This window comes from Microbacterium sp. Bi98, assembly GCF_918698045.1.
In the GTDB taxonomy this organism is placed as follows: Bacteria; Actinomycetota; Actinomycetes; order Actinomycetales; family Microbacteriaceae; genus Microbacterium.
Genome location: NZ_CAKKLK010000007.1, coordinates 109,127 through 164,455, shown reverse-complemented (window position 1 = coordinate 164,455; position 55,329 = coordinate 109,127). Strand labels below are relative to the sequence as shown.

Here is a 55,329-nt window from a genome sequence, read left to right as displayed (position 1 = left end):
ATCGCCGGCCTGATCAATCCGTCGATCACCGCGATGACCCGCGACACGTTCGAGCTCGGCGAGCAGGCCGCGACACTGCTGCTGCAGCAGATCGTCGCCGGGACCAACCTCCCGAGCGCGCAGGGCCCGACGCCGACGCTCACCGCCCGCGAGAGCACCGCCCCGCCGACGGCCGCGTCCTGACGGAGCCCTTCGGCCGCTACGGCGTCGCGCTCAGCCGCTGACGACGGTGTTGACGGAGCCGTAGGGGTCGACACCGCTCGTCGACAGATCAGGACGGATGAGGTGACGGATGCCGCGCGCGGCGAGCGCCGCGTCGTCGCGCACCGTCTGAGACGTCACGAAGGCGGGGTCGAGCCCGCGCTCGCAGGCATCCACCCACGCCTGGAACACGGCACCGCCGGGGCTCAGCGCCGCCCGACTCACCGGCACCTCGCGCTCGTCGACCTCGACGACGATGGCCGTCTCCCGCTCCGGCGTGGCCGCCCGTTCGCGCAGTTCGGGGATCAGCTCGCCGAACCGGCGGCCGATCGGCTTGGCCGCACCGCTCTGATCGACCAGGCCCAGCGAGTACTCCAGTTCGGGGAAGTCGCCGAGCTCCCGGCTCACATCGTGCGAGCACCACCAGGTCACGCCCCAGAGGTTCTCGGTGCGCACCGCGGATCGCAGGGTCGCTTCGAGGAATCCGGGCATCTCGCTCTCGTCGAGGCAGTTCGACGGAGCGCCGACCTCCTGCAGCCAGACCGGTCGATCCCGATCCGTCGCGAAGGCGCGCGAGAGCTCGATGAGGTACTCGGCGTGGCGGTCGGAGGCGACCGAACGGCCGCCGTAGCGCTGAGCCGTGCCGTTGAAGATCCAGGAGTGGATGGTGGTCATCTCGCCCAGCCGAGACGCGTGCGCGGGGGTGAAGCCGTGCCCGTCCATGTACCAGACCGCGTCATACTCGCTGTGCACGTGCGAGAGACCGGGGGCCGCGCCCTCGGCCGCGGAGAGCAGCGACTCGATCCAGTGCCCTGCCTCGTCGATCGTCACGGGCCACGGGGACGGGTGCGTGTGCGCCGAGAACTGGTTCGTCTCGTTGCCCAGCGTCAGGCCGAGGAAGTTCGGCGCATCGCGCAGCGCACCGGCCAGCGTCTGAACGAGGTCGACCTGCCCGCTGAGCGCCTTCGGATCGGTGAACATGTTGCGGTCGTGCCAGGTGTACAACCATGACGGGACGAAGTCGAAGCTCGACAGGTGCCCCTGGATCACGTCGACGCTGACGTCGAGTCCGAACTCGGCGCCGATGTCGACCATCGAGCGGACGTCGTCGATCGCCTTCGGGCGGATCAGAGTACGGTTCGGCTGCAGCACCGTCCACAACGGGAAGACCCGGACGTGATCGAGACCGAGCTCGGCGAGCGCCGCGAAGTCCCTGCGCACATCGTCGGGGGTGAAGTCGAGCCAGGAGTGCATCCAGTCTTTCGACGGCGTGTAGTTCGCCCCGAATCTCAGGCGAGCATCGAGAGCGCGGCGCTGCGTCATGTGTCCGGACCTTTCCGACAGAGCCCTCCGACGAGGACGTGGTCGCACCACTATAACGCTTGAGCAACAGACCGCTACCCGGAATACCGCGGCCCGCCGATGCACGAAGCCTCGAGACCTTGACAGCGACGGGATCGGATGGTTTCATCTGCTAAAGCGTTGTAGTCCGCTGGACGGACACCGCCAATCGCCCGCCTCGAGGAAGAAGCACGATGAAAGTTCCCGCACGCATTGTCGCTCTGGCAACATTCACGATCGGCGCCATGGCGCTCGCCGGCTGCACCGGAGGCGGTGCCACATCCGGTGCCGACGGACCGATCGACACCTCCGGCGAGCTGAGCGGGACGATCCAGTTCCAGACCTGGTCGCTGAAGAACGAGAAGTTCACGCCCTACTTCGAAGACCTGATCGACGCGTTCGAGAAGGAGCACCCGGAGGTCACGGTCGAGTGGCTCGACCAGCCGGGCGACGGCTACCAGGAGAAGATCCTGAGCCAGGCGAACGCCGACACGCTGCCCGACGTGCTGAACCTGCCGCCCGACATCGCCTACCCGCTCGTCGCCGCCGGCAAGCTCGTCGACCTCGAGACAGCCGACCCCGACCTGAAGTCGGCATACAACACCGGCGCATGGGACGCCTACAGCCAGTACCCGGGTGTCGACGGCACGTACGGTCTGCCCTGGTACCTGTCCAGCGACGCATCATGGTGGAACCTTGCTCAGCTCGCCCCCTACGGCGTCACCGAGGACAACCTCCCGACGACGGTCGACGAGCTGCTCACCCTCGCGAAGGACGTCGCGACCGAGTCCGGCGGCAAGGTCCAGCTGCTGTCATCGATCCCGGCACTCGACACGTTCACGTCGGCGGGCATGGAGGTCATCAACGACGACGGCGAGTTCGACTTCAACACCGACGAGGCCGCGGCCATCATCGAGAAGTACGCCGACGCGTACGCGGCCGGAGCCATGCCGGCCGAGGCGCTGACCGGCGACTACGGCGGAAACGCCGAGGCGTACATCCAGGAGAAGGTGGCCTTCACGACCGGTGGCACGGGTTTCACGACCGACCTCGCGAAGGACGCGCCCGCGCTGCTCGAGAACACGGTCGCCACGCAGCGACTGGGCATCCCGCCGCTCTACGTGCAGGGACTGAACGTCTCGGCCGACTCCGACAACAAGGAGGCCGCCCTCGCGTTCGCCGAGTTCGCGACGAACGAGGAGAACCAGGTCGCGTTCTCATCGCTCGCGGTCGGCACCGCTCCCGGCACCTCCGCGGGCGGCGACGCCGTCGTCGAGAACATCTCCTCGTCGATCACCGACGAGAAGCAGCTCTCCGCGATCGACACCGTGTTCATGGCCATGGAAGACGCCAAGGCGATCCCGTTCCAGTGGACCTCCGACATGGCGACGTACATGACCCAGCAGATCGCGCTCGCCGTCAACGGCGAGGCCGACGCGCAGGAGCAGCTCGACAAGATCGTCGAGTACGCCAACGCGAACCGCGTGGACCAGTAAGCCATGAGCGCGCACACCAGCATCCGGAGCCGGAGGACGACCATGCGATCGCACCGGTGGTTCACCCCCTGGCTGCTCCTCGGCCCCGCCGTCGTCTGGGTGCTGGTGTTCGCGCTCTGGCCGTTCCTCAACACCGTCTTCCTGAGCTTCACGGACGCACGTCCCCTGCGGACCCCCGAGTTCGTGGGCGCCGCGAACTACGAGCGGATGTTCGGCGACGAGATGTTCTGGAACGCCCTCACCACGTGCATCATCTACGTGGTCGTCTGCGTGCCGTTGCTCACGATCCTTCCCCTGCTGCTCGCCCTGCTCGTGCAGAAGAAGCTGCCGGGCATCGCGTTCTTCCGCACCACCTTCTACTTCCCCGTCATCGCCTCGGTCGTCGTCGTCGCCCTGATCTGGACCTGGCTGTTCGACAGCCGCGGCATCATCAACCAGACGCTCGAGTTCCTCGGCCTCGTCGACAAGCCCATGGCGTTCCTCGTCGACCGGTGGCTGCTGCTCGGCTGCGCGATCCTGCTCACGGTGTGGAAGGGTCTGGGCTACTACATGGTCGTGTACCTCGCCGCGCTCGGCAATGTCGGCAAGGAGCTGCACGAGGCGGCCATGCTCGACGGCGCCGGCTCGTTCCGTCGCTTCCTGTCGGTGACGATCCCGTCGGTGCGCGGAGCGATGCTCCTCATCGCGGTGCTCATCGCCGTCTCGGCGATGAGAGTGTTCGCCGAGCTCGACGTGCTCTCCAAGAGCACGGGAGGTCCCGGCGGATACGACATGTCGCTGGTCATGCTGATCCGCCAGGTCGGCTCCGGCCTGAACGGCAACATCGGCTACGCCTCGGCGATCAGCGTCGCGCTGTTCCTCCTCACCCTCATCCCGCTGGCCGCGATCGCCTTCATGAATCGCGAGAAGAAGGCGAAGGTCTCCGCATGAGCACCCTCACTCCGCCCCGCATCGACGACGACCGTCGCCCTGACGATCAGTCGGCTGCGACCACGCGCGAACCCATCTTCCGCCGCCGCGGTTCCGGCGACTTCAGCAAGCCGACGCTCGGCGGGCTCATCGGCCGCTATGCGCTGCTGCTGCTCGTGCTGGTGCTCGTCATCGGCCCGTTCCTCTGGCAGCTCTCGACGTCGTTCAAGGGTCCGCAGGAGAACATCTACTCGTTCCCGCCCAACCTGATCCCCCGCGAGCCGACTCTGCAGAACTACGCCACGGTCGCCGAGATCGTGCCGGTGTACCTCTACGCCTGGCACTCGCTGCTCGTCTCGGTGGGCACCGTCGTCAGCAACGTGGTGCTCGCGACCTTCGCGGGCTACGCTCTCGGATGCATGCGGTTCCGCGGCAAGTGGATCGTCATGGCCATCCTGCTCTCGACCCTGCTCTTCCCCGGCGAGGTCACGGTGACGAGCAACTTCCTCACCATCCGCTCGCTCGGCCTCGCCGACACCCTGTGGGGCGTGTTCCTGCCCGGCGCCATCAGCGCGATGAACGTGCTGCTCGTGGCCACCGCCTGCCGCATGATCCCGAAGGACGTGCTGGACGCCGCGACGGTCGACGGAGCGACGACCTGGCAGCGCATCCGTCACATCGTGTGGCCCAACATCCGCGGCATGGTCTCGGTGGTCGCGATCTTCGCCTTCATCGGCGCCTGGGACGACTACCTCTGGCCCCTCATCGTGCTCTCCGATCCGTCGAAGTACACGCTCACCGTCGGCATGGCCTACCTCAACAGCAGCTTCTCGGTCGACCCGCGCCTGATCGCGGCGGGCACCATGATCGCCCTCGTGCCGATCGTCATCATGTTCTCGTTCACGCAGCGGTTCTTCTTCAAGGGCGTGCAGGAGGGCGCGGTCAAGGGGTGAGCGACGCCCAGCTCACGCCCGCCGACGGACCCGCCGATCCTCCGTCGTCCCGCCCTCACTCCGGCGTGCTCCGCGGTGAGGTGTTCGCCTACTCGTTCGATCCGTCAGCGGGCGAACAGCGGATCGATGTTCCCGGACTCGCGGACGTCGCGATCAGCCCCGACACTCTGCTGCACTGGGCGTTCTACGCAGACGGCGATGCGGCGACCCTGGCTCCGCATGCCGCCCTCGCGGTGACCGTCGATGTCCGCGGGGACGGCGGCGCGCGGCTCGGTGAGACAGCCGCCGTGCGTGACCGGTACGACTTCGCCATGACCGCCGATGCCCAGTTCGCGGCGCGCTGGAGCATGCCCGAGCAGTGGAACGCCGACACCGTGTCGCTGGCGCCGATGCTCCCCGGCTCGGCCCCGCACACCTCCGCCACCGTCGAGCTGGTGCTCGGCAGCGGATCCCTGGCGGGGATGGGCGGACTGCCGCCGCTCGTCACGGGATTCGTGCAGGTCCTGGTCGAGGAGCAGGTCGAGCAGCAGGATGCCGTCGCCGACCCGCCACCGGTCGAGCGAGTGGACACTCGTCGCGGCAGCCACTCGGGCCCGCGCTTCTCGCGGGGCAACACCATCCCCGCCGTCGCTGTGCCGCACGGCTTCACCTTCGTCACCGCGGCGACCGATGCCTCGGACACGCGCTGGCCGTATCGGCCGAGCATCCACGATGATCCACCCGGGCGACGCCTCGAGGCCCTGCAGTTCTCGCACCAGCCGAGTCCGTGGATCGGCGACCGCTCGGTGCTCCAGCTCATGCCGTTCGACGGGCATCGGGCCTCCGAGCGCGCCGCGCGCCGCCGCTGGATCGCCCCGGGCACCGAGCGAGCCCGCCCCCACGAGTACGCCGCCGATCTCGGTGATGGTCTGCGCGTGGAGATGACCGCGACGTCGCACACTGCCGCCTTCCGCGTGCATGGCGCAGACACTGACGCGATCGTCGGCTTCGTGATCGATCAGCCCACCGATGACGGCGAACTGCACTGGACCGACGGCGGTGGCTTCGAGGGGTGGACGCCCGAGGGCTCCGAGGACTGGGGCAACTCTCCCCGCTGCTACTTCGCGGGCGCCGTGCTTCATGGCGAGGGCGACCCTGCGACGAGTCTGCGCGGCGCCCTCGACGACGACGGACGGGCGCGGGTCGCGGGCTACGTCGCCGGCGACGGGTCGCTCGAGGTGCGCGTGGCCGTGTCATTCCTGTCGGTGGAGCAGGCCAGACGCAGTCTCGAGATCGAGTGTCCTCCGGGCATCGCATATGACGAGTTGCGAGCGGAAGCCGCAGCCTCCTGGAACCGGGTGCTGGGCCGCGTGACGATCCCGCCGCTCGACGCATCCGAGACCCCGTATCGCCGATTGGCCGACGAGGAGAATCGGAATCGGATCGCCGCCGCATTGCATCGGATGCATCTGTATCCGAACTCCGCCGCCGAGAATGCCGGCACTGCAGAGGCGCCGCGGCATCGCTTCGCCGACGTGTTCGCCCCACGCACGCCGTTCGGGGAGAGTGAGACGAGCGCGCCGATCGTCGACGGCGAGCTCATCGTGAACAACGGCTATTGGGACACCTATCGCACCGAGTGGCCGGCGCTCGCGCTGCTCGATCCCTCGCTGACCGGCAGGCTACTCGACGGCCAGCTCGAGCAGTACCGTCGCGGAGGGTGGATGGCGCGGTGGAGCGCACCCGGATATGTCGACAGCATGGTCGGCACCTCCAGCGACCAGATCTTCGCCGATGCCGCCCGGTGGGGCGTGGCGTTCGACCGGGCGGAGGCGTTCGAGAGCGGATGGCGCAACGCCTGCGAACCCGGGCCCGATGCGCGACGCGGCCGCAAGGGCATCGCACGCGGACGCTTCACCGGCTACATCTCGTCCGAGGTGCCGGAGGGCATGAGCTGGACCGTCGAGAACGCGGTGAGCGACGCGGCGCTGGGCCGGTTCGCCGAGCGTCTGGCCCTCGAAGCCGAACGCGCAGCCGCTCCCGGCTCCGACCGCGATGCCGCTCGCTACCGTTCGTTCGCCCGCTATTTCGCCAACCGAGCACGGTCGTATCGCACACTCTTCGACTCGGAATCCGGGTTCCTCCGCGGCAGGGATGCCGACGGCGACCACGCCCCCGAGTTCGACCCGCGCTCCTGGGGAGGCGACAACGTCGAGACGAACGCCTGGGGCATGTCGGTGGGCGCCGTGCACGACGGCGCCGGCCTCGCCGCGCTGCACGGCGGACGTGGGGCCTTCGGACAGCACCTCGACGCGCTCCTCGCCGAGCCGGAGACCGCCGACGAGCGATTCGGCGGGGCGTACGGCACCGTCATCCACGAGCAGCGCGAGGCGCGGGCCCTGCGCTCGGGCATGTGCGCGATCTCGAATCAGCCCGCCCATCACATCCCCTTCATGTACGCGTTCAGCGACCGGCCGTGGCGAGCCGGCGCGATCGTGCACGAGCTGGCCGGGCGTCTCTTCGCAGGCGCCCACATCGGACAGGGCTTTCCCGGCGACGAGGACAACGGCGAGATGAGCGCCTGGTGGCTGTGGGCCGCGCTCGGTCTCTACCCGCTCGAGCTCGCGTCCGGCGTGCTGCGGATCGGCTCGCCCCTCTTCGACGACATCCGCGTCGATCGCGCGGACGGCCGCTCGCTGCGCATCCGCTCTCATCGCCGAGAGCCGGGAGCGCACGTGCTGCAGCGTGCCCGGCTCGACGGGGTCGACCTGCCCAGGGCTGAACTTCCCGTCGACGCCCTCGTCGGGGATGCGCTCGCCGGGGATGCTCTCGTCGGGGACGTCGAGCTCGAACTCTTCTTCGGAACCGAGCCCGCGGATGCTCTCGACACGGGTGAGCGGATGACGGATGAGATCGCGCCCTGGTGCCGCGATCTCACGGCAGACACAGGAGGCGTCATCGCGTCCGCATCCGTCATCGATGCGGACCGCCTGTTCGACGACGGCGACCCGAGCGACCGGAGCGACCCGAGCGGTTCGAGCGGCGTCGTCCTGGCGGCGGGCGAATGGGCAGGATGGCGTTTCGCCGAGCCGCGCGCGGTCTCCGATCTCACAGTGACGATGGCCACCGGCGCCCCGTCGTCTCGGCTGCGATGGGAGATCCTCGACGCGGACGGATGCTGGGCGGCGGCTCCGACCACCTACGACGCGGAGCTCCCGGCCGATCGCACGACCCCGTTCGAGCTGGTGTCGCGCGTCGTGACCCCGGCGATCCGCCTGCGAGCGGATGCCGAGGTCACGATCCGTCAGATCGAGGTCTTCGACCTCGGGTGATGGCCTCGAGCGCGCGTCGTCACTTCGACAGGACGAACGAGAGCTCGGTGACGTTGCCGGCGACGTCGACCACCTGCAGCGTGTTCTCCCCCACGACAGCACCGAAGACACCGGGCTTCACGAAGTTCAGGTCGCTCCACGCGTTGTCCGCGAGGTCCTTGACGACCCCGTTCACGGAGAGCCGGTCGATCTTGCCTTCGTCGAAGAGCTTGTAGCTCACGCGTTGGTAGCTGCCATCGGCCTCGACCTTGGTGAATCGCGCGCCGTCCTTGATCGTGACGGTCGGCGAGGTGGTGTCGCGAGGTGCCGCCCGGTACTCCGTCGCCTCGCCCTTCAGCGCCTCGGTGATGCCCGAGAGATAGGCCGACTGATCGGTCGCGGTGAGGTTGTAGGCGACATAGACGCCGTAGCCGTCGGCGACCGTGCGGGTCGCGAAGTCCTCCGCCGTCGCGGCGCTCGTGTTCGAGAGGTCGATCGCCGCTGCCCCGAGTCGGGTGCGGTCCTCCAGCCCCGGAACGGTGGGCGCGTCATAGGTCGGGTAGTACGGGTTCCAGGCGTAGTCGAGCACGCCGGCCGCGTCGAACAGCGTGAAGTCGGTCGTCGTGTAGCTCGGACCGATCGCATACAGGCTGATGATCTTGTCGGGTCCGAGACGGTCGCGCAGCGCCGTGGCCAGCCATCCGAACGACTGCGGGTTGGGCTGCGGGGTGCCGTTCGCCCCGTATTCGGTCCACTCGTCGTCGAAGTCGATGCCGTCGAGACCATAGGTCGTCACGGCGTCGGCGAGCTGCGCGGCGAACGCATCCGCCTGCGCATAGGAGGTGAAGTTCGCGAATCCCGCACCCTGATGGTTGCCGAGCACCGAGAGCAGCACCTTGGTGCCGTTCTCCTGCACCGGACGGATCTGCGTCTCGGCGTCGTCGAGCGTCTCGGTGACCCGCTCGTTGAAGTGCAGGTACGCCTTCTCGCCGTCGTAGTTGATGTTGGCGGCGAAGATCATGGCCATGTCGATGGCGGCGTCTCCGGACTCGGCAAGGGTGTAGTCGGCGACGTTGGCTAAATCGTTCGAGTTCACCTCGACGTACACGGCGAGCTGCGGGTCGACCGGCTCGGTCGTGTCGGCGGCGGCACCCGTGGTTCCGGCGAGCATGCCGGCAGCAGCGGTGGCGAGCACTCCGAGACCGGCGATGCCCTTTCGGAACCGGTGATTCCTGACGTTCTGGTTCATGACTGATCGTCTCCTTCGGCGTCGTTGTCGAATCCGGTCGCGCCGTCGCGACCTGTCGCCGACTATAGCGCTTAAGTGATGTGACGGGAAGGCAGAGAAGAAGGGGCGGATGCCGCAGCATCCGCCCCTTCTCGACCGCCTGGACCCCTCGCTCAGATGGTCACATCTCCGACGAGATTGACCTGGATGCCCATGCCCGCGAACATCGCGGCCTTCGCGATCAGCGCCTTGTCGGCCGTCTCGGCGTCGGGCGCGTAGACGAGCTGCGCGTGGTTGGCCTTGTGGCGGGCCATGAACTGGTCGCGCGAGATGCCGTGCAGCACGACGTGCGCGATCGGCCACTCCGGGTTCGTGGCATCCTTGCGTCGCTGCGTCTCCTCCGCAGGCAGCTCCACCACGGAGGCGCGGAAGATGTCGGCCTGCAGGATGCCGTCGGCGATGAACACGCGCGACAGCACGATCTCGCCCGGCTTCGAGACGCCGTTGATCGTGGCGCCGCCCGCAGGGAAGAAGACGTGACCCTGTCGCCAGCCCTCGGCGTTCTGCCATCCGCCGAGATGCGAGGCGGGCACCGAGCCCGAGATCTCGTAGACCCAGACGAACTCTCCGTCGAAGTCCTCGCCCCAGCGCACGTCGTGCAGGGTGTTGTCGGGCACCAGACCCATAGCGCGCCAGACGCGGTCGGTGACGAGGGCGTCGACCGCCACCCCTTCGTCAGCCTCGTTGAAGTGCGGGAAGGCCCGGCCGTCGTGCAGCACCCGCGAACCGTCGCGAGAGGTGACGGGAGGACGCTCGGTCGAATTCAGGATGCCCTCGGCGAGGTCAGATGCAGGGACGAGGTCCTTCAGGCCCTGCTGGTACTGGATGCCGACAGCGTCGAGCCCGAAATCGTCGGCGATGCGGAGTGCGGCGATATACATCTTCAGCTGCCACTGCACCTGCTCACGGGTCAGCTCGGTGGCGGCATCCTCGCCGTAGCGGAAGGTCATGCCGGCGTCGATCAGCCAGTCGTAGGCGGCATCCGCCTCATCCTCGCCGACCTCGAGCATCTCGGCGTACAGCGCGGACTGCGAGAGGCGCTCCTTGTAGATGCCCGTCTGGTTGAGCAGCTCGTCGTCGAAGATCGCGTTGTACATGCCCATGCAGCCCTCGTCGAAGACGCCGATGATGGCCTTCTCGGCGCGCAGCTCGGCGGCGAGCGCCTCACCCAGCTGCTTCTCGGGGCTGTCCGGCAGCTCGGGCAGAGGACGCACATGCGAGGCGTCATGGGTGATCGACCCGGTCTCCGTCCACTCCCTGATGCCGCTCGTGAACCAGTCGTCGGTGAAGTCGACCGACCAGATCGTGGAATAGGGCTTGCCCATCTTGGTGAGGCCGGCGTTGAGGCCGAGGAGTCCGACCAGGCCGGGCCAGTCCCCGGCGAAGTTCGCGACCGTGAGGATCGGCCCCTCGTGGGTGCGCAGTCCTGCGAGCACGTGGTGCGAGTACTGCCACACGGCCTCGGCGACGATCAGCGGAGCATCCGTCGGGATGTTCTTGAAGACCTCGAGGCCCATGCGCTGGCTCGAGATGAAGCCGTGGCCGGTCTCGGGATCGACGTCGTTGGCTCGGACGACGCTCCAGCCGAGCTGTTCGAAGACGCCGGTGACGCCCGCTTCGAGTTCGACCTGCACGGGCCAGCCGCCCGTGTTCGCGGCTTCGCGCAGGTCGCCGGAGGCGATCAGGTACGCGGTCTTCGGCGCGGACACCGGTCGGGATGCCGTCGTCGGCAGGGTATAGGTCATGACTCGCGTCCTCCTTGATCGCACGTGTCCTGCAACTGTACGTGAAATCGGTTTCAGCACGCAAGCAGTAGGACAGAGCGTCGTCTGCGTCAGTGCGTGGCGGTCGCGCCCGCGCGGGCGGGCTGGACCTCGGCCGGCAGCACCACGGTGCGCGACGGACCACCGGCCCCACCGATGCGCTCGAGCAGCATCCGCGCCGCCCGGACTCCCATCTCGCGTGCCGGGAGGCGCACGACGGTCACCGCTGTGGGCGAGAGGGTGGTGAACGGCAGCGAGCCGATCACCGCCACGCCGACCCGCGGCGGGGTCAGGCCGTGCTCCGTCAGCACCTGGATCGCACCGACGCCGATCAGGTTGTTCCCCGCCACCACCGCGTCCGGCGGCTCCGGGAGCGCGAGCAGCTCTTCCATGGCGCCCCTGCCTCCGTCGACGCGGAAGGTCGCGAAGCGCAGCAGCTCATCGGCATCGACCTCGGGGGCGCGCGCCGCGAGCGCAGACCGCCAGCCGGCAGCGCGCTCTGCGGCCGTGTCGATCCCCTCCGGACCGCCGATGTACGCGACCCTCCGGAATCCGGCGGCGAGCAGCGCTTCGGTGGCCGATGCCCCGGCCTCGCGATTGGCCATGACCACACCGTCGACGTCGTAGACCGTATGCCGATCGACGGCGACGACGGGGCGCCCCGTGTCGAGGATGCCGTCGAGCCTCGTGCGTTCGGACGCGGGGGCGATGATCACGCCCGACATGTGCTCGGAGACCGCGATCTGGAGGTAGGTCGTCTCCTTCTCGGGCTGCGAGTCGGAGTTGCAGAGCACGACCGAGTATCCGGCCTCGGACGCGACGTCCTCGACGCCTCTGGCCATCTCGGTGAAGTAGGGGTTCTCGATGTCGGGGATCACCAACCCGATGACCTCGGACCTCTGCCGCCGCAGATTGCGAGCCGTGCGGTTGGGCGTGAAACGCAGCTGCTCGGCGGCCCGGCGCACCGCCTCGACCTTCGCGGCGGAGACGCTGGTGCCGTTGAACACCCGCGAGACGGTGGCGGGCGAGACCTGCGCGAGTCGAGCGACATCGTAGATCGTGGCCATCGGCACACTGTAACCGGTTTCAGGTCGCCACGGAGAGTTCGTCTGCGCCGGCGCGTCAGTCGGCCAGCATCCGATCCCGCACCTGCCTGCGCAGGACCTTTCCGATGAGCGAGCGGGGCAGCTCGTCGACGACCGTGATGCGCTTGGGCACCTTGTAGGGCGTCAGCCGCGTGCGGCAGAAGTCGCGCAGCGCACCGGTGTCGAGCACAGCTCCCTCGCGGAGCACGACCGCAGCGGCGATCTCCTCTCCCCCGCTCGACCGCGGAAGGCCGACGACCGCGGCCGCGACCACGTCCGGGTGCGCCTCGAGCGCGTCCTCGACCTCACTGGGCGACACGTTGAAGCCGCCCGTGATGATGAGCTCCTTGAGGCGGTCGACGATCGTGACGAAGCCGTCGACCGAGACCTCGGCGATGTCGCCTGTGCGCAGCCATCCGTCAGACAGCAGGACATCGGCGGTGTCGCCGGGACGGCGCCAGTACCCCTGGAAGACCTGCGGGCCGCGGATGAGCAGCTCGCCTCGTTCGCCGACGGGCAGGTCGACGTCGGTGTCGGCGGGGTCGACGACGCGGATCTCGGTGCTCGGGAAGGGCACTCCGACCGTGCCAGGGCGCCTGCTCCTGCCCATCGGGTTGCCGAGCGCGACGGGCGAGCTCTCGGTCATGCCATAGCCCTCGACGAGCAGACCGCCGGTGGCCTCCTCCCACCGCTGCACTGTCGCGACGGGAAGGCTCATCGCCCCGGAGATGGCGAATCGGACGGTCGAGAGGTCGATGGTCCCCCGCGATGCGGCTCGGGCGAGCTGGTCATAGATCGGCGGGACCGCGGGCAGGAACGTGGGCGGACTGGTGCGGGCCGCCTTCGTGACCAGGCCGAGGTCGAACGTCGGGAAGAGCACCAGCTTCGCGCCGATGCTCATCGCGAAGGTCAGGCACAGCGTCATGCCGTAGGCGTGGAACAGCGGCAGCACGCCGTAGAACGTCTCCTCGCCGTCGACCAGACCGGGCACCCATGCCTGGCCCTGCATCGCGTTGGCGCGCAGGTTCGCGTGAGTGAGGATCGCGCCTTTGGGCGTGCCCGTGGTTCCGCTCGTGTACTGCAGCAGGGCGGTGTCGTCGAGCGTCGGGCCGGCGACCTTGCGCGAGAGCGGCCGATGGTCGACCAGCTTCCTCCAGGCCACTGCTCGCCGTGTCCGCGGGGTGGCCGTCAGCTTCGCACGCGCCGCGCGCGCCTTCGGGATGGGCAGGCGCAGCAGCATCCGCTGAGCGGCGGGCATCGCCTCGGTGAGGTCGACGCTCACGATGTGCTCGACTCGCAGATCGGAGGGGAACTCGGCGATCGTGTCGACCGTCTTGTCCCAGACGATCGCGACCTTCGCTCCGTGATCCTCGAACTGGTGCCGCAGCTCCCTCGCCGTGTAGAGCGGGTTGTGCTCGACGACGATCGCTCCCAGACGCAGCGCCGCGTAGAACGCCACGACGTGCTGCGGGCAGTTCGGCAGGACGAGGGCGACCCGGTCGCCCTTGTGCACGCCCAGGCGCCTCAGCCCCTCGGCAGCGCGTGCGATCTGGTCGCCGAGCTCGCGGTAGGTTGTGACCGCACCGAAGAACTCGAGCGCCGGTCGACGAGCGAAAGCGGCGATGCTCGCCGACATCATCTCCGGCAGCGTCTGCGTCGGAGCGTCGATCTCGGCGGGCACACCGTCCGCGTAGGAGTCGAGCCATGGCCGGGATTCATACGGGGAGTCGGACATGGGTCCATCCTGCCCCGACCGGCTGTGAGCCGGCCCGCCCCACGCGGCGCGAGATGCGAGCGGCTAGCTGTGCGCCGCCACCACCTGCGCGACGGCGCGACGCTCGTCGTCCGTCGGTTCGGCGATCGCCATGCGGCAGTGGGTGTCGACCACATCGAGCACGCGGTAGGCCTCTTTCATCCGCGCCATGTCGCCGCCGATGAGCGACACGACATCGTCGACCGCGGCCTGAGCGACCGCGATGGCGTCGGCATCGCCGGAACGGCCGGCGTCGGCCAGGGCACGGAAGGGCTTCGGGGTGACCGAGGAGACGCCCGAGACGACACCCTGGGCACCCACCTGCACGGCCGCGATCAGGTCGCGGTCGGCGCCGGTGTAGAGGTCGAAGTCGGCGGGCACCGCGGCCCTGTAGGCGGCGATGTCGTCGAGCGACAGCTCGCTGATCTTCGCGCCCACGATGTTCGGCAGCGCGGCAAGCCGCGTCAGCAGCTCGACCGACACCGGATTCCCGCTGCGCGCGGGATAGATGTAGACGTAGAGACGACCGTCGCCGATCGCGCTCGACAGCGCCTCGTAGTACTCGAAGATCGACTCGTCCGTGGCCTTGAGGTAGTAAGGGGTGAGGGCGGCGAATTCGGTCGCACCCAGTCCCTTCGCGATCTCGACGAGACGCAGCGCCTCGAAGGTGCTCGGCTGGCCGACGTGCACGACGACGCGCATGCGGTCCTTCAGCTCGGCCAGCGCGGCCTCGACGATCGCCGCGAACTCGGTCGCGTCGACGGCAGGGAACTCGCCCGTGGTGCCGAGGACGAAGGCGCCCTCGTTGCCCGATTCGGCGACGAAGCGGAAGATCGCTCGCGATCCCTCGAGGTCGAGTGCGCCGTCGCGGTGGAAGGCTGTGGGCACGGCGGTGAGGATGTCGTAGCGGGTCACTTCTCGTTCTCCTTGGAGTTCTTGCGGGTCTTGCGCGGGCGCCTCGTGGCGGCCGGGACGCTGCGGACGGTCGACGTGAGCAGGTCGGGGTCGGCGGCGAGCTCGCCGTGCGCCTTCTCGATCTGCTCCCGGCTCTCGGCATCGAGGATCGAGTCCTCGAGTGAGCCGCGCTCGGCACGGGGTGTGCGGGCCGCGCGGATCGCCGGCATGACGATCGAGAGCACGGCGAGCGCGAGCAGCACGATCGCGATCGGACTGACGACCTCGAAGAACGGCCGCGTGGGCAGGATCGCCAGCGTGCGAGCCAGGTTCTCCTCGGCCAGGGGGCCGAGCAGCAGGCCGAGCACGATCGGCCCGGCCGGCACCTGCATCCGCTTGAGCAGCACTCCGATGACACCGAACACGAGCATCGTGACGACGGTCGACAGGCTGTTCGAGGTGGCGTATGTGCCGATGATGCAGAAGATCAGGATGCCGCTCCACAGGTAGGGCTGCGGCACATCGAGCAGCTTCACCATGCCCTTCATGCGCACGAGGCTCAGCCCGAGGGAGAGCAGGGTCGCGACGAGCATGATGCCCACGATCGAGACGACGAGGTCGGGGCGGTTGGTGAACAGCGTGGGTCCGGGGGTGATGCCCCAGATGATCATCGACCCGATCATCACCGCCATCACCGAGTCGCCGGGGATGCCGAGGGCCATCGTGGTCGTGAGGGAGCCGCCGAGCGTGGCGCTGGACGCGGTGTCGGATGCCGCGACGCCCTCGATCGAGCCCTTGCCGAACATCTCGGGGTGCTTCGATGCCTTGCGGGCTCGTTCCCATCCGATCAGACCGGCGATGTCGCCACCGGCTGCAGGGATGAGCCCGACCCCGAGACCGACGGCGCCGCCGACCGCGGTGGCTCGACCGCTCTGCTTCAGCTCGGCGCGATTCGGCCACCAGCGGCCGAGGCTCGAGATCGGGCGCACGTGCGACTTGCGATACGTGAGCAGCTGGTCGAAGAGCTCGGCGATGCCGAAGAGTCCGATGATCACGGCGATGAAGTTGACGCCCTCGACCAGCTCGAGCACTCCGAAGGTGAATCGCTGGTCCGCCGTGGCGGCATACGTTCCGACGGTGCCGAGCATGAGGCCGAAGAGACCCGCGAGGATGCCCTTGAGCATCGACTTCGACGAGATCCCGATCATGATCGCGATGCCGAAGACGACGAGCGCGAACAGCTCGGGCGACTTGAAGTAGTCGCGGGCGAAGCTGGCGATCGGCACGGCGGCGACGGCGAAGAGCACGAGGGAGGCGAGGATGCCGACGGCCGAGACGATCGCCGAGATCGTCAGCGCGAGACCGGCTCGCCCCTGCTTCGCCATCGGATAGCCGTCGAGAGTCGTCGCGATCGACGCGGGAGTGCCGGGGGTGTTGATGAGGATCGATGGCACGCGGTCGCCGAAGTTCGCGGCGACGTAGATCGTCAGCAGCACCGCGAGGCCCTGCACGGGCTCCAGTGTGAGCGTGAATCCTGCGGCGAGCGCGACCGCCATGGTCGCGGTGATGCCGGGGAAGGCGCCGACCATGAAGCCGAGCAGCAGCCCGCCGAGCATGTACAGCAGGATCGAGATGTCGAGGAGCGAGTTCAGCCCCTCCATGAGCGCGTTCACAGCGGGATCCTCAGGAGCATGCCGAACACCACGTAGACGAACGCGGTGACGGAGACGGAGTAGATGATCAGGCTCAGCCACCGGCGGTGCCCGTAGAGGAGCATGAGAGCGGCCATCAGCACGGCGGCGGCGATCGGGAAGACCTCGATGCGGTAGCCGAAGAGGATGACGGATCCGAGCGACCACACCGCGATGAAGGCCCCGGCGATCAGCAGGGTGGCGATGACGCGGACCACGCCGCCCGGCTGGATGCGGTCGAGGTCTTCGCGGCCGGGAGCGGGGCGGGTGATCGCCAGAGCCAGGATCACGAGCGAGACGACGACCGCCGTGACCGCGAGGACCATGGGCCAGAAGCGCGCGTCGATCTGTCCGGGCAGTGCCTCTCGGCGCAGCGGGATCTGCGTGGCCAGGAAGAGATAGCCGGCGCTGAACGCCAGGGCGACGGCGCCGAAGACGATCTCGAGCGGTCGCGAGGGCGGTGCCCCCTGGTGCGCGTCCTGCTCGATCGCAGGAGTGACATCGGCGTGGGACATGGTGCTCCTTCCCTGGTCTGACGTGCGGCGACGGACTGCGGGGCCGGCGTGCGGCCGACCCCGCAGTCGGAGCCGGTCAGCCCAGGAGGTCCTTGAACAGGTCGAACTGCTCGTTCACGAACGTCGTCCACTCGGCCGAGTCGCGGTAGACCACGAGGTTGCCGGCATCCTTCTGGAACTGCTGGTAGGTGTCGGACTCGACGGCCTCCTTGACGGCGGCCTCGAGCTCGCTCTTCACGTCATCCGGCAGGCCCTTCGGGGCGTAGATGCCGCCCCAGCCGCCGAAGACCACGTCTTCGCCGATCGCCTCGTCGGCTGTCGGCACGTCCTCGGCGTCGGGGTGACGCTCGTCGTTGAGGACTGCGAGGATGCGCACGGCCTCGCCCTGCGCGAGAGCCTCGCCCAGGCCGGACACGGCGGCGACGGTCTCACCGGAGGCGGCGGCGGCGACGGCCGTCGCTCCACCGTCGTAGGGAACCGGCGTGAACGCGGCGCCGGTCGCGTCGCCGAGGCCGATCGTCGCGGCCTCCCAGATGGAACCCGCGCCGGAGTTGGCGACGGTCACGGCGCCGGCCTCGGCCTGGGCGACCAGGTCTTCCAGAGTCTCGATGCCGCTGTTCGCGCCGACCGTGACGACACCGGGGGCGAGCATGATCTGGCCCAGCAGGTCGAAGTCCTCGGGCAGCACGTTCGCGCTCTGCGTGGTGTTGAGCATCGCGATCTCGACCGGGGCGAACCCGATGACGTAGCCGTCCGGATCCTGCGATCCGACGTATTCCATCGCGAGAGCTCCTGCCGCACCCGGCATGTTCTCGGGGATCACGCTGACGCCGAGGATGCCCTCGAGCTCGGTCGCGAGGGCACGCGACGACAGGTCGGATCCACCGCCCGGGTTCGCCTGGATGATCAGACGGATGTCATTCTCGGGAAAGGCGGATTCCGCGTCTTCACCCTCTTCGACCTTCGTGCAGGCCGACAGGACGAGAGCGGTGGCGGCGACGGCCGCGAGAGCGGCGGCGGCCCGGGTGATGCGCTTGCGGGGCATCTTTGCTCCTCTACGTGGGTCGACCTTGTTGTCGACCCCCTGACCGTATCAGTGTTGACTGTTAACAGTCAACACTGATACCGGTATACAACTCTCCGCCACCGCCTGTCATCCGCGCCCCGGCAGGTGCGAGTATGAGAGCAGCTACGAGGGGAGCGGAGCAATGTTCGATGAACGCAGACGCCAGCAGGCACTGGAGGAACTCGGGATCCTGGACACACCACGGGATGAACGAGTGGATCGGGTCGCCAGGCTGGCTCAGCAGATGTTCGGTATGCCGATGGTGAGCGTCTCGCTCCTGGACGGCGACCGCCAGTGGCGCAAGTCGGAGATCGGACTCGGCGGGCGAGAGGCGCCCCGACAGGATTCGTTCTGCGACTACACGGTCGGCCAGGACCGCACGGTGGTGATCGAGGATGCCAGCGCGACCGAGAACTTCGCGGCGAATCCGTTCGTGGTCGGTGATCCGCACCTCCGGTTCTACGCCGGGCACCCGCTGCACGCACCCGGCGGCGAACCGGTGGGAACGCTGTGCGTCCTCGACACCGAGCCGCACACCTTCTCGGAGGCGCAGCGCGACCTGCTGCGCGACCTCGCCTTCTGGGTGCAGACCGAGCTCGCGGCCGACGCCGAGCTCGATCAGGCCACTCTGATCCAGAGCGCGCTGCGACCGCACTCGCTCCCCACCATCGCCGGCTACACGATCGCGGGCGGGGGCGCCTCGCGTGGCCGCCTGGCGGGTGACTTCTACGACCTCCGCCTCCACGGCGGCGCGCTGCGCATCACCCTCGCCGACGCGATGGGCAAGGGCACGGGTCCCGCCATCGTCGCCGCGGGCGTGCGCGCCTCACTGCGCACCGCTCCCGAGCGCAGCATCGCCGAGGCCGTCGCCGACGCCGACCGGCTGCTCGAGGAGGACCTCTCCGATACGACGATGTTCGTGACGGCGGTCCACGCCGAGCTGCAGCCCGAGACCGGCGATCTCGAGGTGATCGACGCCGGGCACAGCCTCGCGTTCATCCTCCGAGCCGACGGCTCGTGGGAGCACCTTCGCTCGACCGGCCTCCCCCTGGGGATGGGCGCCGCCCTTCCGGACCAGGATGCTCGGGAGTCCCGGAGCACGCGCCTCGAACCCGGAGACGCCTTCGTGTGCTGCAGCGACGGCCTGCTCGACGTGCTCGACGCCGATGACCCGTTCGCCCACGTGGCCCGCGTGCTCGACGCGCTCGGTCCCGATGGGGCGATCAACGAGGCGCTGCAGCTCATCTCGGACGATCGAGCGACCGACGACATCACCGTGGTCGTGGTGCGGCGCGACGCATGACCGCCCGCTTCGCCGCGATCCGCATCATCGCGGTGCTGTCGGTGCTGCTCGGTGTGAACTACGTCGCGTGGCGCTGGCTCGAATCGGTGAACTGGTCGGCGTGGTGGATCGCCGTGCCCCTGGTGATCGCAGAGACCTACAGCCTGATCGACACCTTCCTCTTCTGTCTCACGATGTGGCGGGCCAAAGAGCGGCCGGCTCCCGTGTCGCCGCCTCAGGGCACGGTCGACGTGTTCATCGCGACGTACAACGAGCCGATCGAGCTCGTGATGACGACCGCGCGAGCAGCGCGCGGGATCGCCTATCCGCACACTACCTGGATCCTCGACGACGGTGCCCGACCCGAGCTCGAGCGGGCCGCCCGCGACGCCGACATCGGCTACCTCACCCGCTCCGACGACTGGATGGGCAAGCCCCGTCACGCGAAGGCGGGCAACCTCAACAGCGCGCTCTTCGAGACCGACGGAGAGTTCCTCCTCATCCTCGACGCGGATCAGATCCCCGATCCGCTGATCCTGCACCGCACGCTCGGGTACTTCGCCGACGACCCGGAGGTCGCCGTGGTGCAGACCCCGCAGTGGTTCGTCAACGTCGACGAGGCCGATCCGCTCGGCAGCCAGGCGCCGCTGTTCTACGGCCCGATCCAGCAGGGCAAGGACGGCTGGAACGCGGCGTTCTTCTGCGGATCGAACGCCGTGCTCCGTCGCGACGCCCTGATGCAGCTCGGCATCATCGGCTACGTGCGCGAGGTGACGGACACCGCGGCTCGCGCGCTGCGCACCTCCGAGACCCTGGTCGAGAAGGAGATGCGCTCGGCATCCGATCCCGAACTCCGTCGCGAGCTTTTCGCACTGCACGTGACGATCGGCCAGAGCCGTCGTGATCTCGCCGGCGGGGCGCCCGTGCGCGAGGTCGCCGACGCGGTGCTGGCTGCGGTGCACAACGCCTCGGTGATCCTGGTCGCCAAGGATCTCGCCGGCATCAGATCCGACCTCGCGGAGCTGGGCTCCCTGCCGATCGCCCACGATGCGCAACTCGACGCGATCGTCGTCGACGAGGCGGGCCTGACGGCGCTCGCCCAGTCGGATCTGTCGCCGATCACTGCTCTCGACGCCGTACGAGCGCTGCTCGACGCTCTCCGCCTCGACCGCGGCGACGAGGCGCAGCCGATCCTTCCGCTCGCCACGATCTCGGTCACGGAGGACATGGCCACCGCGATGCAGCTGCACTCGCTCGGCTGGCGCAGCGTCTACCACCACGAGATCCTGGCGAAGGGCCTCGCGCCCGAGGATCTGCGGACGATGCTGACGCAGCGCCTGCGCTGGGCACAGGGCACGCTGCAGGTGATGCTGCGCGACAACCCGCTCGCGAAGCGCGGACTGTCGATCGGGCAGCGGCTGATGTACTTCGCCACGATGTGGAGCTATCTCTCGGGGTTCGCCGCCGTGATCTATCTCACGGCGCCGGTCGTCTACCTGGTGTTCGGCGTGCTTCCCGTGACCGCCTGGTCGGTCGACTTCTTCGTGCGGTTCCTGCCCTACTTCCTCGTCAACCAGCTGCTGTTCCTCGTGGTCGCCAAGGGGCTGAGAACCTGGCGCGGGCAGCAGTATTCGCTCGCGCTGTTCCCGGTCTGGATCCGCGCATGCTGGACGGCGTTCGCGAACGTGGTCTTCGGCCGCCCCCTGTCGTTCGCAGTGACGCGCAAGGACGGACGGGATCCGCGAGGAGTGCCGTGGCGCGAGATCTGGCCGCAGCTGACCGCGATGGTCGTGCTCAGCGTGGCGCTCGTGATCGGCATCACCCGCGTCGTCATCGGAACGGGCGACGGCACCGGCACCCTGGTCAACACCGTGTGGGTGCTGTACGACCTCGTCGTGCTCAGCGTCATCATCCAAGCCGCCCGCTACCGCGGACCGGCCCGAACCCTCGAGGAGGAGAACCATGGATCTCAGCACTGACATCAGGGACGGCTTCGCCGTGGTCTCCCTGTCCGGACGCCTCACGGCGACGGGAGCACCGCTGCTCCGCAAGGCGGTGAACGACCTCGTGGCCGGAGGCGAGTCGAGGATCGTGATCGACATGGCCGACCTGCAGTTCGTCGATTCGTCGGGGCTGGGAGCCCTCGTCGGCGGTCTGAAGAGCGCCAGGGTCGCCGGCGGCGATCTGCGCATCGCGGCAGTGCCCGAGGCGGTGCGGACGGTGCTGCACCTGACGAATCTCGACCGCGTGCTGCTCGACCACCCGACACCCGAGACGGCGTTCGATGGGCGTTGAGGAGCGCCGGGCGCACGTCGCGGGCCTCGCCGGCCCCGCCTTCGTCGAGCACGTCCTCGACGCCCTGGACGCCCTCTGGGAGTCCGCCCCGCATGTGGCGCCGGAGGACCGCACGCTGTTCGCACTGGCGGTCAGCGAGGTGTCGACGAACATCGCCACGCACGCTGACGCGCAGGGCGAGCCGGATGTCGGCATCACCGTCGAGGTCGACATCGAGGTCGGCTCCGACGACCTCGTCGCGACCTTCGTCGACACGGCCGATCCGGCCAGGATCGACTGGGATGCGGTCACGATGCCCGGCGTCGACAGCGAGAGCGGACGCGGCCTCGCCCTGTCGAGCGCTGTGCTCGACGATTTCGAGCACAGCGGCGATGCGACCGGCAACACCTGGGTGCTGCGTCGTCGCCTGACGCCTCCTCCCGCCTGATCCGGACGGAGATCTGTCGGAGACCGTCAGAGATCCGACGCGCAGGCGCCGTCAGGCGGGTCGGTCGGCGAGCTCGCTGAGCATCCGGTCGCGTGCGCCGTCGAGGTGGGCCGTGAGCACCGCCGCAGCCTCGTCGGGGCTGCCGGAGCGCATCACCTCCATGAGCTTCATGTGGTCGTCGGACGACTCGTGGAGGTCGTCGTCGTGGTTGATGGTCACCTCGAGGAGCGACGCGAAGGTCGGCAGGTACTGACTCCACGCGCCCTGCAGACGCGGGTGGTCGGCGAGGACGTAGATCTCGGAGTGGAACTCGAGGTCGGCGGCGACGAAGGCGGCGTGATCGCCCCTGTCTGCGGCCTGACTCATGCGATCGACCGCAGCCGCCATCGATGCCCAGCGCTCGTCGTCCTCCACCCTCATGGCGCGCGACAGCGCGAGCTGCTCGAGGGCGCCGCGCAGACTGTAGAGCTGATCCACGTCGTCCTGCGAGAGCCCGGTGATGTACACGCCCCGAGGGCGCTGCACTTCGACGAGCTTCTCGAAGCTGAGCTGGGTGAGGGCGTCGCGGATCGGCCCCCTGCTCACCGAGAACTCCTCGGCGAGGGCCTCCTCGGTGATGCGCGCGCCGGGCGAGAGCTCGCCGCGCACGATGCGCTGACGCAGGACCTGCGCCACCTGCGCGCCGAGGGACTCTCCGCGCTTGACGGTCTGTGTCACGGTGACCTCCTGTTAACTGTTGACAGGATACACACCGACGGGGGAACGCCCCGTGGGGCGCTCCCCCGCATGCTCAGCTGAGCCAGGCGGGAACCCGACCGCGCAGGAAGGCGCCGTCGAGCGAGAAGCGGCCCGCGCCGGTGAACGCGAGCGCGAGGGCCGCGACGCCGAGAACCGCGACGAACTCGTAGCCGCCCTCGCCGACCCAGAGGCCCGCCGGAAGGTGCACCGCGAACAGGGCCACGATCATGTCGATCGCGAGCAGGATGCCGACGGGGCGTGTGAAGAGTCCCAGCGCCAGCAGGATGCCGCCGATCAGCTCGATGAAGGCGACGACCGGAGCCGCGATCTCGGGCAGAGGGATGCCCATGCCTGCGAAGCTGCCGATGGTTCCGGGGAGGGTGTACTCGAAGATCTTCTGCGCCCCGTGAGCGGCGAAGACGGCGCCGACCACGACGCGGAGGACGAGCAGTCCCAGCGAGGCGGCGGCAGAGGGGCGGGTGGTGTTCGTCATGAGGAGGTGTTCCTTCGTGGCAGGACACCGCGCGCCAGGCGCGGAGCAGGGGCGATCCCTGCATCCACGCTATGAAGACGACTTTTCCGTCTCCTGTACGAGTCGCGGGGCAGACGCCCGCCCCGTTCTCTTCCGTAGACTCGCCGGATGGCATGATGCGCGACATACGGGAACATCGGGCACAGCCGGAAAGGGGCAGAGGCGAAGGTGAGGGCACGATCGGTGTTCGGCGTGCTGCGCCTGACGACAGCAGCCGTCTGCACCGTCGCCCTCGTGCACCGCCTCTTCTGGGGTCTGAGCTCGCGGACGATCGCCGGCGAGAACTTCTTCGCCTATCTCACCGTGCAGTCCAACTGCGCCCTCGTGGTCGTGCTGCTGATCGGCACGGTGCTCGCCTTCATCCGGGCGACGGACCCCCGCTGGTTCACCGTGGCTCTGGCCCTCGTGCTCACCTGGACCATCACGGCAGGGCTCGCCTTCGCGCTCATCGTCTGGCAGGCGGGTCTGCGCGGCATCCGCGTCGACGTGCCCTGGTCGGACCAGGTGCTGCACTTCTACCTGCCGGCCTGCACCGCCCTCGCCTGGGTGCTCACCCCCGGGCACCGCGGGGTGCCGTGGTGGGTGGTGCCGACGGCGCTCACCTTCCCGCTCGCCTGGGGCGGCGTCACCATGTGGCGCGGACCGTCGGTGGGCTGGTACCCGTATTACTTCCTCGACCCGCGGCAGGTGTCCGGCCCGCCCGAGTTCCTGATCACCAGCGCAGTGGCCCTGGCGATCTTCGCTCTCGTCGCGACGGTGATCGTGCTCGTCAGCAGGATGCGACGGCGCGGCCACGAGCGGCCGGAGGTCTGAGCACGCTCGAGCCGGCAGGATCAGGCTCGCGTGATCAGGCAGGGGGCGAGCAGGCTCGTGCGATCAGGCAGGGGCACTGAGGAAGGGCGCGAGCGAGGCGATCGCGGCCTCGACCGCCTTCTGGTCGTTCAGCTCGGCGAATGTGCCCGCCGCTTCTCCGCCGACGATGCCCACCACGACGTTCTCGCCGGTGGCCGGTGCGAGGTTGATCCACGTGCGGATCAGCGCATCGCCGCCGACCACATGCCAGAGCGTGGCGGCGGAGGCACCCGCTGCATCGGCGCCGTCCTCGGGCTCGGGCTCGGGCTCGGGCTCGGGCTCGGGCTCGGCCACGATCAACGGATCCTCGAAGCGCAGCCACACCGTCTCGATGCGCCCCATGCCGAGTTCGGCGATCGCTCCGCGGTGACCGAAGGGCAATGCGGGAGAGAACTGCAGGCCCTCGCTCTTCAGCACACCGAGCGGCACCGTGATCAGCACGCGGTCGAACGACAGCGATTCGCCCGAGGCGATGCCGAGGCTGACTCCCGCTTCGTCGTAGGCGACGCGACTGACCGGCGACGAGAGGCTCAGCTTCGCACCCTCGAGCAGCCCCTCGATCGCCGGGGTGAGGTCGCCGAGTGGCGCCAGCATCTCGTCGACCGGCAGTCGCGGGGGGAACCACGTCGAGACATCGGACGCATCGGCGCCGGCACTGGCGGCCACCGAGGCGAGCAGTGCTGCCAGCCCCGGCTCCTCGAGGTCGGCACCCGCCGCCGCGAGCGCGTCGTCGAGAGACGCGTCGGTCAGGCCCTGCTGGGCAGTCGCTATGGCGGCCTGCACCGGCTCGATCGGCACCGGCTCGACGTCGCCGTCGGTCGACCGCCACAGCGAGCCGGTGACCGGAACCGTGCGGATGTCGAGGGCGTTGAGAGCGTCGAGCAGGACGTCGTCGGAGGACCCGAGCAGCCAGCCGCCCAGCTGAGCGGGGAACGGCCAGGCCTTGTCGTCGACCACGGACTGGACGCGTCCGCCGACGCGGTCGCGGGCCTCGAACACCGTGACCTGCAGCCCCTCGGCGACGAGGCGGGCTGCGGCGGCCGCACCCGCGAGTCCTGCACCGACGATCGCCACACGCTCACCGCTGTCGGCCGCGCGGAGGAGCTGATCGGCGGCCCGGTCTCCAGATCGGAGCGCAGCCGCGATCGTGCCCGGCGCGTCGACATCCGTCGCCTCGCCGGAGATGAACAGGCGGTCGTCGATCGGCTCGGCCAGCGCCTCGCGGGCACTCGCCTGCGTGCCGACGGGAGTGAAGCTCGCGGCGCCCAGCGCGAACGGGTCGGTCGTCCAGGAGCTGCGGGCGAACGCCGCGGGCGTGATCGACCCGGCGGTCGGCTTCGGAGTCGGCGAGCGATCGGGCGTGGGAGACGGCGCCGGCTCGGGCGTGCAGGAGGCCAGCAGGACTCCCAGGACACCGGCTCCGGCGCCGATCAGCAGTGTGCGACGCGTCATCCTCATCGTGTCGCAACGATACCGCGCGCGGGTGGACGACGCGTGCCGGCTGCACCCTGCGAGCCGCGAGCTGTCAGCCCCGGCCCGGATGCCAGAGCACGACCTCGGCCGATCGACGCATGCGGCGACCACTGGGCATCGGGATGACACCGGCGGATCCTGCTGCGAAGACGCGCATGCCCGGGCGGTTCTCACGCTCGGCGCGCAGAGCGGCGTCGAGTTCGGCGACGCGGCGGCGCAGCATCCGGTTCTCGTCTTCGAGGTCGAGAAGGCGTGCGATCGCAGGAAGGCTGACGCCTTCCGACGACAGCTGAGCGACTTCGCGGAGCTGCTCGATGTTGCGGGTCGAATATCGGCGTGAGCCGCCGGACGTCCGGCCGGGCACGACGAGCCCGATGCGGTCGTACTGTCGCAGGGTCTGCGGGTGCAGCCCCGAGAGCTGGGCGGCGACGGCGATCGCGAACACCGGGGTGTCGGCATCCATGTGCTGGTCAGCCATGTTCCCTCACCTCTTCCTCGGTGTTCGCGTTCGTCATCATCAGGTGCTGCGGTTCTCTAGCGGCGGGCCTTGGCCATCAGGTCTGCCCGCGGATTCTCCGAGGGCTCGAGCGCCTGGAACTTCTCCAGCGCCTCCCGAGCGGCTTCATCGAGGTGCGACGGCACCGCGATCTGCAGCTCGGCGAGCAGGTCGCCGGTGCCCTTCGAGGTCGTGACCCCACGCCCCTTGACGCGCAGAACGCGTCCGGACGGCGTACCGGGCGCGACACGGAGCTTGACCGTGTCGCCGCTCAGAGTGGGAACCTCGATGGTCGCGCCGAGGGCGGCCTCCGTAAAGGTCACCGGCACGATGACGCGCAGGTTCAGCCCCTCACGGGTGAAGACGGGATGCGGTCGCACAGCGATCTGGACCACCACGTCGCCGCTCTCGCCGCCGTCGGGCGAGGGACGCCCGCGGCCGCGCAGCCGGATCTTCTGACCGTCGGCGACGCCCGCGGGGATCTTGACCTTGAACGGCTTGCCGTCTTCGCCCTGCAGGGTGATCGTCTCGCCCTGCACGGCCGTCACGAAGTCGAGCGTGGTGCGCGCCGTGACGTCGGCCCCCTTCTGGGGTCCGCCGAAACCGCGGTATCCGCCGGAGGTCTGCCCGAACCGACCGGAGCCGAACGAGCCGCCCTGACCCTGGTTGAACATCGCGAAGATGTCCTCGAAGTCGGCGGACTGCTGCTGCCCGCGCCCCTGCTGCCCGAACCGGCTGAAGACGTCTTCGAAGCCGCCCGCGCCCGCGCCGCTCGCCGTGAAGCGTGCGCCCGAGCCCATCGCGCGGATCTCGTCGTACTCCTTGCGCTGTTCGGCGTCAGAGAGCACGGAGTACGCCTCGCTGACCTCTTTGAACTTCGCCTCCGCCTTCTCATCACCCTGATTGGAATCGGGGTGATACTTGCGAGCGAGCTTGCGGTACGTCTTCTTGAGATCAGCGTCGCTGACGTCCTTCGTGACCCCGAGGGTCTTGTAGAAGTCCTTGTCGAACCAGTCCTGGCTAGCCATCGATCACCTACTCTGCGGGTACGGCGACGACGACCTTCGCGGGACGCAGCTCGACGTCACCGAGGCGGTAACCCACCTCGACGACCTCGAGCACCGTGGTCTTGTCGGCGCCCGGGGTGGGCTGCTGGAAGATCGCCTCGTGACGCTGCGGGTCGAATTCCTCGCCCTTCTCGCCGTACGAGACGACACCGAGACGCTCGACGACCGCACGCACCTTGCCGGCGATGACGGCGAAGGGAGTCCCCTCGACCAGGTCACCGTGCTGCGCGGCGCGGTCGAGATCGTCGAGCACGGGGATGAGGCCCTTGGCGGCCTCGCCCTTCGCTCGCTCGATCTCGACCTGGCGCTGCTCTTCGGTGCGGCGGCGGTAGTTGGCGTATTCGGCCTGGAGGCGCTTGAGGTCGTTCAGCAGCGTCGACTCCAGGTCGGCGAGCACAGCATCCTCTGCTGCGGCCTCGCCGGTCTGGGTGGCGCCGAGGATGTCATCGACCGTCAGATCGTCGGGGGCGCCGTCGACCGGCGTCTCGTCGGATCCTTCTGCGGCCGCGGCCTCGCGCGAGTCGGGATTCTGCGGCGCGGGGCCGGATGCCTGAGCATCCGACCCCTCGCTGCGAACCTCGTCGTCACCTTCGAAGTTCTTGTCCGTCATGATTACTTCTTCTCGTCCTCGTCGTCGACGACCTCGGCATCGATGACGTCCTCGTCGGAGGAGGTGTCATCGGCCGGAGCCTCGCCCGCGGCGTCGGCGCTCGGAGCGCCCTCTGCCTGGGACTGTGCGTAGATGGCCTCGCCGATCTTGCCCTGCGACTGGTTCAGCTTGTCGAACGCGGTCTTCACGGCCTCGTCGTCATCGCCGGCCAGAGCCGTCTTCAGAGCGTCGACGTCGGCCTTGACCTCGGTCTTGACGTCTTCGGGCAGCTTCTCGTCGTTCTCGGTGATCAGCTTGTCGATCGAGTACGCGAGCGTCTCGGCCTGGTTGCGGACCTCGGCGGCCTCGCGGCGTGCCTTGTCCTCAGCCGCGTGCTCCTCGGCCTCGCGCACCATGCGCTCGATGTCCTCCTTCGACAGCGACGAGCCGCCGGAGATGACGATCGACTTCTCCGTGCCCGTGCCCTTGTCCTTGGCGGACACGTGCACGATGCCGTTGGCGTCGATGTCGAACGTCACCTCGATCTGCGGGATGCCGCGGGGAGCCGGGGCGATTCCGGTGAGCTCGAACGTTCCCAGGGGCTTGTTGTCGCGGGTGAAGTCGCGCTCGCCCTGGAAGACCTGGATCGCGACGGACGGCTGGTTGTCGTCTGCCGTGGTGAAGGTCTCGCTGCGCTTGGTCGGGATGGCCGTGTTGCGCTCGATGAGCTTGGTCATCATGCCGCCCTTGGTCTCGATTCCGAGGCTGAGGGGCGTGACGTCGATGAGCAGCACGTCCTTGCGCTCACCCTTGAGGACACCGGCCTGGAGGGCTGCGCCCACGGCGACGACCTCATCGGGGTTGACGCCCTTGTTGGCCTCCTTGCCGGTCTCGCGCTTGACGAGCTCGGCGACGGCGGGCATACGGGTCGATCCACCCACGAGCACGATGTGATCGATGTCGGCGACCTTGATGCCGGCTTCGCGGATGACATCCTCGAACGGCTTCTTGGTGCGGTCGAGGAGGTCCTTGGTGAGGTCCTCGAACTTCGCGCGGGTGATGGTCTCGGAGAGCGAGACGGGGCCCGACTCGGTCAGCGACAGGTAGGGCAGGTTGATGCTGGTGCTGGTCGAGGAGGAGAGCTCCTTCTTGGCCTGCTCAGCCGCCTCCTTGAGACGCTGCAGAGCGATCTTGTCGCCCGAGACGTCGACGCCCGTGGTCTCCTTGAACTGCTTGATCAGGTGGTCGACGAGACGCTGGTCCCAGTCGTCACCGCCGAGGCGGTTGTCACCCGCGGTGGAGCGCACCTGGATCGTCGAGAAGTCGTCGTCCTTGCCCACCTCGAGGAGCGAGACGTCGAAGGTTCCGCCACCCAGGTCGAAGACCAGGATGAGCTCGTCCTCCTTGCCCTTGTCGAGGCCGTAGGCGAGGGCTGCGGCGGTCGGCTCGTTGATGATGCGCAGGACGTTGAGGCCCGCGATCTCACCGGCCTCCTTGGTGGCCTGACGCTCGGCGTCGTTGAAGTACGCGGGGACGGTGATGACGGCATCCGTCACCGTGTCGCCCAGGTAGGACTCGGCGTCGCGCTTGAGCTTCTGGAGGATGCGCGCGGAGATCTCCTGCGGCGTCCACTTCTTGCCGTCGACGTCGAACGTCCAGTAGGTGCCGACGTGACGCTTGACGGATGCGATGGTGCGATCGACGTTCGTGACGGCCTGGCGCTTCGCGGTCTCACCGACGAGCACCTCGCCGTCCTTCGTGAATGCGACGACCGAGGGGGTGGTGCGGAAGCCCTCGGCGTTGGCGATGACCTTGGGCTCGCCACCTTCGAGGACACTGACGACGGAGTTCGTCGTACCGAGGTCGATTCCAACAGCACGTGCCATGTGATTCTCCTTTGTTGCTGAGGTTGATGTGGGTCTGGAAATCCGGGGCGATCAGGGAAACCTGAGTCGCGATGACTCAACTGTACTCCGACCCCCCGAGGCTGTCAAATGAAGTTGATACAACCCGGCTCAACTTTGCGACCAGACGCGCACATTCGCACCCGAGGTGCCGCGAGATCCTCGAAACACCGTCGTCACACGGCTCGCCTACAGTCGCACCATGAGCCGCCCCATCCTGCTCGCCGTCTCGCACGGCACCTCGGATGCCGAGGGTGCCCGGGCGATCGCCGACCTGGTCGATGCGGTCGCCGCCGCGCTTCCCGACGTCGAGGTGCGCAGCGCCTTCGTCGACGTGCAGCAGCCCGATGCCGCCGACCTCCTTCCGACGATCGAGGGGCCGGTCGTGATCGTGCCGCTGCTGCTGTCGCGCGGCTTCCACGTGCACCACGACCTGCACGGGATGGCGGCGAAGAAGCCGGACGCCGTCGTCAGCGACGCGATGGGACCCGACCCCCGGCTCGCCGAGGTGCTCGCGGATCGACTCGCGGCAGCAGGTGCGGCCTCCGCCACGTCCGCCGACGCGGCACGGCTCGAGCCGGTGATCCTCGCGGTGGCGGGCTCTCGCGACCCCGCGTCGGTGACGGATGCCGAGGCCATGGCCTCCCTGCTCTCGCTGCGGCTCGGCGCGAAGGTCGAGCTCGCCTATCTCGCGGCCCGGCAGCCCGACCTGCCCTCATCGATCGCCGCGCACCCCGACGCGGTCGTCTCGACCTATCTGCTCGCGCAGGGCTTCTTCTTCGACCTCACGATCAGGCAGACCGCAGGACGCTCCGTCACCGCGCCCCTGCTCGACGGCGTGACGGTGCCGCAGCCGCTGATCGACCTCGTCATCGCCCGATACGACGAGGCGGCGGCTCGACTGCCCGCCACTGCCGCACGGTCATGACCCCGGACACGCCCTCCCGGGTCGGCACGGTCACGCTGGTCGGTGCCGGACCCGGCGACGCGGGCCTGCTGACTCTGCGCGGTCTGCGCGCGCTGCAGCAGGCCGACGTGATCGTGGCCGACCGTCTCGGAGCCCGGGCCGTGCTCGCGCAGCTCGCCGAGGACGGAGTCCTGCTGGATGCCGAGGTGGTCGACGTCGGCAAGCTCCCCGGTCACCACCCGGTGCCGCAGGACGGCATCAACGCACTGCTCGTCTCGCTGGCCGGGGACGGGCGCCGCGTGGTGCGGCTCAAGGGCGGCGATCCGTTCGTCTTCGGCCGCGGTCGCGAAGAGCAGCTCTTCTGCGAGGCGGCCGGCATTCCCGTCGAGGTGGTCGCCGGGGTGACGAGCGCGGTCGCGGTGCCCGGCCTCGCCGGCATCCCGCTGACGCAGCGCGGAATCGCCGAGACGTTCACCGTCGTCAGCGCACATGATCAGATCGTCGCGCTCGGTGGCGGACGCGACCACACCGTCGTGCTGCTGATGGGCGTGAACACGCTCGGCCATTCGGCGCACGTCCTCGCGGCCGGCGAGCGCGGCGGGGACTGCCCCGTGGCGATCATCGAGGACGGGTTCGGCGCACGGCAGCGCGTCACCGTCGGCACGCTCGCGACGATCGCGCATCTCGCCGCCGAGCGGCAGGTGCGCTCCCCCGCGGTCGTGGTCGTCGGCGACGTCGTCATGCTCAGCCCGCACGCCGAGGCCACCGCGAGTTAGGCGACCCTCAGCTCCGAGATGGCAGACTGAGGACGTGCGAATTGCTGAGGCGGACACCTACGACGTGCTCGTGATCGGCGGCGGCCCCGCCGGCCTCTCCGCCGCCCTGAATCTCGGCCGTTCGCTCATGCGGGTGCTCGTGGTCGACGCCGATCGCCCGCGCAACGCCGCCACGCTGAACTCCCACGGCTTCCTCACCCGTGACGGAGTCGCCCCTCACGAGCTGCGTCGCATGGCCCGCGAAGAGCTCGCCGCGTACCCGAACATCGAGGTGCGCACACGCGTCAGGGTGCTCGAACTCCGCAGAACGGATGCAGATGCGGATGCCGATGCGGCCGGCGGGTTCACGGCATCCGTGGGGCGCAAGGATCCCACCGACGTGGTGACCGCCCGGACCGTGCTGCTCGCGACGGGCCTGCGCGAGACCCTCCCCGACGTCCCCAACCTCCGCGGCTTCTACGGCATCAGCCTGTTCAGCTGCGCCGCCTGCGACGCGTGGGAGCTGCGCGGCCGACGACTCGCGCTCATCGGCGAGACCCCCGACATCGCCGAGCGAGCCCGCCTCATCGCGCGCTGGACCGAGGATCTCACGATCTTCACCCTCGGAGCCGACACCGTCAGCCCCGCCGAAGAAACCGAGCTCGCCGCCTCCGGGGTGGCCGTGCAGCGGCTTCCCATCGCCGAGCTCGTCGGCGACCGCGGCCGCATCGAGGCGATCAGACTGACCGACGGCACCGTCGTCGCGGTCGAGGGCGGCTTCGTGCGCCCCGAGTGGGAGACCGATCTGTCGTTCCTCCGCGGCTTCGCACCTGCCATCGACCACGACGGGCACCTCGTCACCGACCGGTCGGGGCGCACCGACGTCCCGGGGCTCTACGCCGCCGGCGATGCGGCGATCCCCGGCCCTCAGCAGCTGATCGTCGCCGCGGGGGCCGGCGCGAGGGTCGCGTCCGTGATCGTGCACGACGCGGTCGGGATCGCGACAGCGCACTGACTCGGTGCCCGCACCGAGGGCTAGGCTGACCGGCATGACGCGCATCTCGCAGGTCTCGCCGCTCGTCCGCCTCGCCGCCGCCTCGGTGGTCGCGCTGGCCGTGCTGCCGCTCAGCGGGTGCCTGTATGCGCAGATCCCGGTGAACGTCCCCGACGGCGACGGACCCGATCCCTCCCCGACCGCGATTCCGTCCGAGCAGCCCTCCGACGAGCCGTCCGGCGATCTGCCGTCGTCGATGACCTTCGCAGACGGCGCAGACATCCCGGCGAGCGCCTACATCCAGTGGGGAGATGGCTTCGTCGTCGACGACGGCTGGAAGATCGTCAAGCCGGACGACGGCAACGGAGGCTGGACCTACGGCACGGTCGACGACACGTGCACCGCGCAGTTCTGGCAGGGGCTCATCCCCGACGTGCCGACCGTGGCCGGCGATGACAGCGTGAGCTCCGATGCGATGCTCGCCGTCATCCTGGGCGAGGCGGATGCCGCCGCGATCACCCCGCTGTCGACCACCGGAGGCTTCAGCTACCAGGTCGGCGGCAATGCCGAGGTCGAGAACCGGCAGGTCCTCGGGCAGGAGGCCGACCGTCAGTGGGCGATGGCGGCGCGCGCCTTCACCGCGACCGGGGTCGGACTCTACGTCATCGTCGACTGCACCGGCGGCGACATCGACGCGACGATGGCCGAGGTGATCGACAAGAACGCCGTCGTCATCTCGTGAGCCGGGCCTCGGCTCACTTGCCGCCGGGCGGGCCGACCAGCAGCAGGATCACGTACAGCGCGACGATGCCGACGGCGAGCAGGATCGCGAGCACCCACGGGCGACGCAGGAACCAGCGCATGAGGCGGTCGTACCAGCGCGCGTCGCGCGGGTCGTCGGTCTGCTCCAGGCGCCAGTCGCCGGCCAGCCGACCGGTGCGGTGCAGCCAGATCTCCATCGGGATGGTCGCGTAGGGCACGATCGCACTCGCCACGGCGAGGATCGCGACGCCGAGGTGCCAGCGCTGGTTGAGCGCGACGAGCACGGCCGTCGCCGCATAGGCGAGGAACACGAACCCGTGGATGCCACCGCCCACCGTCACGACGACGCCGGGCGCACCGGCGGCACGGGCGATGATCGCCGAGATCAGAAGGGTCCAGGTGATCGCCTCCGCGATCGCGAGAACTCGGAACAGGCGGTCGGGTGTGCGGAACACGGGACTCCTCGGGTGGGGGGGGTTCCTTCAGCGTATCCGGAATAGCTATGAGGGCCCGGGCGTTGCCGAAGGCATGGTGACCGTCGACTCCGCAGCCCTCGGGCAGGTGCTCGACGCCGTCGACCTCCGCGTCGGTGTCGCCCGTCGCGTCGCACTCGCCACCGGCGGCATCCTGCCGATCCCCTCAGGTGCCGCCACCCTCGTGTACATCGCATCGGGTTCGGTGCACGGGCACCCCCCGCTGACCACCGGATGCCGCCTCGACGTAGACGACGCGGCCCAGCTCGTCGCGGTGGACGATCGCCCGCTGAGCGCGAACCTGTTCGCCGGAGACGCGTTCCTGACGCTCGGCCGCGCCGCGATCGCCCTCGAAGCCGACGGGACGGCCGACCTGGTGGTCGTCGACCTGGAGTTCTCGGACAGCGCCTCGATGATCGCCGCGCTTCTTCCCGATCCGATCACCGTCATGTCGTTCGCCGCTCTCGAGCCGGCGGCGGCCGCGCTCGCCGGCAGCATGGGCCCCTCCGACCCCGCCACCTGCCCCTCCCGTCAGGGCGATCCCGTGATCTGCCGGATGATGGCGCAGACCGTTCTGCTCTCGGTCATCCGTGCCTGGGCGGCGAACGGCTGCGCACCGGCCGGCTGGCCCTCGGTGTCGAACGATCCGTTCCTCGACCGGGTGGTCGAGGCGATCCACGAGCAGCCCGGACGCGACTGGACGGTCGAGCGCCTCGCGAACGTCGGCGCGATGTCTCGGTCGGTGTTCGCCGAGCGGTTCCGCAGCGCGATCGGACGCTCACCCGCCGACTACGTCACCGAGGTGCGCGTCGACGCGGCGAAGCGGATGCTGAGCGAGGGCCGCGCGATCAGCGAGATCTCGCGCGAGTTGGGCTACGCCTCGGATGAGGGTTTCAGCCGTGCGTTCCGCCGCCGCACGGGGATGACACCGTCCGCCTGGCGGGCATCGCAGCTCACCGCCGTTCCGGCCTGAGCCCGGCGACCGCCCTGCCGGGCACGGCGAGACGGGTCAGAGCCGCGCCGCCGCGGTGCTCATCCGGTTCGACGCACCGAACAGCACGGCACCGAGCAGCAGAGCCGCCGCGCCCACGACGTAGACGACCTCGACGCTCAGCGTGTCGACGAGCAGGCCGCCGACACCGGCGGCGATCGTGATGGCCCCCTGGAACCCGACGACCACGAGGCTGCCCCCGGCCTCGAGGCGATCGGGGGTGCGGTGGCCCACCCAGGTGTTGATCACGAGCAGCCAGGACGAGAAGAAGAAGCCCCAGACGAGCACGACGATCGCGATGCCGAGGACCGATCCCGACAGGAAGATCATCGACAGCACCGCGGCCGCGATCACGAGCGGCGCCAAGACGGCGAAGAAGGCGAACGTGCGGTCGATGAAGAACCCGAGGCCGAGGTTGCCGGCGAGACCGCCGACGCCGAAGAGCGCGAGCAGCAGGATGATCGTCGAGCCGTCGACCTCGGGGATGCGCTCGAGAGCCAGTCGCACGTACGTGTAGGCGAGGAAGTGCCCGAGCACCACGAGCACGTGTCCGACCATGCCGAGCGCGATGCCGGGGCGGCGCACCGTGTCGACCAGGAGTCGGATGCTGGACGCCTGCTCAGCCGGCACCGAGGGCAGCACGAATCTCAGCGCGACGGCCAGCAGCACCATGAGCACACCGGCGACCGCGAACACCGTCTGCCAGTCGACGATCTCGCTGAGCATCACGCCCAGCGGCACTCCGGCGACGGTCGCGAGCGAGACGCCCGCGGACGTGAACATGACCCCCCTGCCGAGGTGCTCCGGGCCGGCGAGGCGCACGGCGACCGTGATCGACATCGCCCAGAACGCGCTGATCGCGGCCCCGAGCAGGAATCGGGCGAGGAGGACGATGATCAGGTTGGGCGCGACGGCGACGATGAGGTTCGACACCGCCGCGGCGAGCGCCATCCAGACGAGCAGCGATCGACGGTCGAGGCGGGGGAAGATGAGTCCCACCGTCGGTGCGACGATCAGGCCGACGAGAGCGGTCACCGTGACGGTCTGTCCCGCCTGACCGGGGGTCACGCCGAGCGCATCGGCCATCTCGGTGAGCACGCCGTTCGGCAGGAACTCCGCCGTGACGAGCAGGAAGCCCATCAGCATGAGCACGATGAGCCCGCCGTAGCGGATGCTCTCGGTGCGGGCGGTCGTCACGGGCACGGGCGCGGTCGTCGTCATGGTTCCACACTCGCAGCGCTGCGGCCCCTCCGCCCGACGCGGCGTCCACGGCATCCGACCATTCGTCCGGATCGGGTCTGGACACCGGTCGGCTCCGCACCCTAGGCTCGACGACGCACCGGGGTTCTCCCGGAAGGCCAGAGCGAGAGGAGTGGATGACATGACCACCGTCTCTGTCGTGCCCTTCGCCGACATCCTTCCTCTCGAGGCCTCCCGCTCCTGATCCGCGCGTGGCCTCCCTCTTCAGGAGCCACACCGTGTCTGATCTGTTCGCTTCTTCCGAAGCATCCTCTTCCCGTCTCTCCGGTGCGTCGACCTTCGACGCCTCCCCCTTCGAATCGGTCCCGACGTTCGCCGATGTCGAGCCCGGCGACGGCCAGCGCTGGACCACCTGGCCGGCGATCACCCCCTCTGAACGTGGGCCGCTGCCGTGGCCGGCCTGGGTGGTGACGAGCGCGGGCGCGCTCGACACCGAACTCGGCATCCTGAAGACCGGCAAGGAGGCCGACGTGTTCCTGCTCGAACGGGCGGTGCCGGATGACCCCGCCCAGCGCACATTGCTCGCCGCCAAGCGCTACCGCGACACCGATCACAGCAGCTTCCACCGCTCGGGCGTCTATACCGAGGGCCGCAGCACCAGGAACACCCGCGACACCAGGGCGCTCGCGAAGAAGAGCGAGCACGGCCGGGCGGTCGCCGCCCTGCAGTGGTCGTTCGCGGAGTTCGATGCGCTGTGCCGCATGTGGGAGCTCGGCGCGCCGGTCCCCTACCCCGTGCAGGTCAACGGCACCGAGCTGCTGATGGAGTTCATCGGCGACGCGAGCGGGGTCGCGGCACCCCGCCTGGCGGCGGTGCGCAGCGACCGGGACGAGCTGGCCGGTCTGTACGACCAGATCGTCGACCTGATGCGGATCTTCGCTGCGGCGGGCTTCGCCCACGGCGACCTCTCGGCGTACAACCTGCTCGTGCACGACGGCCGGGTGCGGGTGATCGACCTGCCGCAGATCGTGGACATCATCGCGAACCCGCGGGGCCTGGATCTCCTGCACCGCGACTGCGTCAACATCTGCGACTGGTTCACCCGCCGCCGTGTCGAACGCGACCCCGAAGAGCTGTTCGCCGAGCTGCTCGCCGCGTCGTACGCGTGAGGGCGGCGCGCCTCGCACCGGCACCCGGCGCGCCGTCACCGTCCGTTCACCCCGCGCCGCCAGACTTCGAGCATGAGCGATTCCCCGCAGAGCGGCGCGGTGCCCGAGCCCGCTGCGACGGCCAACAGCGGCGCGGTCGGCGTGATCGGCCTCGACCTGCGCGGCGAGACACCGGCCCCGAAGAAGCAGGTCTACTCGTGGGCGCTGTGGGATTGGGCGACGCAGCCTTTCAACACCGTCATCCTGACCTTCATCTTCACGGCCCTGTACCTCACGACCGAGGCTTTCCTGCCGGCGTCGATCGCGGGCCTCGACGCCAAGGATCCGATCCGCGAAGCCGCTGAGGCCGATCTCGCCTCGGGGCTCGGCCTCGGGTCGACGATCGCCGGCATCGCGATCCTCCTGATCGCGCCGGTGCTCGGTCAGCGAGCGGATGCCGCGGGGCGCCAGAAGCTCTGGCTCGGGATCGGCACCGGCGCGCTCGTCGCCTGCATGTTCGGCCTGTGGTTCGTCGAGCCGACGCCCGCGCTGTTCTGGCTGGGCGTCGCATTGATCTCGGCCGGCTCCGTGTTCGGCGAGATCGCTGCCGTGAACTCGAACGCGATGCTCGTCGGCATCGCGAACCCCAAGACCGTGGGCCGCATCTCGGGGCTCGGATGGGGGTTCGGCTACATCGGCGGGATCATCGCTCTCGTCCTGGTCGTCATCTTCTACATGCTCGACTGGTTCGGCCTGCCGGAGGACGGGGGGCTGCCCTTCCGCATCATCGCCGTCGGCTGCGCGATCTGGGCGATCGTCTTCTCGATCCCGATCTTCCTCAACGTGCCGGAGCCGTCGCTCGGGCGCCCCGAGCGCAAGGTCGGCTTCTTCGCCTCCTACGGACTTCTCGTGAGGGACGTCGTCGGCCTCTACCGCAACCCCGAGACCCGTCAGACGTTCTGGTTCCTGCTGTCGAGCGCGGTGTTCCGCGACGGACTCGGCGGCGTCTTCGCCTTCGGGGCCGTCATCGCCAGCCAGGTGTTCGACTTCGCCTTCCTCGATCTCGTGATCTTCGGCATCGCCGCGAACCTCATCGCGGGCGTCTCGACGATCATCGCCGGCCGCTACGACGACCGCTTCGGGCCGAAGCGCATCATCCTCATCTCGCTCGCCTCGATGGTGATCGCGGGGCTCGCCGTCTTCTTCCTCGTGGATGCGGGCACGGTCGTGTTCTGGATCGGCGGCCTGTTGCTCTGCGCATTCGTCGGTCCCGCGCAGGCGGCATCCCGGTCGTTCCTCGCCCGCATCACCCCGGCCGGGCGCGAGGGCGAGATCTTCGGCCTCTACGCCACGACCGGGCGGGCGGCGAGCTGGATGGCATCCGGTGCGTGGACGCTGCTGATCGTGCTCTCGGGGTCGACGTCGTACGGCATCCTGGGCATCGTGCTGGTGCTGATCGCCGGGTTCCTCCTGCTGCTGCCGGTGAAGGCGACACAGCGGGCCTGATCCGATGGCCCGCGGACGTCGCAGCCCCGGGAATAGCCTGACCGCGTGACGGTCATCATCGCTTTCCTCGCCAACATCCTCGTCGCGATCGCGAAGACGGTCGCGGCCGTGATCACCTCTTCCGCGTCGATGGTCGCCGAAGCCGCGCACTCGTGGGCGGATGCCGGCAACGAGATCTTCCTCCTGATCGCCGACCGCCGTGGTGCGCGGGCGAAGGATGCCCGGCATCCGCTGGGCTACGGGCGCGCGGCGTTCGTCTGGTCGTTGATCGCGGCGTTCGGCATCTTCACCGCCGGCTCGATCGTGTCGATCATGCATGGTGTCCAAGAGCTGTCCGAGACCGGCCCGGTCGAGAGCCCGACCGTCGCGTACACCGTGCTCGGCATCGCATTCGTGCTCGAGGGCGCGTCGTTCACGCAGGCGATGGTGAAGTCTCGGCGGTTGGCACGCGAGCGCGGATCGTCGACGTGGGACTACGTGCTCGACACCAGCGACACGACGCTGCGGGCGGTGTTCTTCGAGGACCTGGCGGCTCTGATCGGCCTCGTGATCGCGGCCGGCGCGATCGCGATGCACCAGGTCACCGGCGTCGCCGCATGGGATGCGATCGGGTCGATCCTCGTCGGCATCCTGCTGGGTGTCGTGGCGGTCATCCTCATCGGGCGCAACATCGCGTTTCTGGTGGGCTCCAACGCGTCGCCCGCGCTGCGTGATCGAGTCGGGCGGGCGCTGCTCTCGTCTCCGCAGATCCAGCGGCTCACGTATCTGCACATCGAGTACGTGGGCCCGAACCGCCTGTTCATCGTCGCCGAGGTCGACCTGACCGGTGACGCGCGCGAGCACGATGTGGCTCGAAGCCTGCGCGCGATCGAGCGGCAGATCGAGGCGCACGACGTCGTCGAGACGGTGGTGCTGTCTCTGTCGGTCGACGACGAGGAGTCCCTCGAGTTCGGGGCAGCTGTCTGAGTTCATCCGGCACACGCGAAGAGTTCATCCGGCACGCGCGAAGACGGGCGGCCGCCGCGTTCTGCCCTGCGCCGAGGCGCTGAGTCTTGGGGTGCGCCATTGCTGTGCGGGGTCCCACCACCTCGGCCCTCGCACCTGCGGAATGCCGTCATTCATCCGGATCTCCCACCCGGACGTTCCCAGACTCCGGTGGTGCCACCAGCACAACGGCACCCCGTTGTCGGTGTGCGTCGGCCCGCCCCTGGCGTGTTCGGTGACGTGATGGATCTCGCACCAGGATGCCGGGACATGGCACCCGGGGATGAGGCATTCTCTGTCGCGGGCGATGATCGCGCGACGTTGATGCACGGTGAACACCCGATCGGTCGTCGTGATCCCGACGATCCGACCCTCGTCGAGGAGAACTCGCTGGATGGTGCCGGAGCATCCGACGTGGGAGGCGACACTCAGAGGCAGTTGGCCCCGCGCACCGCTGACGCTCGCACGCCCGGTGCCGTTCACGAGGTCGTTCGCATCCACCGTCACGACCAGCACCGGTGCGGCGCCTCCGAGTGCGGGCATATCTCGATGACGGGCGGCGATCGCCAATGCCGCGGCGAGAGCATCATGACGCTTCTGCGCCGGCGTGCGGTCATCGATGACGGCACGCGGATCGGAGTTGTACGGATCCTCGTCGCCGTCTGCCGCATCGCCGTCTTCCGCGTCACCGCGATCGGCCGCGGGCGTGAACGCGACGCCGGGCATCGGCGGCCCGTCCCCCTTGGGGTTGTTCAGCGCATCGAGGATCAGCTCCAACTGCGCGGCGACCTCGGGCGTCAGGTATCCCTTGATCGACCGCAGCCCGTCTCGCACCCGCCCGAGGGTTATCCCCCGACGCCGGGCAGGCTCATCACCCGGCCCGTCTCCATCAGGGTCGAGCAGCGCGACCAGCGTCTCAGCAAGCAGCTTCAGCTCATCGAGTGTGGGCGCCGGGCCACGGACCTCCCCGTCGGGGCCCGCCTCGGCGTCAGGTCTGATGCCGCGAGCCGCGCGAGCGAGACACGTGTCGGCGTCGAGCCGATCAGCGGCACCGATGCGATGCGACACCTTCTCGATCGGCTCTGTCGCGGCGAGCATCCCCGCGACTCCGATCACCCCATCGAGCAGCGCCTCCCGCAGCGCCGGCCAGCGAGCAGGCAGCCGATCGCCGGACACCAGATTCACGTCCCGGCGGACCAGAGCGACCACCTTGCCGACGCGCGTCGCCTCTCGCACGTCTGTCAGCAGGGTGCGCTGCAGCAGTTCGTTCTGAGTGCGGCACCCCGTGGCATGCGGGAAGTCCACCGCATCCCCTGCGGCGATCGTCTCGACCACCACGGCTTCGACCCGCCGGAACGCCGCGCTCGCAGCCTGCAGCACCTCGACCCGTTCTGCATCCGTAAGCCCCGCGAGCGCGTCGTCGGACAGCACCTGATCGAGGTCGGAGACGACCTGATCGAGAAGGGCACGAGTGCGGGATGACATGACTCCATCACACACGGGGCCACCGACATTCGAGCCCTGAAGTCAGCCTCTTTTCGGCCAGGTCAGAAGCATATTCCGGAACACTGGACATGCATTCCGGAACACCGGCGAGCGCCTACCCACACCGACCGCCAGTACCGCCACGCGCTAGTCAGTTCTCCCAGTTGTCGGCGAGCTTGTTCAGCAGCGTCGCGAGCTGATCGCGCTCCTCATCCGTGAATGCGGCGAGCGCCTTGCCGAGCGCCTCCCGCCGCTCGCCGCGCATGCCCCGAGCGACCTTGCGCCCTTCGTCCGTCAACGCGATGCGCGTGCGCCGCGCGTCGTCGGGGTCGGCCTCGCGGCGCACGAAACCGTGAGCGACCCCCTGTTGCACGAGCCGCGAGGCCCGGGGCTGATCGACTCCGATCGCCGCGCCGAGATCACTGACGCTGAGAGGAGCGGATGCCGCGGCGAGCGCCTCGAGCATCCGCATCCGCGCCGGGCCGCCGAAGCGTCCGGACGGGTCGTTCGCCCACGGCGGCATGCCGGGGTGCACAGGGTGCCCGCGTCCGTGACTCCCCTGCTCGAAGTGGTCAGGGTGGGGTCCGCCGTGCCAGCCGTGCGGCCCGCCCATCCCTCGCGATCCGCGACCACGGTCGCCGGGGCGCCTTCCGCGAAGGCGCGACAGGGCGCGGGCGATGGCCTCGGCGGGGTCGTTCTCTGGGGCGCTCACAGATCGATTTTACATGCGACTTGACATGGATCTGCACTACATGTCACACTACATATACATGCATAGTGACAAGCACATGCTCCATGACATCTAAGGACTCCACCCATGAACACCTCTGACACTCAGAACACAGACAGCACCTCCCGCCCCTTCGGCTACTGGCTGAAGGCCGTCGACCGCCTGATGGCGGCCGAGTTCGACTCCGCTTTCGACGGCGAGCATGCAAGCCGCCGCGACTGGCGGATGCTGAACATCATCGACGGCACCGCGCCGGCCCGCCGCCCCCTCAACGCACACAAGCTGCACAGCCTGGTCGAGCGCGGCTGGGTCGTCGCCGACACCGACAGCGACCGCGGCTGGACGCTCACCGACGACGGCCGCGCGGCGAAAGACCGCCTCAGTGCCGTCGTCGACGGCATCCGCGCCAAGGTCACCGACGCGGTCGGACCCGAAGACCTCGAGACCACACTGGCCACGCTCGAGCAGATCGCTCGCGCGTTCGGCTGGGACGAGCAGACGCCGCTTCCTCGTGGACGCGGCCGTCGCCGCGGCTTCGGCCGCCACGGTTTCGGACCCGGATTCGCCCCGGGGCGCGGTTTCGGCCGCCACCACCGACACCCGTTCGGACGCGATCACGGTGTCGCACCCGACTTCGCGTCCGAGCGCGAGCACGACCACGAATCGGATGCCGAGTTCCGCCGCCGCGAGTGCGGTCACCGCGGACACCCGGGCCACGACCGCTTCGCGGACGCACGCCGCTCACACCACGGCCACCACGGCCACCCGCGTGACATCGCGGAAGACCGTGACCACCGCCATGGTGGTCACGGTCACGGTGGGTTCGGAGACGTGCGCCACGGCGAGCACCGCGTCGCCCGCGCGGCGCAGCACGCCTACGAGCGCGGCTTCGACGCCGGCTTCTCCCGCGGCCGCGACGCCTGAGGCGTCACACCCGCATCCGCTGCACCCAGAACGCCCCGTTCGCTTCGGCGAACGGGGCGTTCCCGCGCGTCGGAACCGCACCCCGAGGCAGCGCATGCCAGGAGAACAGCGCCGACCCCGTCGCGAGCCGCGGAGAGGCGCCTAGCGCAGAGCGGGCAGAACGACCTCGTCGACGAGCTGCACCACCGCATCCGATTCGAGTGCGCGCCGCCGCAGGCTGACGCTGCCGAACGCCGCGCGAAGGTCAGGCGCCCGGTTCTTCCGGGTGGAGCAACCGGGAGGCACCGAGAATCTCGATGCCGAGCAGGTGGCCGTCGCGATCGAAGTCGAGAAACAGCTCACCGGAGATGTCGTCGGGCAGGTTCACCGCGACGGTTCTCGCGACCTCGCCATCCGCGATCGCTGCGCCCACCGTCACGTACGCGGCGTCGACCTCAGGGTCGCGTCGCAGCTCACCCACGCCACAGAGTCGCGGCGGCGGCGGCGACATCCGGGGCACCCGCCGACTGCGCGAACGACACCGTCGTGCCGAGGTAGACCGCACCGGCGATCGCCGCCGCGAGCAGCACGATGAGGAATCCGAAGATCACCGCCGACAGCGCGCGGTATCCCCCGGATGTCGGCACCTCAGGTGCCACCGACGGCTGCGCCCAGTCGTCGGCCACCGGCGCCGGCTGATCGCCCGTGAGGATCGCCGGCTTGGGCCGCGACCGGCGAGTGCTGGGAAGCATCGCCTCGGGCGGAGGCGGCGGAATGACGGCATCCGGAATCTCGGACTCCGCGGGAGGCGGCGGGATCACCGCATCCGGAACCTCGGACTCGGGCGGAGGCGGCGGAATGACAGCATCCTCCGGTCGGATGTACGGATCTCTGCTGTCACTGCTCATCTCAGCCCCCTACGGCTCCGACGTCGGTCGTGCCGACGTCCGTCTTGTGGAAGTTCTGGAACGAGCGGGATGCGGTCGGCCCGCGCTGCCCCTGGTAGCGGTTGCCGTACGGGCCCGAACCGTACGGGTTCTCGGCCGGCGACGTCAGCCGGAAGAAGCACAGCTGACCGATCTTCATTCCGGGCCACAGCTTGATGGGCAGCGTCGCGACATTCGCGAGCTCGAGCGTCACGTGCCCCGTGAACCCGGGGTCGATGAAGCCGGCGGTCGAGTGCGTGATCAGCCCCAGGCGACCGAGCGACGACTTGCCCTCGAGGCGAGCCGCGATGTCATCGGCCAGGGAGACCTGCTCGAACGTGGCACCGAGCGCGAACTCGCCCGGGTGCAGGATGAACGGCTCGTCGGGGTCGACCTCGATCAGCCGAGTCAGCTCCGGCTGATCGACCGACGGGTCGATGAACGGGTACTTGTGATTGTCGAAGAGACGGAAGTACCGGTCCAGCCGCACATCGATGCTCGACGGCTGGATCATCTCCGGCTCGTGCGGATCCAGACCGATGTGGCCGGAGGCGAGTTCTGCTCTGATGTCGCGGTCGCTGAGAAGCACGGCCCCAGCCTAGTTGGCACACGCCGCCGACACTTTGGCCATGACGGATCAGGCGGGTAGGCTTGCGTTCACCTGCTCCTCGGATGCAGGTGCGGGGCTGTAGTTCAATGGCAGAACTTCTGCTTCCCAAGCAGATAGCGCGGGTTCGATTCCCGTCAGCCCCTCCACAGGACCCCCGGCTCGCCCGGGGGTTTTCTCTTGCCATCCGTTTCCTCCTCCGCTCCGAACAGGAGCAGATGGGCCCGTTCTCGTGCGCCCGAGAGGAGTTCCGATGCTCGAATCGTCGACCCCGCCGCTCGCCGACCTCGACGGGTACCGCAATGTCACCGACCTGCTGGTCGCGCGAGTCACCGCAGCTCCCGACCACGTCGCCTTCGAGGTCAAGGGAGCGAATGTCGGTGACGCGTGGCGCCCGATCACGACCCGCGAGTTCCTCGGCCAGGTGCGCGCTCTGGCCAAGGGCTTCATCGCCCAGGGCGTGCGGGCCGGTGATGCCATCGCGATCATGGCTCCGACTCGTTACGAGTGGGCCGTCGCCGACCTCGCCGCCTGGTACGCCGGCGCTGTCGTCGTGCCGATCTACGAGACGTCCTCGCCCACGCAGGTGAACGCGATCATCGCGGACGCGGATGTGCGTCTGGCCATCGGCGGCACCTCGATGCACGCGGTGCTGCTGCAGTCCGCACTCACCCACACGGAGCGGATCACGCTCGGCGCCTGGACGATGGATGCCGCAGTGTCCGGCACGCTCTCCGATCTGGTGGCGCGGGGCACCGCCGTCACCGACGAGGAGCTCGAGGCCCGCAGGGCGTCCGCCACGCAGGACGACCCCGCCACCATCGTCTACACCTCCGGCACCACGGGCGAGCCGAAGGGGGTCGTGCTCACGCACCGGAACTTCCTCGGGCAGGTGCTCAACATCGCCGCCGCCTACCGCGAGATCGTGAACGAGCAGGGCAACACCGTCATCTTCCTGCCCCTGGCCCACGTGCTCGCGCGCGGCCTGCAGCTGATCTGCCTCGCCAGCGGGATGCGCATCGCGCACCTGTCCGACCCGTCGACCGTCGTCGCGACCCTTGACACACTGCGCCCGACGTTCCTCGTCGTCGTGCCGCGCGTGCTGCAGAAGATCGAGGCGGCAGCCGCCGCCAAGGCGTCCGACAAGGGTCTCACCGCCGTGTGGGAGAAGGCTCGGGCGACGGCGATCGCGTGGGGCCGGCGTGCCGAGCGGGTCGACGCGGGCCTCACCCCCGGAACGAGCCTCGGGCTGCGCCTGCGTCACCGCCTCTACGACGCCGTCTTCTACCGCCGCCTCCGCGCTGTGATGGGCGGGCGGGTCGACTACATCCTCTCCGGCGGAGCAGCGCTCGACTCGGAGCTCTCGCTCTTCTTCCGCGGCATCGGCGTCCCTGTCATCGAGGGCTACGGCCTGACCGAGACGACCGCGCCCCTCACCGGCAACCTGCCCGGTCGCATCGCGTCGGGCAGCGTCGGCTCGCCGCTTCCGGGACTCACGGTGCGCATCAGCGACGAAGGAGAGGTGCTGGCCCGCGGGCTCGGTGTCTTCAGCGGCTACCGCAACCCCGCGCACGACGACGGCGCCTTCATCGACGGATTCTTCCGGACGGGCGACCTCGGGCGCCTCGACGACCAGGGCAGGTTGATCCTCGACGGCCGCCTCAAGGACGTGATCGTGACCTCGAACGGCAAGACGGTGGTGCCGACGCGCTGGGAGAGCGCGGTCGAGGCGGATCCGCTCGTCTCGCACGCGGTGATGGTGGGCGAGGGCAAGCCGTATCTCTCGGCGCTTCTCGTGCTCGACCCCGAGCAGACCGTGGCCTGGGCGGCATCCGAAGGCGTCAGCATCCCTCCGACCGCCGAGGCCGACCTCCGCGCCGTGACCGACCCGACCCTGCGCGCTCGCCTGCAGCATGCCGTCGACGCCGCCAACGCGCTCGTCGCTCGCAGCGAGCAGGTGCGCCGTTTCAGCGTCGTGTTCGCCGACCTCGACGACCGCGGACTCGTCACCCCGACCATGAAGCTCAAGCGGAGCGTCGTGCTGCATCGCGCAGCCCTCACCGTCGAAGACCTCTACCTCTGACAACCGGAAAGAACACCATGTCCTCCCCCACCTCCTCCGCACCGAAGTCATCCCGGTCCTCGCTGATCGCGATCATCGTCGCCCTCGTCATCGGCGCCCTCGTCGCACTCGCCGGCAGCCAGGGCGGCGCGACCGTCGGCGGCATCCCGCTGTTCGCCATCGCCGTCGCCGCGGCCTTCGCGATCCAGATCCTCGCCTTCATCCCCGCGATGCTGCTGCGCACCGAGCGGTTCTTCGACCTCACCGGCAGCCTCACCTTCCTCGCCATCTCCGTGGCCCTCGTGCTGATGACGCCCATGCCCGATGCCCGCAGCTGGATTCTCGCGGCGATGGTGATCCTGTGGGCGGCACGCCTCGGATCGTTCCTCGCGATGCGCGTGCACAAGGCCGGATCCGACGGCCGCTTCGACGAGATCAAGGGATCGCCGGTGCGCTTCCTGCAGGTGTGGGTGATCCAGGGCGCGTGGGTGTCGATCACGGCGGCAGCGGCGTGGATCGCGATCAGCACGGATGCCGCCTCGCGAGCGCCCATCGGATGGCTGACCGTCGTGGGCATCATCGTGTGGGTGGCCGGGATGACCGTCGAGATCGTCGCCGACGCGCAGAAGTCCGCTTTCCGCGCCGACCCGCGTCACAAGGACGAGTTCATCCGCACCGGACTGTGGTCGCGTTCGCGCCACCCCAACTACTTCGGCGAGATCGTGATCTGGGTCGGCGTCTTCCTCACCGCCGCGCCCGTGCTCGGCGGATGGCAGTGGGTCGCGATCCTCTCGCCGCTCTTCGTCATCCTGCTGCTCACGCGCGTGAGCGGCATCCCGCTGCTCGAGGCTCGCGCCGAGAAGAAGTGGGGCGACCGCGCCGACTACATCGAGTACCGCGAGAGCACGCCCTCGCTGATCCCGCGGCTCACGCGGCCCGTGGTCCGCGAGCACGCGGCGTAAGATCGCCGTCGCGCGAGGGGCGCTCGCGAGCGCCTCTCACGCGAAGTCGAGCTCGCCGCGCACGATCGAGTCGCCCGAGTGCGCAGGATCGCCGTCGACCGGCTCGAAGGAGATGTCGACCAGGCGGTACTCGTCGAGGTCCACACTGTCGGGGACGCGGAACGTGCCCGAGGACTCGTCGAGCACCCCGAGGCTGATCAGCGCCTGTCCGTCCTCGCGGATCAGCCACACCTCGCGGTAGTCGCCGGCGACGAGCTCGTCGCCGTCGAGGGTCACCGTCAACGTGCGCCGGCCGTCGCCGTCGTCGTCGATCCGGGCCTGTCCCTCCGCATCGGGGTGGTCGGGGAACGCGGCGAGCTCGGCCGAGGCGATCACGGCAGAGGAGGGCGTGAGGGTGCGGGCGATCCAGACGCCGGCGCCGATCGCGACGACGAGCGCCATCGACGCGGCGAGGATCCACGCCGTAGCCGACGAGCGGCGGCGTGGACGGACACGAGACCGGTGTCGCGGCGCAACCGCTTTCGCAGCATCCGCCTCAATCGCTGTCGCCGGACCGGCCGCCGGGACCGGTGCCGATGCAGCCGGTGCCGATGCGGACTCCGACTCCGGCGGGTGGACGTCGGATGCCGGGTCGGCAGCAACCGCCGAGGTCAGCCCGAGTTCGCCGTGGATCCTCGACCAGACGTCGGCGGGCGGGGATTCCAGGTCGCCCTCGACGACGCTGGAGCGCGCCACGAGCGCCACCCGCGACATCGCAGCGACCTCGGCGGCACAGTTCTCGCACTCGACGAGGTGTTCCATGTCGGCGTCGGATCCGGCCGGTTCGCCCATCGCGATCAGGGCGATCTTCTCGTCATCGAGATGTGACACGGTTCACCTCCAATCGGTCGCGCATGCGGGCAAGGCTTCGGCGGATATGGCTCTTCACGGTGCCGAGCGGCATCCCCATTCTGCGTGAGATCTCTTCGTGGGTCAGGTCATCGTAGAAGGCCAGTCGCATGACGGCCTGTGCATCCGGCGCGAGCTGCTGGAGCTCGCTCGAGAGCAGCAGCGTCTCGGACAGATCGATCGATTCGGAGACGAGGGCGTCGGGCGGAGTGAGTCGTTCCATCTCGGCCTGCAGCTGCTGCACCTTGGCGCGCGCCTCGAACGTGTCGGCGATCCGGCGCCGCGCGATCGTGATCAGCCAGGTCGACAGTCGCGCCTTCGACGAGTCGTATCCGGCACGCGAGTTCCACGCCGACACGAAGGTGCGCTGGGTGACATCCTCGGCATCCCCCCGATCGCCGAGCGAGCGCAGCGCCAGGGTGAAGACGACCGGCGACCACCGCCGGTAGAGCTCCGCGAGCGCCTGCTCGTCGCCCGCGACGAAGCGCCTGTCGAGCGCCGCTTCGGCTTCGGTGGTCTCATCCACCCGGAGTCTCCTCTCCATGGTGATCACCCCGCCTCATCGCGGGACCGCCACCGCGACCACGTTATCGCGGTAGTGCCCGGTCTGGCTGTCGAAAGGTCCGCCGCACGTGACCAGCACAAGGGCCGAGGGGCCACCACGCTGGAAGAGCTCGTCGGTCGGCAGTGCCGCCTTCTCGTAGTAGGTCAGCGACTGCACCACGAACTCGCGGCTGGTGCCGTCGGCCGCCGTGATGAGGATGGTCTCGCCGGCGGGCACGTCCCGCAGGCGAGCGAGCGGTCCGATCGGATAGTCGATCGCGTCGACGTGCGCTGCGATCAGAATCCGGCCGCTCGTGCTCGTGGCATCCGCTCCGTATCGATACCAGCCGGCGATGGCCGGGTCGACGGGCAGTTCCATCTGTCCGGTGTCGGCCACCCCGACGTCCGTCACCGGCATGTCGATGGCGAGCGACGGGATGGCCAGACCCACGGGAGCGACGGATGCGGTCGGGGTGGGGAGAGCACCCGGCCGCACGGCGACGTCTCTCGCGGGAGTGGGAGGGACGGGCGATGGAGTCGTGGGGGGCGACTCCGTGGAAGGAGGGAGATCCGCGCCCGCCCCTCCCGGTGTGCATGCCACGAGGCACGCCGCGGTGACCAGGGCGCCGAGCGTCATGATGACGCGGCGCAGACGGGCCGTCCGCAGCGTGCCTCGGAGCATCAGCGCACCGTCTGGCGGCGACGGACGATCAGGCCCGCACCCACGGCGGTCGCGATCGCGAGGGCGACGAGACCCGCCGAGAGGAGGGCGTTCGCCGAGGCATCCTGCTCAGCGAGGTAGCCCGCGGTGCCGGAGGGCACTCCGTCGGGGTTCGAGTGGAGTCCCGAGATCGTCTGAGCGGCGATCGCGAGGTTGCCGTCTTCGGCGCTGCCCCACGCGTAGACGATCGTGTTGACGCCCTCTTCGATCGCGACGTCTGCCGGACCGATGACCGGGTCGGTCGTGCCGGTCAGAGCGACGGCGGCCGACACGGTGCCCGCGGGAAGGTCGAGCTTGGCCTCGTTCGGGTTCGTGAGGTTCTCGATCACGGGCGATCCGCCCGCGAGGATGTCGACCGCGGGCGCCGCGGCGGTGTGACGCACGGTGAGTCGCCCCTGGCCGGGAGCCGTCTGCGAGATGTCGTTGGTGAAGAGGTTGAGACCGGGTTCGCCCGCTTCGGTCAGGTGGGCCACGGCGGTGTAGTTCCCGCCTGCTTCGAGAGCGAGGGTCGCGGGGCCGAGGATGGGCGCGCTGGCGTCGGCGGCATCGGGAGCGGTGAGCGCCACCTCGTACGAACCGGCGGGCAGCTCGAGCGGTCCGGCGAGGTCTCCGGGCGCGAAGTCGTCGAGGGTGAGCTCGCCGTTCACGTACACGTCGACGGGGGTGTCGGGGATCGCGTGCAGCACCGAGAGCTGTGCGGCCTGGGTGGTGGCGGCGCCGGCCGGCATGGCCAGACCGAGAGCGGTGATCATTCCGACGGCGAGGCCGGCGGCGACTGTCTTGCGCATCTGTTCCTCCTGTACCCGGACCGCCCTGTGCGGCCCTTCATAGGAGTTGTTCTCCGGGAGCGCCGGGTTTGGATGCACCTGGATGAAGATTTCTCAGATCGCCATGTCGATGTCCGTTCCGGCTATCCGAGCAGCCACTGCTGCAGGGGGTATACGAAGTAGAGCAGCGAGAAGGCCTCGTAGAGCGCCCCGATGATGAGCAGCGCGAGCGCGGGGAGGCTCAGCCAGCCGATGTGCTGGAGTCCGCGCAGGTAGGCCGTGCGTCGATTCCGCGCACCGATCGCCTGTGGGCGAACCCAGTATCGGCCCAGCAGGAACGCGCCCAGCAGCAGAAGGATGTAGGCCTGCAGCTCGATCACGAGAGTCAGCGAATGCGGGATCAGCGCGACCCACCCCTCCGGCGTCGTCGGCACGAGGGTCACTCCGGTCGTCACCGACCAGACCGCGAACGTCGCGAGTCCGAGGAACGGCACGACGAGCGAGGGCAGCAGGATCGTGAGGGCGCCGAGCCGCAGGGTGTTGACCGCCAGGATCGTCAGCGCGAAGAGCCAGGGACTGCTGAGCAGAGAGGTGACGAGGCTCGCTGTGCCGTCGTCCTCCAGCGCCTGGGCGCGGCCGGCGACCAGGTCGGGGAAGAGCAGCCCGAGGATGAAGCCGATCGCGAAGGTGCCGTAGGCGAGCGCATTGAGAAGCGCGTAGACGCGGAGGTTCGAGCGGATGATCTGGAAAGGCCTGCGGATGAGTGTCATGGGTGCTCCCGTCGATGGACTAACACGGTGTGTTAGTGAGGGACGCACGCCACGCTAACACACTGTGTCACCGGGGGTCGTGGAGAATGGGATGATGACCGCCGACCCGAGCATGCTGCCGACGAAGGACCGCATCCTGCACGCGGCACTCACGATGTTCGGCGAATCACGCGGCGCGAAGCTCAGCGTCCGCGCGGTCGCAGCGCGGGCCGGTGTGAGCACCGGGTCGTTGCGGTTCCATTTCCCGACGCAGCGGGCGCTGCTCGACGAGGTCCTCCGCGTGGTCTACGAGGTGATCGCACCGGACGACCCGATCCATGACGAGTCGCTGACGGCGAAGGGGCGGCTCCTCGCATGTCTGAGGCAGGTGCTCGCTCCGTCCGGAGTCGGGGCGCAGGCACGCGAGGCAGCCACGATCCTGCACCGGACCTTCATCGAACCCGAGCTCACGGACGAACTCCGTGATGCCTACCTGGCCATCGAGCGCGAAGGGCAGCGGAGGGTCGAGCACTGGCTGTCCGTCCTCGAAGACGAAGGCTCGCTCCCGGCAGGAGACAACGCCACGCGCGCGCGTTTTCTCAACTCCGTCCTCGCCGGCCTGGCCCTCGAACGGGCGCTCCCCTCGGACGAGTCGATCCTCGAATCCGAGACGAACACGCTCACGATGGCGGTCGATGCCGTGTTCCGCGACGACTAGCGAGGGCTCAGTCCGCCGCCGCCTTCGCCGCGCGCTTGGCCTCTTGGAAGACCCGGATCGCCTCGTACCGCTCGGCTGAGCGAGCCTGTCGCTTCTCGCGCTGCTCGTCGCGGTCCTTCGGAGGTGCGGTCGTGACGAGGTCATCGAGCAGATGTCGCACCGACTTCTCGATCTCAGCGACAGCACGGTCGAACACCTCCCTGTTGGCGCGGGAGGGGGCGTTGGCACCCGAGATCTTGCGCACGAACTGCACCGCGGCCTCATGGCATTCGTCATCGGTGGCCGGTGGGGCGAGGTTGTTCAGAGGAACGATGTTGCGGCACATGCCTGACAGGGTAGAGCGCTGAGCGCCGGAGTCAAGAGGCATCGGACCGACGACTTCCCCACCTATCCTTCCGAGCAGGCACAGCCCCACCCGAAGGGGTGGTCAGCCGCGCACGATGGCCGCGAGCTCGGCGCGTGACGCCGCCCCGGATTTGCGCAGCAGGTTCGACACGTGGAACTTCACCGTGTTCTCGCTCACGTTCAGCGTCTCGGCTATCTCGCGGTTGCGGCGCCCCGCCGACACCAGTCGCAGCACATCGCGCTCTCGCGGGCTGGCGTCGATCGCATCCGGCAGATCGCCCGGCTCGGCCGGTGGATCGAGAGGAAGGCGGATGCCGACTTCCGACCCCCATCCGGGTGTCGAGGCCACCGACAGGTCGCCTGACAGCGCAGAGACCTGCTCGGCGATCGGCCGAAGTGCGTCGTCGTGCGTCGTCAGGTCTCCTCGGCCGTCGTCGCGGATCGCGATCAGCAGGTTCAATCCGTCGCAGTCCCATTGGATGCGCACGCGTCGCGTCTCTCCGCGGTCGACGATCGCCAGCACGGTGCTTCTCACGATCGAGCGCGCAGAGTGGGCGATCACCCCGGGGAGCGCGCGACCGTTGGCCGGGGGCTCGACGAACTGCACGTCGAGTTCGCTGTATCGCACGAGCGGGCGCAGATCGCCGCGCAGACGCTCGAAGGCGCCCGTCACCGGCTCGAGTCCTGCTCCCTGCTCATCGTTGTGCGTCCGCAGTCCGACCAGTGCACCGGCCGCGACATCGACCGCGATCGTGCGTGCCGCCCGGTCGTCGAGCCGCTGCGAGCGCAGCGTCGCGAGCAGGGATTCGAGGGTGAGGGCGTAGCGGTCCCGCTGCTCGGCGAGGGCGAGCGCGTGGTCTGCGGCCAGTCGGCGTGATCCCGCCGGCCCAGCATGCTCTTCGATGCTCATGATCACCTACTCTATTCGTCCCTCTCCCTTCGGGTAGGTGGAACGGTCCCGAGGCGGGAGCGCCCGAAGGTCGCGCGATCGCAAGAGTGGAGACATGCCTCTCACCGCCACGATGTCGCCCGGCGCCGCCATCTCCCTCATCGCCAACGAGCTGCTCCGCGTCGCGGAGCGCACGAGCGTCGCGAACGCGCATCAGCTCATCGATCTGGCAGACCTCGTCGTAGATGCCCGGCGCGTCTTCGTGCTCGGAGCCGGCCGCTCAGGGCTCGCCCTGCGAATGACCGCGATGCGCCTCATGCACCTGGGACTCGACGTGCATGTGGTGGGCGACACCACCACTCCGGCAATCGAGGCCGACGACCTGCTGCTGACGGCGAGCGGGTCGGGAACGACGGAATCGATCGTGCGAGCCGCGCAGCGCGCCTCGTCGGTCGGGGCGCGCATCGGCGCGCTCACGACCGCAGCGACGTCGCCCCTGTCAGAGCTCGCCGACGTCGTCGTGCGGGTGCCTGCCGCCCAGAAGCTGGACCGCACGGCCGACGCCTCGCACCAGTACGCGGCGAGCCTGTTCGAGCAGGCGGTAGTCGTCATCGGCGACGGGCTCTTCCACGCCCTCTGGCAGCGCCAGGGCACCAGCGCCGACGACCTCTGGCCGCGCCACGCGAACCTCGAATGAGCGGCTGCCGCCCCACCATCCACCCCGCAGAACGAACGGAACACCCATGAAACTGCAGTTCGCCATCGACACGCTCAGCACCGAGAAGGCCCTCGAGCTCGCCGCCGCCGCGGCCGCGCACGTCGACATCCTCGAGCTCGGCACCCCGCTGATCAAGAGCGAGGGCCTCTCGGCGATCACCGCCCTGAAGAGCGCCCACCCCGACAAGGTGATCTTCGCCGACCTCAAGACCATGGATGCCGGTGGACTCGAGGCCGACATCGCCTTCGGCGCGGGTGCGGATCTCGTGACGGTGCTCGGCGTGGCCGACGACAGCACGATCACCGGCGCGGTGAAGGCCGCGAAGAAGCACGGCAAGGGCATCGTCGTGGATCTGATCGGCGTCGCCGACAAGCCCGCCCGCGCGCAGCAGGTCATCGGCCTCGGTGCCGAGTTCGTCGAGATGCACGCGGGTCTCGACGAGCAGGCGCAGGACGGCTACTCGCTCGACAGCCTGCTCACCGACGGCACCGCATCCGGCGTCGCCTTCTCCGTCGCGGGCGGCGTCAACGCCTCGAGCATCGCCGCCGTCCAGGCATCCGGGGCGCAGGTCGCCGTCGCGGGCAGCGCGATCTACAGCGCCGAGAACGTCGGAGACGCCGCCGCCGAGCTGCGCGCCGCGATCAGCTGACGACCGCACAGAGAGGGGCCGACCGGCGATGCCCGGTCGGCCCCTTCGTGCGTCGAACGCCCCGACGGCGCCGCTCTAGACGACCCGCGCCGTCACAAGCAGATACTCCCAGTCCATTCGACCGTCTTCGAGGTGGCGGTCGCCGAGTGCGGCCAGGGCATTTTCCAGCTCTGCTCGCCGCTGTTCGTCGTCGCCGATGCCTCGGTACGCCGCCGCGGTCGGGCCGTAGAAGTCCCGGAAGAAGTCCCGGAACTCCGCACCCGACGCGAACCTGTCGACCGACAGCTGCCGACGCTCCGTCGACAGCTCGGCCACGCGGTCTCCGAGGAGGGCGCGCACGTGCTCCTCGTCACCCCAGAGCGGCGGCGGCTGCACACCGGCAGGCGGCGCGGGGACGAACTGCTTGAGCGTGGCGAACAGCTGTCCGACGAACCCCTCCGGCGTCCAGTTGATCAACGCCAGCCGTCCATCGGCGCGCACCACCCGCGTCAGCTCGCCGGCCGCCACCTCGTGATGCGGCGCGAACATCACGCCGACGCACGAGAGCACGGCATCGAAAGAGTCGTCTGCATAGGGCAGCGCCTCGGCATCCGCCTCCTCGAAGGCGAGTTCGACGCCCTGCCGTGCAGCATCCTGCCTGCCGATCTCGAGCAGCTCGAGCGTGAGGTCGCTCGCGACCACGGATGCGCCGGTGCGCGCAGCTTCGATCGACGCGTTGCCGGTGCCGGCGGCGACGTCGAGCACCCGATCGCCCGGCCCGATGCGGCTCTCGGCGACGAGCACGCGACCGAGTTCGGGGATCACTTCGCGCGCGACGGCCGAATAGTCGCCGAGCGCCCAGACGACTCTGTGCTTCGCCTTCAGCGCGCGGTCGGCGTCGGCCTGGAGGTCGGTGGTGGTGGTGTTCATGGTGGGCTCCTCTGCCTTGTGATCCTCACGCTACGAACCCCGCGCAGACCGCTCTAGTATCCGATCTGTACCGGGTCTATCGTGAGGTCCGTGGGCGCCCCCTACTATCAGTTCTGCCCCGTCGCCAAGGCGATGGAG

The 55,329-nt window shown here is 69.1% G+C and carries 56 protein-coding genes and 1 tRNA gene (2 of these 57 only partly in view); 26 read left to right on the top strand and 31 right to left on the bottom strand.

Going from position 1 to position 55,329, the window contains the following annotated elements; all coding sequences use genetic code 11:
* Positions 1-183, top strand: partial view of a LacI family DNA-binding transcriptional regulator gene (locus tag LQZ85_RS12555; protein ID WP_053098044.1) — the end only. Its footprint begins 849 nt before the window's first position; 183 of the gene's 1,032 nt are visible here — the last part of the coding sequence; its start codon lies off the left edge, out of view; the stop codon is at positions 181-183.
* Positions 184-213: 30 nt separating this feature from the next.
* Here the strand turns inward: LQZ85_RS12555 and LQZ85_RS12550 are convergent, their stop codons facing one another.
* The gene (locus LQZ85_RS12550; RefSeq protein WP_230100947.1) at positions 214-1,524 is read right to left on the bottom strand and encodes a glycosyl hydrolase; all 1,311 of its coding nucleotides are present in this window, start codon (positions 1,522-1,524) and stop codon (positions 214-216) included.
* 212 nt (positions 1,525-1,736) lie between these two features.
* Here LQZ85_RS12550 and LQZ85_RS12545 point away from each other — a divergent pair, with 212 nt between their 5' ends.
* The 4 genes from LQZ85_RS12545 to LQZ85_RS12530 are packed head-to-tail and all read left to right on the top strand — an operon-like array spanning position 1,737 to position 8,211.
* The gene (locus LQZ85_RS12545; protein WP_230100946.1) at positions 1,737-3,038 is read left to right on the top strand and encodes an extracellular solute-binding protein; all 1,302 of its coding nucleotides are present in this window, start codon (positions 1,737-1,739) and stop codon (positions 3,036-3,038) included.
* A gap of 42 nt (positions 3,039-3,080) precedes the next feature.
* Positions 3,081-3,968 carry a sugar ABC transporter permease gene (locus LQZ85_RS12540; RefSeq protein WP_230100945.1) on the top strand — a complete coding sequence of 296 codons (888 nt, stop codon included), beginning with the start codon at positions 3,081-3,083 and terminating at the stop codon, positions 3,966-3,968.
* Positions 3,965-4,900, top strand: coding sequence for a carbohydrate ABC transporter permease (locus LQZ85_RS12535; RefSeq protein WP_230100944.1), 936 nt, complete (start codon positions 3,965-3,967; stop codon positions 4,898-4,900). The genes LQZ85_RS12540 and LQZ85_RS12535 overlap by 4 nt, the downstream gene beginning before the upstream one ends.
* The gene (locus LQZ85_RS12530; protein WP_230100943.1) at positions 4,897-8,211 is read left to right on the top strand and encodes a GH92 family glycosyl hydrolase; all 3,315 of its coding nucleotides are present in this window, start codon (positions 4,897-4,899) and stop codon (positions 8,209-8,211) included. The genes LQZ85_RS12535 and LQZ85_RS12530 overlap by 4 nt, the downstream gene beginning before the upstream one ends.
* 19 nt (positions 8,212-8,230) lie before the next feature.
* Here the strand turns inward: LQZ85_RS12530 and LQZ85_RS12525 are convergent, their stop codons facing one another.
* The 8 genes from LQZ85_RS12525 to LQZ85_RS12490 form a co-directional block, all read right to left on the bottom strand.
* A complete protein-coding gene (locus LQZ85_RS12525; protein ID WP_230100942.1) occupies positions 8,231-9,439 on the bottom strand; it encodes an endo-beta-N-acetylglucosaminidase H in 1,209 nt (402 codons plus the stop codon).
* Between the two features lie 152 nt (positions 9,440-9,591).
* Positions 9,592-11,223 (bottom strand): fucose isomerase, encoded by a 1,632-nt coding sequence (locus tag LQZ85_RS12520; RefSeq protein WP_053098049.1) that lies wholly within the window; start codon positions 11,221-11,223, stop codon positions 9,592-9,594.
* Positions 11,224-11,312: 89 nt separating this feature from the next.
* Positions 11,313-12,308 (bottom strand): LacI family DNA-binding transcriptional regulator, encoded by a 996-nt coding sequence (locus LQZ85_RS12515; protein WP_056275254.1) that lies wholly within the window; start codon positions 12,306-12,308, stop codon positions 11,313-11,315.
* Positions 12,309-12,363: 55 nt separating this feature from the next.
* Complete coding sequence (locus LQZ85_RS12510; RefSeq protein ID WP_230100941.1) at positions 12,364-14,061, bottom strand: long-chain-fatty-acid--CoA ligase; 1,698 nt, start codon at positions 14,059-14,061, stop codon at positions 12,364-12,366.
* A gap of 63 nt (positions 14,062-14,124) precedes the next feature.
* Positions 14,125-14,994, bottom strand: a complete 870-nt coding sequence (locus LQZ85_RS12505; RefSeq protein WP_230100940.1) for a dihydrodipicolinate synthase family protein — start codon at positions 14,992-14,994, stop codon at positions 14,125-14,127.
* Positions 14,991-16,646, bottom strand: a complete 1,656-nt coding sequence (locus tag LQZ85_RS12500) for a tripartite tricarboxylate transporter permease (RefSeq protein WP_230100939.1) — start codon at positions 16,644-16,646, stop codon at positions 14,991-14,993. The genes LQZ85_RS12505 and LQZ85_RS12500 overlap by 4 nt, the downstream gene beginning before the upstream one ends.
* Positions 16,643-17,179 (bottom strand): tripartite tricarboxylate transporter TctB family protein, encoded by a 537-nt coding sequence (locus tag LQZ85_RS12495; RefSeq protein ID WP_056275260.1) that lies wholly within the window; start codon positions 17,177-17,179, stop codon positions 16,643-16,645. Before LQZ85_RS12495 ends, LQZ85_RS12500 begins: the two co-directional genes overlap by 4 nt.
* Before the next feature lie 76 nt (positions 17,180-17,255).
* Positions 17,256-18,224, bottom strand: a complete 969-nt coding sequence (locus LQZ85_RS12490; protein ID WP_053098055.1) for a tripartite tricarboxylate transporter substrate binding protein — start codon at positions 18,222-18,224, stop codon at positions 17,256-17,258.
* A gap of 163 nt (positions 18,225-18,387) precedes the next feature.
* Between LQZ85_RS12490 and LQZ85_RS17890 the strand changes: the two genes are divergently transcribed.
* Genes LQZ85_RS17890 through LQZ85_RS12465 form a run of 4 tightly spaced genes read left to right on the top strand, consistent with a single transcriptional unit; the run spans position 18,388 to position 22,249 of the window.
* A complete protein-coding gene (locus tag LQZ85_RS17890) occupies positions 18,388-19,548 on the top strand; it encodes a GAF domain-containing SpoIIE family protein phosphatase (protein ID WP_082586440.1) in 1,161 nt (386 codons plus the stop codon).
* Complete coding sequence (locus tag LQZ85_RS12475) at positions 19,545-21,506, top strand: glycosyltransferase family 2 protein (RefSeq protein ID WP_053098056.1); 1,962 nt, start codon at positions 19,545-19,547, stop codon at positions 21,504-21,506. The genes LQZ85_RS17890 and LQZ85_RS12475 overlap by 4 nt, the downstream gene beginning before the upstream one ends.
* Positions 21,490-21,822 carry an STAS domain-containing protein gene (locus LQZ85_RS12470; RefSeq protein WP_230100938.1) on the top strand — a complete coding sequence of 111 codons (333 nt, stop codon included), beginning with the start codon at positions 21,490-21,492 and terminating at the stop codon, positions 21,820-21,822. Before LQZ85_RS12475 ends, LQZ85_RS12470 begins: the two co-directional genes overlap by 17 nt.
* Positions 21,812-22,249 (top strand): ATP-binding protein, encoded by a 438-nt coding sequence (locus LQZ85_RS12465; RefSeq protein ID WP_056275267.1) that lies wholly within the window; start codon positions 21,812-21,814, stop codon positions 22,247-22,249. Before LQZ85_RS12470 ends, LQZ85_RS12465 begins: the two co-directional genes overlap by 11 nt.
* 51 nt (positions 22,250-22,300) lie before the next feature.
* Here LQZ85_RS12465 and LQZ85_RS12460 read toward each other — a convergent pair whose 3' ends face one another.
* Positions 22,301-22,966 carry a GntR family transcriptional regulator gene (locus LQZ85_RS12460; RefSeq protein ID WP_053098059.1) on the bottom strand — a complete coding sequence of 222 codons (666 nt, stop codon included), beginning with the start codon at positions 22,964-22,966 and terminating at the stop codon, positions 22,301-22,303.
* A 73-nt stretch (positions 22,967-23,039) separates the two neighbouring features.
* The gene (locus LQZ85_RS12455; RefSeq protein WP_056275271.1) at positions 23,040-23,480 is read right to left on the bottom strand and encodes a DoxX family protein; all 441 of its coding nucleotides are present in this window, start codon (positions 23,478-23,480) and stop codon (positions 23,040-23,042) included.
* A 207-nt stretch (positions 23,481-23,687) separates the two neighbouring features.
* Between LQZ85_RS12455 and LQZ85_RS12450 the strand changes: the two genes are divergently transcribed.
* Positions 23,688-24,332: a Pr6Pr family membrane protein gene (locus LQZ85_RS12450; protein WP_230100937.1), complete on the top strand. Its 645-nt coding sequence runs from the start codon at positions 23,688-23,690 to the stop codon at positions 24,330-24,332.
* Positions 24,333-24,395: 63 nt separating this feature from the next.
* Here the strand turns inward: LQZ85_RS12450 and LQZ85_RS12445 are convergent, their stop codons facing one another.
* From LQZ85_RS12445 to dnaK, 5 genes are all read right to left on the bottom strand, one after another.
* On the bottom strand, positions 24,396-25,823 hold the full coding sequence (locus LQZ85_RS12445; protein ID WP_230100936.1) for an FAD-dependent oxidoreductase: 1,428 nt from the start codon (positions 25,821-25,823) through the stop codon (positions 24,396-24,398).
* A 73-nt stretch (positions 25,824-25,896) separates the two neighbouring features.
* Positions 25,897-26,322, bottom strand: a complete 426-nt coding sequence (locus tag LQZ85_RS12440) for a MerR family transcriptional regulator (protein ID WP_230100935.1) — start codon at positions 26,320-26,322, stop codon at positions 25,897-25,899.
* Positions 26,323-26,378: 56 nt separating this feature from the next.
* Positions 26,379-27,368 carry a DnaJ C-terminal domain-containing protein gene (locus LQZ85_RS12435; protein ID WP_053098064.1) on the bottom strand — a complete coding sequence of 330 codons (990 nt, stop codon included), beginning with the start codon at positions 27,366-27,368 and terminating at the stop codon, positions 26,379-26,381.
* 7 nt (positions 27,369-27,375) lie between these two features.
* Positions 27,376-28,017 carry a nucleotide exchange factor GrpE gene (locus LQZ85_RS12430; protein ID WP_053098065.1) on the bottom strand — a complete coding sequence of 214 codons (642 nt, stop codon included), beginning with the start codon at positions 28,015-28,017 and terminating at the stop codon, positions 27,376-27,378.
* 2 nt (positions 28,018-28,019) lie between these two features.
* Positions 28,020-29,882 carry a molecular chaperone DnaK gene (gene dnaK, locus LQZ85_RS12425; RefSeq protein ID WP_230100934.1) on the bottom strand — a complete coding sequence of 621 codons (1,863 nt, stop codon included), beginning with the start codon at positions 29,880-29,882 and terminating at the stop codon, positions 28,020-28,022.
* A 220-nt stretch (positions 29,883-30,102) separates the two neighbouring features.
* On the opposite strand from dnaK, the gene LQZ85_RS12420 reads away from it, so the two are divergent.
* The 4 genes from LQZ85_RS12420 to LQZ85_RS12405 are packed head-to-tail and all read left to right on the top strand — an operon-like array spanning position 30,103 to position 33,298.
* A complete protein-coding gene (locus LQZ85_RS12420; RefSeq protein WP_053098067.1) occupies positions 30,103-30,828 on the top strand; it encodes a CbiX/SirB N-terminal domain-containing protein in 726 nt (241 codons plus the stop codon).
* The gene (gene cobA / locus LQZ85_RS12415; protein ID WP_056275285.1) at positions 30,825-31,583 is read left to right on the top strand and encodes a uroporphyrinogen-III C-methyltransferase; all 759 of its coding nucleotides are present in this window, start codon (positions 30,825-30,827) and stop codon (positions 31,581-31,583) included. Before LQZ85_RS12420 ends, cobA begins: the two co-directional genes overlap by 4 nt.
* 34 nt (positions 31,584-31,617) lie before the next feature.
* Positions 31,618-32,577, top strand: coding sequence for an NAD(P)/FAD-dependent oxidoreductase (locus tag LQZ85_RS12410; protein WP_230100933.1), 960 nt, complete (start codon positions 31,618-31,620; stop codon positions 32,575-32,577).
* A gap of 34 nt (positions 32,578-32,611) precedes the next feature.
* Positions 32,612-33,298, top strand: a complete 687-nt coding sequence (locus tag LQZ85_RS12405) for a hypothetical protein (RefSeq protein WP_056275289.1) — start codon at positions 32,612-32,614, stop codon at positions 33,296-33,298.
* A 13-nt stretch (positions 33,299-33,311) separates the two neighbouring features.
* On the opposite strand, the gene LQZ85_RS12400 is transcribed toward LQZ85_RS12405, so the two are convergent.
* Positions 33,312-33,773, bottom strand: a complete 462-nt coding sequence (locus LQZ85_RS12400) for a DUF3817 domain-containing protein (protein WP_056275292.1) — start codon at positions 33,771-33,773, stop codon at positions 33,312-33,314.
* A gap of 73 nt (positions 33,774-33,846) precedes the next feature.
* On the opposite strand from LQZ85_RS12400, the gene LQZ85_RS12395 reads away from it, so the two are divergent.
* The gene (locus tag LQZ85_RS12395) at positions 33,847-34,764 is read left to right on the top strand and encodes an AraC family transcriptional regulator (protein ID WP_056275293.1); all 918 of its coding nucleotides are present in this window, start codon (positions 33,847-33,849) and stop codon (positions 34,762-34,764) included.
* 36 nt (positions 34,765-34,800) lie between these two features.
* Here the strand turns inward: LQZ85_RS12395 and LQZ85_RS12390 are convergent, their stop codons facing one another.
* Positions 34,801-36,003, bottom strand: a complete 1,203-nt coding sequence (locus LQZ85_RS12390; RefSeq protein WP_056275296.1) for an MFS transporter — start codon at positions 36,001-36,003, stop codon at positions 34,801-34,803.
* A 257-nt stretch (positions 36,004-36,260) separates the two neighbouring features.
* Here LQZ85_RS12390 and LQZ85_RS12385 point away from each other — a divergent pair, with 257 nt between their 5' ends.
* The 3 genes from LQZ85_RS12385 (at position 36,261) to LQZ85_RS12375 (ending at position 39,602) form a co-directional block, all read left to right on the top strand.
* On the top strand, positions 36,261-37,151 hold the full coding sequence (locus LQZ85_RS12385) for an RIO1 family regulatory kinase/ATPase (RefSeq protein ID WP_056275302.1): 891 nt from the start codon (positions 36,261-36,263) through the stop codon (positions 37,149-37,151).
* Positions 37,152-37,223: 72 nt separating this feature from the next.
* A complete protein-coding gene (locus LQZ85_RS12380; RefSeq protein ID WP_056275305.1) occupies positions 37,224-38,636 on the top strand; it encodes an MFS transporter in 1,413 nt (470 codons plus the stop codon).
* A gap of 45 nt (positions 38,637-38,681) precedes the next feature.
* Positions 38,682-39,602, top strand: coding sequence for a cation diffusion facilitator family transporter (locus LQZ85_RS12375; protein WP_056275310.1), 921 nt, complete (start codon positions 38,682-38,684; stop codon positions 39,600-39,602).
* A gap of 24 nt (positions 39,603-39,626) precedes the next feature.
* Here the strand turns inward: LQZ85_RS12375 and LQZ85_RS12370 are convergent, their stop codons facing one another.
* Positions 39,627-41,105: an HNH endonuclease signature motif containing protein gene (locus LQZ85_RS12370; RefSeq protein ID WP_056275313.1), complete on the bottom strand. Its 1,479-nt coding sequence runs from the start codon at positions 41,103-41,105 to the stop codon at positions 39,627-39,629.
* 151 nt (positions 41,106-41,256) lie between these two features.
* Positions 41,257-41,817, bottom strand: a complete 561-nt coding sequence (locus LQZ85_RS12365; protein ID WP_230100932.1) for a MarR family winged helix-turn-helix transcriptional regulator — start codon at positions 41,815-41,817, stop codon at positions 41,257-41,259.
* A 400-nt stretch (positions 41,818-42,217) separates the two neighbouring features.
* Here LQZ85_RS12365 and LQZ85_RS17960 point away from each other — a divergent pair, with 400 nt between their 5' ends.
* Positions 42,218-42,904 carry a twin-arginine translocation signal domain-containing protein gene (locus tag LQZ85_RS17960; protein WP_082586441.1) on the top strand — a complete coding sequence of 229 codons (687 nt, stop codon included), beginning with the start codon at positions 42,218-42,220 and terminating at the stop codon, positions 42,902-42,904.
* Positions 42,905-43,003: 99 nt separating this feature from the next.
* Here LQZ85_RS17960 and LQZ85_RS12355 read toward each other — a convergent pair whose 3' ends face one another.
* Genes LQZ85_RS12355 through dcd form a run of 3 tightly spaced genes read right to left on the bottom strand, consistent with a single transcriptional unit; the run spans position 43,004 to position 44,253 of the window.
* Complete coding sequence (locus LQZ85_RS12355; RefSeq protein WP_230100931.1) at positions 43,004-43,219, bottom strand: DUF2283 domain-containing protein; 216 nt, start codon at positions 43,217-43,219, stop codon at positions 43,004-43,006.
* Positions 43,212-43,646: a hypothetical protein gene (locus LQZ85_RS12350; RefSeq protein WP_056275320.1), complete on the bottom strand. Its 435-nt coding sequence runs from the start codon at positions 43,644-43,646 to the stop codon at positions 43,212-43,214. The genes LQZ85_RS12355 and LQZ85_RS12350 overlap by 8 nt, the downstream gene beginning before the upstream one ends.
* Position 43,647: 1 nt before the next feature.
* Entirely contained in the window at positions 43,648-44,253 is a 606-nt protein-coding gene (dcd, locus tag LQZ85_RS12345; RefSeq protein ID WP_042536862.1) for a dCTP deaminase, read from the bottom strand.
* Between the two features lie 93 nt (positions 44,254-44,346).
* On the opposite strand from dcd, the gene LQZ85_RS12340 reads away from it, so the two are divergent.
* The 3 genes from LQZ85_RS12340 (at position 44,347) to LQZ85_RS12330 (ending at position 47,295) form a co-directional block, all read left to right on the top strand.
* Positions 44,347-44,420, top strand: a tRNA-Gly gene (locus LQZ85_RS12340).
* Positions 44,421-44,524: 104 nt separating this feature from the next.
* Positions 44,525-46,354: an AMP-dependent synthetase/ligase gene (locus tag LQZ85_RS12335; protein WP_056275323.1), complete on the top strand. Its 1,830-nt coding sequence runs from the start codon at positions 44,525-44,527 to the stop codon at positions 46,352-46,354.
* Between the two features lie 17 nt (positions 46,355-46,371).
* The gene (locus LQZ85_RS12330; protein WP_056275326.1) at positions 46,372-47,295 is read left to right on the top strand and encodes a DUF1295 domain-containing protein; all 924 of its coding nucleotides are present in this window, start codon (positions 46,372-46,374) and stop codon (positions 47,293-47,295) included.
* Between the two features lie 36 nt (positions 47,296-47,331).
* Here LQZ85_RS12330 and LQZ85_RS12325 read toward each other — a convergent pair whose 3' ends face one another.
* From LQZ85_RS12325 to LQZ85_RS12305, 5 genes are all read right to left on the bottom strand, one after another.
* Positions 47,332-48,165: an anti-sigma factor gene (locus LQZ85_RS12325; protein ID WP_056275329.1), complete on the bottom strand. Its 834-nt coding sequence runs from the start codon at positions 48,163-48,165 to the stop codon at positions 47,332-47,334.
* Positions 48,149-48,709 (bottom strand): sigma-70 family RNA polymerase sigma factor, encoded by a 561-nt coding sequence (locus LQZ85_RS12320; protein ID WP_150115128.1) that lies wholly within the window; start codon positions 48,707-48,709, stop codon positions 48,149-48,151. Before LQZ85_RS12320 ends, LQZ85_RS12325 begins: the two co-directional genes overlap by 17 nt.
* Positions 48,710-48,742: 33 nt before the next feature.
* Positions 48,743-49,408 (bottom strand): class F sortase, encoded by a 666-nt coding sequence (locus LQZ85_RS12315; protein ID WP_230100930.1) that lies wholly within the window; start codon positions 49,406-49,408, stop codon positions 48,743-48,745.
* Positions 49,408-50,235, bottom strand: a complete 828-nt coding sequence (locus tag LQZ85_RS12310) for a DUF4397 domain-containing protein (protein ID WP_053098083.1) — start codon at positions 50,233-50,235, stop codon at positions 49,408-49,410. The genes LQZ85_RS12315 and LQZ85_RS12310 overlap by 1 nt, the downstream gene beginning before the upstream one ends.
* 122 nt (positions 50,236-50,357) lie before the next feature.
* Positions 50,358-50,984: a stage II sporulation protein M gene (locus tag LQZ85_RS12305; protein WP_082586442.1), complete on the bottom strand. Its 627-nt coding sequence runs from the start codon at positions 50,982-50,984 to the stop codon at positions 50,358-50,360.
* Positions 50,985-51,078: 94 nt separating this feature from the next.
* Between LQZ85_RS12305 and LQZ85_RS12300 the strand changes: the two genes are divergently transcribed.
* Positions 51,079-51,681, top strand: coding sequence for a TetR/AcrR family transcriptional regulator (locus LQZ85_RS12300; protein WP_053099284.1), 603 nt, complete (start codon positions 51,079-51,081; stop codon positions 51,679-51,681).
* A gap of 7 nt (positions 51,682-51,688) precedes the next feature.
* Here LQZ85_RS12300 and LQZ85_RS12295 read toward each other — a convergent pair whose 3' ends face one another.
* A complete protein-coding gene (locus tag LQZ85_RS12295; protein ID WP_053098085.1) occupies positions 51,689-52,006 on the bottom strand; it encodes a DUF2277 domain-containing protein in 318 nt (105 codons plus the stop codon).
* A gap of 102 nt (positions 52,007-52,108) precedes the next feature.
* Positions 52,109-52,936, bottom strand: a complete 828-nt coding sequence (locus LQZ85_RS12290) for a LuxR C-terminal-related transcriptional regulator (RefSeq protein ID WP_053099285.1) — start codon at positions 52,934-52,936, stop codon at positions 52,109-52,111.
* Positions 52,937-53,030: 94 nt separating this feature from the next.
* On the opposite strand from LQZ85_RS12290, the gene hxlB reads away from it, so the two are divergent.
* Entirely contained in the window at positions 53,031-53,612 is a 582-nt protein-coding gene (hxlB, locus tag LQZ85_RS12285; protein ID WP_053098087.1) for a 6-phospho-3-hexuloisomerase, read from the top strand.
* A gap of 46 nt (positions 53,613-53,658) precedes the next feature.
* Positions 53,659-54,282, top strand: a complete 624-nt coding sequence (hxlA, locus tag LQZ85_RS12280; RefSeq protein ID WP_230100929.1) for a 3-hexulose-6-phosphate synthase — start codon at positions 53,659-53,661, stop codon at positions 54,280-54,282.
* Positions 54,283-54,357: 75 nt separating this feature from the next.
* Here the strand turns inward: hxlA and LQZ85_RS12275 are convergent, their stop codons facing one another.
* The gene (locus LQZ85_RS12275; protein WP_056275336.1) at positions 54,358-55,191 is read right to left on the bottom strand and encodes a methyltransferase domain-containing protein; all 834 of its coding nucleotides are present in this window, start codon (positions 55,189-55,191) and stop codon (positions 54,358-54,360) included.
* 90 nt (positions 55,192-55,281) lie between these two features.
* Here LQZ85_RS12275 and LQZ85_RS12270 point away from each other — a divergent pair, with 90 nt between their 5' ends.
* A protein-coding gene (locus LQZ85_RS12270; protein ID WP_056275339.1) for a helix-turn-helix domain-containing protein crosses the window boundary here: on the top strand, positions 55,282-55,329 show its start. 654 nt of this gene lie beyond the right edge of the window; the window shows 48 of its 702 coding nt (coding positions 1-48); the start codon lies at positions 55,282-55,284; the stop codon falls past the right edge of the window.

What these genes read in the sequence shown, in the direction of transcription:
- LQZ85_RS12550 (WP_230100947.1), bottom strand. Translation starts at nt 1,524, where the DNA reads ATGACGCAGCGCCGCGCTCTCGATGCTCGCCTGAGATTCGGGGCGAAC.
- LQZ85_RS12545 (WP_230100946.1), top strand. Translation starts at nt 1,737, where the DNA reads ATGAAAGTTCCCGCACGCATTGTCGCTCTGGCAACATTCACGATCGGC.
- LQZ85_RS12540 (WP_230100945.1), top strand. Translation starts at nt 3,081, where the DNA reads ATGCGATCGCACCGGTGGTTCACCCCCTGGCTGCTCCTCGGCCCCGCC.
- LQZ85_RS12535 (WP_230100944.1), top strand. Translation starts at nt 3,965, where the DNA reads ATGAGCACCCTCACTCCGCCCCGCATCGACGACGACCGTCGCCCTGAC.
- LQZ85_RS12525 (WP_230100942.1), bottom strand. Translation starts at nt 9,439, where the DNA reads ATGAACCAGAACGTCAGGAATCACCGGTTCCGAAAGGGCATCGCCGGT.
- LQZ85_RS12520 (WP_053098049.1), bottom strand. Translation starts at nt 11,223, where the DNA reads ATGACCTATACCCTGCCGACGACGGCATCCCGACCGGTGTCCGCGCCG.
- LQZ85_RS12515 (WP_056275254.1), bottom strand. Translation starts at nt 12,308, where the DNA reads ATGGCCACGATCTACGATGTCGCTCGACTCGCGCAGGTCTCGCCCGCC.
- LQZ85_RS12510 (WP_230100941.1), bottom strand. Translation starts at nt 14,061, where the DNA reads ATGTCCGACTCCCCGTATGAATCCCGGCCATGGCTCGACTCCTACGCG.
- LQZ85_RS12495 (WP_056275260.1), bottom strand. Translation starts at nt 17,179, where the DNA reads ATGTCCCACGCCGATGTCACTCCTGCGATCGAGCAGGACGCGCACCAG.
- LQZ85_RS12490 (WP_053098055.1), bottom strand. Translation starts at nt 18,224, where the DNA reads ATGCCCCGCAAGCGCATCACCCGGGCCGCCGCCGCTCTCGCGGCCGTC.
- LQZ85_RS17890 (WP_082586440.1), top strand. Translation starts at nt 18,388, where the DNA reads ATGTTCGATGAACGCAGACGCCAGCAGGCACTGGAGGAACTCGGGATC.
- LQZ85_RS12475 (WP_053098056.1), top strand. Translation starts at nt 19,545, where the DNA reads ATGACCGCCCGCTTCGCCGCGATCCGCATCATCGCGGTGCTGTCGGTG.
- LQZ85_RS12470 (WP_230100938.1), top strand. Translation starts at nt 21,490, where the DNA reads ATGGATCTCAGCACTGACATCAGGGACGGCTTCGCCGTGGTCTCCCTG.
- LQZ85_RS12465 (WP_056275267.1), top strand. Translation starts at nt 21,812, where the DNA reads ATGGGCGTTGAGGAGCGCCGGGCGCACGTCGCGGGCCTCGCCGGCCCC.
- LQZ85_RS12455 (WP_056275271.1), bottom strand. Translation starts at nt 23,480, where the DNA reads ATGACGAACACCACCCGCCCCTCTGCCGCCGCCTCGCTGGGACTGCTC.
- LQZ85_RS12445 (WP_230100936.1), bottom strand. Translation starts at nt 25,823, where the DNA reads ATGACGCGTCGCACACTGCTGATCGGCGCCGGAGCCGGTGTCCTGGGA.
- LQZ85_RS12440 (WP_230100935.1), bottom strand. Translation starts at nt 26,322, where the DNA reads ATGGCTGACCAGCACATGGATGCCGACACCCCGGTGTTCGCGATCGCC.
- LQZ85_RS12435 (WP_053098064.1), bottom strand. Translation starts at nt 27,368, where the DNA reads ATGGCTAGCCAGGACTGGTTCGACAAGGACTTCTACAAGACCCTCGGG.
- LQZ85_RS12430 (WP_053098065.1), bottom strand. Translation starts at nt 28,017, where the DNA reads ATGACGGACAAGAACTTCGAAGGTGACGACGAGGTTCGCAGCGAGGGG.
- dnaK (WP_230100934.1), bottom strand. Translation starts at nt 29,882, where the DNA reads ATGGCACGTGCTGTTGGAATCGACCTCGGTACGACGAACTCCGTCGTC.
- LQZ85_RS12420 (WP_053098067.1), top strand. Translation starts at nt 30,103, where the DNA reads ATGAGCCGCCCCATCCTGCTCGCCGTCTCGCACGGCACCTCGGATGCC.
- cobA (WP_056275285.1), top strand. Translation starts at nt 30,825, where the DNA reads ATGACCCCGGACACGCCCTCCCGGGTCGGCACGGTCACGCTGGTCGGT.
- LQZ85_RS12405 (WP_056275289.1), top strand. Translation starts at nt 32,612, where the DNA reads ATGACGCGCATCTCGCAGGTCTCGCCGCTCGTCCGCCTCGCCGCCGCC.
- LQZ85_RS12395 (WP_056275293.1), top strand. Translation starts at nt 33,847, where the DNA reads ATGGTGACCGTCGACTCCGCAGCCCTCGGGCAGGTGCTCGACGCCGTC.
- LQZ85_RS12390 (WP_056275296.1), bottom strand. Translation starts at nt 36,003, where the DNA reads ATGACGACGACCGCGCCCGTGCCCGTGACGACCGCCCGCACCGAGAGC.
- LQZ85_RS12380 (WP_056275305.1), top strand. Translation starts at nt 37,224, where the DNA reads ATGAGCGATTCCCCGCAGAGCGGCGCGGTGCCCGAGCCCGCTGCGACG.
- LQZ85_RS12370 (WP_056275313.1), bottom strand. Translation starts at nt 41,105, where the DNA reads ATGTCATCCCGCACTCGTGCCCTTCTCGATCAGGTCGTCTCCGACCTC.
- LQZ85_RS12350 (WP_056275320.1), bottom strand. Translation starts at nt 43,646, where the DNA reads ATGAGCAGTGACAGCAGAGATCCGTACATCCGACCGGAGGATGCTGTC.
- LQZ85_RS12335 (WP_056275323.1), top strand. Translation starts at nt 44,525, where the DNA reads ATGCTCGAATCGTCGACCCCGCCGCTCGCCGACCTCGACGGGTACCGC.
- LQZ85_RS12330 (WP_056275326.1), top strand. Translation starts at nt 46,372, where the DNA reads ATGTCCTCCCCCACCTCCTCCGCACCGAAGTCATCCCGGTCCTCGCTG.
- LQZ85_RS12315 (WP_230100930.1), bottom strand. Translation starts at nt 49,408, where the DNA reads ATGCTCCGAGGCACGCTGCGGACGGCCCGTCTGCGCCGCGTCATCATG.
- LQZ85_RS12310 (WP_053098083.1), bottom strand. Translation starts at nt 50,235, where the DNA reads ATGCGCAAGACAGTCGCCGCCGGCCTCGCCGTCGGAATGATCACCGCT.
- LQZ85_RS12305 (WP_082586442.1), bottom strand. Translation starts at nt 50,984, where the DNA reads ATGACACTCATCCGCAGGCCTTTCCAGATCATCCGCTCGAACCTCCGC.
- LQZ85_RS12300 (WP_053099284.1), top strand. Translation starts at nt 51,079, where the DNA reads ATGACCGCCGACCCGAGCATGCTGCCGACGAAGGACCGCATCCTGCAC.
- LQZ85_RS12295 (WP_053098085.1), bottom strand. Translation starts at nt 52,006, where the DNA reads ATGTGCCGCAACATCGTTCCTCTGAACAACCTCGCCCCACCGGCCACC.
- LQZ85_RS12290 (WP_053099285.1), bottom strand. Translation starts at nt 52,936, where the DNA reads ATGAGCATCGAAGAGCATGCTGGGCCGGCGGGATCACGCCGACTGGCC.
- hxlB (WP_053098087.1), top strand. Translation starts at nt 53,031, where the DNA reads ATGCCTCTCACCGCCACGATGTCGCCCGGCGCCGCCATCTCCCTCATC.
- hxlA (WP_230100929.1), top strand. Translation starts at nt 53,659, where the DNA reads ATGAAACTGCAGTTCGCCATCGACACGCTCAGCACCGAGAAGGCCCTC.
- LQZ85_RS12275 (WP_056275336.1), bottom strand. Translation starts at nt 55,191, where the DNA reads ATGAACACCACCACCACCGACCTCCAGGCCGACGCCGACCGCGCGCTG.